The sequence below is a fragment of the Rhizobium sp. P1_B8 genome (assembly GCF_056406515.1).
This window is the reverse complement of the sequence record NZ_JBFTZZ010000037.1, coordinates 1-57,120: the sequence shown is the minus strand read 5'-3', so window position 1 is coordinate 57,120 and position 57,120 is coordinate 1. Positions and strand designations below refer to the sequence as shown.

The window sequence follows — 57,120 nt, the reverse complement described above, 5'->3', positions numbered from 1 at the left end:
AGCCGACGGAAAATCCGCTCGATCTGGGCAACAGCGGCATAAAAGACGATGCCGGAGAAAGAGGCGAGCACGACGGCGGCAAAAAGCCTTTCCGCCTGATAGTTGAATGTCGACTGGATGATGACGGCACCCAGCCCCTGGTTCGAACCGATCCACTCCCCGACAATCGCGCCGATCACACAGGTGGTCGCCGAAATGCGCAGCGACGCAAAGAGTAAGGGGGCAGACCGTGGGGCGCGCAAGCGCCAGAAGGTCTCCCACCCGCTCGCCGAAAGCACGTGCATCAGGTCAAGCTCGCTCGCAGTCGCCAGATTGAGGCCCCGGGCGGTATTCACCAGGGTTGGGAAGAAGCAGATGAGAGCGGCGATGATGACCTTTGGCAGCATGCCGAGGCCGAAGATCAGGATGATAATCGGTGCGAGCGCTAGCACCGGGATGGTGTTGAAGAGCAGGACAACGGGAAAATAGGCGGCCTGGAACCGCGGATTATAGACAAAGGCAACCGCCAGGATCACGGCGAGACTATTGCCCAGGAGGAAGCCGAGGCCCGCCTCGCCCCATGTCGGGATCGCATTGGACAAAAGGAAGCGCCATTCGATGCCAAGCGTGCGCAGGATCGCCAGCGGCGTTGGAACGATATAACCGGGAATACCGAGCGCCGGCACCAGCCATTGCCAGGCAAGGAGCAGCGAAAGGGCGCCGATAACAGGAAGGCCGATCGCCTCGGTGAATGACAACGGACGGTGCCTCATGCAGCCGAACTCCCCTGCTGCAGCAATTGGCGCAGATGGGCTGCGGTCTCCTGGACATCGAGGCTCTCGCGCCGACAGAGGCCACGCTCGTCTTTCAGCGGCGTAAGATCGATCAGCGCCTGGACACGGCCCGGATTGGCCGCCAGGACCAGCACGCGTCCGCCGAGATAGATCGCCTCGATGACGCTGTGGGTCACGAACAGGATGGTCGTGCCGGTCCGGCGCCAGACGTCTAGAAGCTCGTCGTTCAGTCGTTCGCGGGTGATCTCGTCGAGCGCACCGAAAGGCTCATCCATGAGCAGGATATCCGGCTCGCATTGAAGCGCGCGCGCTATGGCGACGCGCTGGCGCTGGCCCCCGGACAATTGATGCGGATAGCGGTCGGCCAGATGCGACAGGCCGACCAGTTCGATCCAATGGTCGGGCCGCGGGTCGACCGATCGCGGGACGCTCTTCTTCCCCACCTGCAGCGGCAGCGCGACATTCTCCCTCACGGTCCGCCAGGGCAACAGCGTTGCATCCTGAAAGACGAAGGCGACCTCGCGCCTCCGGCGCGCCTCCGACGCTGTCCTTCCGAGCACCGACAACTGCCCGTCAAGCGGCGGAAGAAGATCCGCCACCGCACGCAGCAAGGTCGACTTGCCGCAGCCGGAAGGACCGAGAATGGTCAGAAACTCACCCTTGCCGACGCTGAGGTCGACGCCGGACAGAATGCGGGTCGTCTCGACAGCGCCGGCATAACCGACAGCCAAATCCCTGGTTTCGATGGCCGCTGCTTCAGGCAAATCCGCTCTCACGCAATCTTCGGACGGTCGCCCGCCGTCATGTCGAGTATCGCAGTCGTATAGCAATCCTCCAGCTTCGGCGCGCCGCTCTTGAATTGGCCGATCTTGTCGTAGACGGAAATCTGCTCGGCAAGAGCGGCCGGATCGAAGCTGCCCCAGCCATCCTTGCCTGTTGTCGCATCGAAGCTCAGCGACAATATACGCGGCACCGTCTGCAGCTCCACGGCAAGATCGAGTTGCGGATAGGCCTCTACCGTCAATTTGACTGCCTCTTGAGGATGTTCATGCGTCCAGGCCCAGCCCTTGGCGACGGCACGCAGCACCTTTGCCAGTGTCTCGGCATGGCCGGTTACGGCATCGTCGGTGGCGAAATAGACGTTGGCATAGGACGGCAGGCCCGTGTCCTTCATCATCAGATCGATGCGGTCGGGGCCGATGATGGAAAGGGCCTGCGTGTTGGTGATCCATCCGGTCACGGCATCGACCTGGCCGGTCATCAGCGGCGTCATGTCGAAGCCGATATTGGTGATGGTCAGGCTCGAGGGATCGATATCGTTCTTCAGCAGAATGGCATCAAGGACATAACGGGCCGTCGGCTGGATGCCGATGCGCTTGCCGACCATATCCTTGACGGTGCGGATCGGCGCCTTGGGCAGCGAATAGAAGGCGAAAGGCGCCATGCGGAAACCGCAGGCGAAGATCTTGATCGGCACGCCGGATGACCGGGCAAGAAGGAGCTGCGCCGAATCCGAGAATTGACCGAGCTGCGCATCACCCGTGATCACAGGCGGCACCGTTGCCGAATTGGGACCGCCAGGGGAAAACTCGACGTCGAGACCCTCGGCCTCGAACAGCCCATGCTTGACTGCGACGATATCGCCGATCTGCCCATTGCTCATCAGCCAGTCATATTTGATGACGACCTTGGATGCGGCGGCATTCGATTGACGCGGCACCAACACGCTGATCCCTGCCGTTGCTGCAGCAAGGGCAAAGGCTCCGCCCTTCAGGACGGTACGCCTGCCGACTACGAATTGTTTGTCATCCCCGTTCATATTGCTTGCCTTCCCCTTGTTGGATTGTTGGACGACCGGCCGATTGCGCTTGCTATTGCGGGTCGATGTCACCGATCGGGCCGCCTGCGGACCACGCATAAATTTCCCAGAGATTGTCGTCAGGATCGGCGAAATAGACGCATCGCGCGTTCCAGACATAGTCCTGCGGCGGTGCGTGGAAGAGCACGCCCGCAGCTTTCAGCTCCGCATAGGCGGCATCGACCTGCTCTGGCGAGGCGAGCTCAATGGCCGCGCAGGCCTTGTGCGCACCTGGAGGGGCGCGGCGGCTTGAGACGCCGGTATTCTCGGCGATATGTTCGATCTCCCACAGCGCCAGCGTCACGCCCGCTCCTTTGAAATCGGCAAAGCCCGGAGCCCGGCGGCGAGGTTTGAAGCCAAGCCGGTCGACATAGAAGGACGATGCTTTGTCGATATCCTCGACCAAAAAGCAGATGTCGGTAATCGGATTGGTTTGCGCAAAAGCGGTCATATGGGGCCTCCTGATCGGAAAAGCCTCGCAGACCGCAGCCTCAAGAGATTTCAAATTCGTGCGGTTATCTTTCGCAAAATTGCTGATTTGCCATCGGCGGGTGCTAGCTCAAAGACGGACCGAACGCTGGTATTCCTTCGGGGTCGCCCCCATCAGGCGGCGAAAGACGCTGGAGAAATGCGCCTGGCTGGAAAAGCCTGTGGCATAAGCGATGTTTGCGAGCGTCTCCTTGCCATCGGCGAGGTAAAGTCGCGCCCGCTCGATCCTGCGTTCGAGAACGAAGCGATGCGGTGCCATGCCGGCCGCCCGTTTGAATTCCCTGCTGAAGTGAAAGGGGCTCATATGGGCCACCCCGGCCAGCTCCTCCACACTCAGATCGGATTTGCCAAGCAGGTCCTCGATGTAGTCAATCACACGCCGGAGATTGTCCGATGTCAGCGGACGATCGCCGACTTCGGGTTTGGCGCCTAGCAGCTTTACAACGCAGCAGGCGAGCGCCATCCCCAGATGCTGCATCAAAAGCGGGTCGTCGCGCCCGGTCTTCTCGGCGGCAAACGCAAGGGAGAGCGCCACCTGCAGCGTTGTCGGATCAGTCGTCGCGCTCAGCGCATCACTATCCCAATGCTCGGGATCGAAGCGAGAGCCGCCGATGCTGCTGTAGAGCGCAGGTGACTGGAAGATCGAGATATAGTCCGCCGCATCGCCATCGACTTCAAGGACGGTGGCGGCCGGTTGAAATCCCAGGGTGAACGGCGGCCTCTCAACTTTGCGGAATGCCCCGCTTCCAAGCCGATAGGCATATTTGCCGTGCGCCGTGCGGTTGATCGAAATTCTATGAAGGGAGCCCCTCGAAATCATTTGCCCCGCGGCGCTGCGATAGGTCTCGACGATCATGTCGCGTTGAACGAAGGCCTTGTAGCCTCCGAGGGATGGCCGGCTTATTGAGAAAATCTGCGGGTCGATGTCGGGCATTGTTTCATTCTCCCTAGCAGGGGAGAGGCAAGTTGCGCGCCAAGTGGAGCCAAGCTTCGCGCTGGATATCAACGTCGCAGCATAAAACCCGACGGTGCCCGTTAAATCCTGATTTTCCGCCTGCCGTCGCCCACACGGCACCACGGCCTGGCAGGAGTTCACCCTCGGCAAATTTGGTCGCATGCGCAAGAATTATGCAGTGCATGTTTCTTCTTGATCGGCCCGCTCGCGGGAAACCGCGGCCGGAAATGAGCGTTCGCTCCGTCCACTCTTTTCATCGGAAAGCGTCTTTTTGGAAATTCCTTTCTCCCTATTCTCATTAGTCTACTTAATTTATAGACATAACTGAATTGGAGAGAATGGTAATGAGCATCGAAAAGTCCGGAAGCGGTCTCGGAAGACGAGATCTGTTGAAACTGTCTGCCGCGGCCGGGGTTGCCGTCGCCGGTGCTTCGCTGGTCGGGCGGAAGCCGGTTCTTGCAGCCGAAGAGCAGTCGCTGAAAGGCAAACGCATCGCCATCAGCGCGACCGGCACCGATCACTTCTTCGACCTGCAAGCCTATAATGCCCAGATCGAAGAGGTAAAGCGCCTCGGTGGCGAGCCGATTGCCGTCGATGCCGGACGCAATGACGGCAAGCTGGTCTCGCAGCTGCAGACGCTGATTGCTCAGAAGCCGGATGCGATCGTTCAAATCCTCGGCACGCTCAGCGTCATCGATCCCTGGCTGAAGAAGGCACGTGATGCGGGGATCCCGGTTCTGACCGTCGACGTCGGTTCGACCAATTCGATCAACAACACCACCTCCGACAACTGGGGCATCGGCAAGGACCTGGCGCTGCAGCTCGTCTCCGATATCGGCGGCGAAGGTAATATCGTCGTCTTCAACGGCTTCTACGGCGTAACTCCCTGCGCGATCCGCTACGACCAGTTGGTCAATGTCGTCAAATATTTCCCGAAGGTGAAAATCCTTCAGCCGGAACTGCGCGACGTCATCCCGAACACCGTGCAGGACGCCTTCACTCAGATCACGGCAATCCTCAACAAATATCCGGAAAAGGGCTCGATCAAGGCGATCTGGTCAGCCTGGGACATTCCGCAGCTTGGCGCGACCCAGGCTTTGGCGGCTGCCGGGCGCACCGAGATCCGCACCTACGGCGTTGACGGCAGCCCTGAGGTACTCCAGCTCATCGCCGATCCGAATTCCCCGGCCGGCGCCGATGTCGCCCAGCAGCCGGCAGAAATCGGCCGCACCGCCATCCGCAACGTCGCCAAGCTGCTCGCCGGCCAGACGCTGCCGCGCGAGACCTATGTTCCAGCACTGCTCGCCAACAAGACCAATGTCGGCGAAGTCACCAAGAAGCTCGGCATCGGCTGACATTGAACCCGAGCGATCCGGTCGTCGCCGGATCGCTCGGAATCTGCCCGCCGGGAGAGATCGACATGACGGCCATTTCATTGAAGCAGCCGGTGACGGCACGCGACGACATCATCCGCTTTGAAGGCATCGTCAAGCATTTTGGCGGCGCGCAGGCGCTTGCCGGTGCGTCGCTGATCGTCAGGCGCGGCACCATCCACGGTCTCGTCGGTCAGAACGGAGCCGGCAAGTCGACACTGATCAAGCTGCTGGCCGGTCTCCATCAGCCCGATGGCGGCCGGATCGAGATCGAAGGGCAAACATTCGACAGGCTGACACCACATGTTGCCGAAGAGCTTGGCATCCACTTCATTCACCAGGATCGACTGCTGGTGCCGACCTTCACCGTCGGCGAAGCCCTGTTCCTCGGCCGGGAGCCGCGGATATCAGGCACGCCGTTCCTCGACCGCCGACTGATGCAGCGCCGCGCGTCTGATATTCTCAACGACTATTTCGGTATCCGCTTGCCGAACGCCGCCTTGATCAGCGAATTGTCGACTGCCGAAAAACAGATCGTGCAAATCACCCGCGCCCTCCTCAATCAGCCGAAAGTGCTCGTCTTCGATGAGCCGACGGCCGCCTTGGTGCGCCGCGAGGCCGATATCCTCTTCCGGTTGATCCGCCGTCTGCGCGACGAAGGCGTCACCATCATCTATATCTCGCATTACCTGAACGAAATCGAAGAGCTCTGCGACCACGTCACCGTGCTGCGCAATGGCCTCGACGTCGCCTCCCTGCCGATCGGCGACACTTCGGCCGGTGCAATTGCCCGGCTGATGGTCGAGCGCGACATCAAGGAGATGTTCCCGAAGCCGCAGGTGACGCCGGGCGAGGAAATCCTCAAGCTCGAGCAGCTGTCGGCGCCAGGGAAATATAGCGACGTGAGTTTTACGCTTCGCCGCGGCGAGGTGCTCGGCCTCACAGGCCTGCTCGGCTCCGGCGCAAAGGAATTGGTCCGCACTCTCTTCGGTCTGGAGACCCCGGCTTCCGGCCATATCGAGATCAGCGGCAAGACCACCCGTTTCACCAATCCCACCCAGGCAGCCGGTCGCGAGATCGCACTGGTGCCGGAAGACCGGCGTCGCCACGGCGTCGCGCTCGACCTCAGCGTCGCGGAAAATATCAGCCTTTCGAGCCTTGGCCGCTTTACGCGTTTCGGCTTTCTCGATCGCAGACGCGAACAGAGAGAAGTGGACGCTCTGATTACGCGGCTGCAGGTGAAGACCAACGGGCGTGATGCCCTGCTGCGCACGCTTTCGGGCGGCAACCAGCAGAAGATCGCCATCGCCAAGTGGCTGAGCCGCCGTTCCGAGGTCTATCTCCTCGATGAGCCGACGGTTGGCGTCGATATCGGCTCCAAGGTCGAGATCTATACGCTGATCGGCGAACTCGCGTCGCGCGGCGCCGGCGTCATCGTGCTGTCTTCGGATCTGCCCGAACTCATCGGCATTACCGATCGCATCCTGGTGCTCTTCCGCGGCCGCGTGGTGCGGGAATTCATATCGTCGGAGACCACGGCGGATGCGGTGCTGGCTCAATCGACCGGATCATCTGAGGGACATCGCCATGTCGACTGAAGTGGAATTCGCGCCTTCCGGTTTTTCCGCTGCTGAACCGCCTCCCCGCCCGGCCGGCAATATTGCGGCTGCGGCATTGCGCTTCGGATCGCTGATCGCTTTCGCCGCCATCCTGATCATCTTCTCGCTGACTGCACCCTATTTCCTCAGCATCGGCAATATCGGCAATGTGCTTGGTCAATCGGCCATCTCTGGTGTGCTTGCCATTGGATTGACGATCGTGCTGATCGCCGGCGGCTCCAATGTCGTCACCGGTGGCATCGACCTGTCGCTCGCTGCCAATATGGGTCTCAGCGCCGCCGTCTATGCGAGCCTGACGCAACTCGGCTACGGCGATGCGACGGCGATTGCCGCGACAATCTTGACCGGCGCCCTGATCGGCACGGTCAATGCCATTGCCGTCGTCTATGCCGGCATCGTGCCGCTGCTGGCCACGCTTGCCGTCATGAACGTCGTCGCCGGTCTGGAGTTGGTACTGACCGGCAATACCGTCCTGCCGGCCTCGACACCTTTCCTATCGGCGCTTTCCGCCTCGGATCCTTTCGGCATCCCGGTTCTTGCCTATGTGCTTCTCGGCTTCACGGCCGTCACCACGGCGATCGTGCAATATACGCCGCTCGGCCTGCGTCTCTACGCCGTCGGTGAGTTCCCGGATGCGGCGCGTGCCGCCGGTCTGCCGCTTCGCCGGCTGCTGGCTGGCGCCTTCGTCGCCAGCGGCGTCTCCGGCGGCATCGCTGGTATCCTGTCGGTTTCCTATCTGAGCGGCAGCACGACCGGTGCCGGTGAGATGCTGTTGCCCGTCGTAGTGACAGCCCTGCTCGGCTCGGTCTTTTCGCGCCGGCTGGTTCCAACGGTCACCGGAACGCTGCTTTCGGCCCTTTTGGTCGGCTTCCTGGTCAACGGTTTCCAGCTGCTGAACATTTCGAGCACGCTGGTCAGCGGCGTCCAGGGCGTCCTCATTCTCATCGTCGTTTCCGCGACCACGCTGCTGCGCCGACAGGAGGCCTGACTATGTCGCTCCAGACCCCTCCCCTCGCCGCCATCGGCCTGCCGCGTCTTATCGTCGGCGGCTTGGTGCGCTATGGCTTGATCCTCGCCCTGGTTGCGGTGTTTGCCGCCTTTTCCGTGGCAACGCCGACATTCCTGACGCCTGCGAACCTGCAGAGCATCCTCGTCAACAATTTCACGCTGCTTGCCATCGTCTCCATCGCTATGACCTTCGCCGTCGCGTCGGGCGGCATCGATCTTTCGGTGGGAACGGCGATGGATTTCGCCAGTTTCGCCTTCGTTTCGCTCGTCCTCGCCGGACAGCCGGTGGCAGTCGCCGCACTCGCGGGACTGGCCGCCGGAGCATTCGTCGGTGCCTTCAACGCGCTGCTGATTTCAGGGATCGGCGTGTCGCCGTTCCTCGCCACGCTCGGCACGCTGTTCATCGGCCGCAGCGTTCAGCAGCTGCTGACCAATGGCGGCAATCCGGTCTATCTGCCGCCGAACGGCGTGCCGGAAGCCTTCCGTTTCCTCGGCCACGGCACGGTCGCCGGCTTCCCGGTGCCGCTTGCCGCTGCCATCGTCGTCATTGCGGCCGCGGCCGTTGTTTTTGCCCGCACGCGTTTCGGCCGCGTCATCCTGTCGATCGGCATCCAGCCGGGCGTCGTGCGCTACTCCGGCATCGCCGCGCCGGCCCATGTCGCTGTGACTTTCATCCTGGTCGGATTGATCGCGGCAATCGCCGGCCTGATCCTGACGGCAACCGTCACCACCTACATCCCCTCCTCGGGCAATGCCTTTCTGCTGAATGCGATCGGCGCGACCTTCATCGGCACGACGCTCAGCCCACTCGGACGGCCGAATGTCGGCGGAACCGTACTCGGCGCGCTGCTGCTCAGCATCGTCGCCAATGGGCTACTGCTGACCGATCTGAACTTCTATTGGCAGCAGGTCGGCACGGGAACGCTGATCTTCGCCGTGCTCGCCCTGAGCTTTATCAACAGAAAAGCTGCCGACGGCGCTTAAGAGAAGCCGCCACTGCGGTCGTATTTGGGGAAGCTGTTCTACCCCACTGAGGCGTCGGAAATCATTCGCGATACGGCATTCTTCCAGCCGATGATCTTGGTCTGCCGCTCGGTCTCATCCATCGAAGGGCTGAAGCGGCGGTCGCAGGCCCAGGCCTGCGCAAAATCCCGCATGCCTGGCCAGATGCCGGCTTTCGAGCCGGCAAGCCAGGCTGCGCCCAGCGCCGTCGTCTCGCGGATCGCCGAGCGGTCGACGGGGTTTCCGGTCATGTCGGCCAGGCACTGCATCGTCCAATCCGAAGCCGCCATGCCGCCATCGACGCGCAGCACCGTTTCCAGCTGGTTGACGCCCCAGTCCTTCTTCATCGCCACCAGCAGGTCGAGCGTCTGGTAGGCGACGGATTCAAGCACGGCGCGGGCGAATTCTGCCGGCCCACTGTTTCGCGTCAGACCGAAGATGGCGCCGCGCGCAGCCGGATCCCAATAGGGCGCGCCGAGGCCGGTGAAGGCTGGGACGATATAGACCTGCTGTCCGGGATCGGCCTTGGCCGCAAGCACCCCTGCCTCGGATGCCTGACCGATGACGCCGAGGCCGTCGCGCAGCCATTGCACGGCGGCACCGGCGATGAAGATCGAGCCTTCGAGCGCATAGGTCGTTTCGCCGTCAAGCCGATAGGCGATCGTCGTCAGCATCCGGTTGGAGGAGGAAACACGATCCCTGCCGGTGTTCAACAGGGCAAAACAGCCGGTGCCGTAGGTGGATTTCATCATGCCTGGCTCGAAGCAGGCATTGCCCATCGCCGCCGCCTGCTGGTCGCCGGCGACCCCGAGAATGGGAAGCTCCACACCGAACAGCGTCTTGTCGACGCGGCCGAAATCATCGGCACATTCCCTGACTTCAGGAAGCATGGCGGCCGGAATGCGGAGAATGCCGAGAAGCTCCTCGTCCCAGGCACCGTCGTCGATATTATAGAGCAGCGTCCTCGATGCATTTGTCGCCTCGGTGGCATGCACGCGGCCACCCGTCAGATTGTAGATTAGCCAGCTGTCGATCGTGCCGAAGCAGACGTCGCCCGCCTCCGCCTTCTCACGCAGGCCGTCGACATTGTCGAGCAGCCAGCGCAGCTTCGTTCCGGAGAAATAGGGGTCGAGCAGCAGGCCGGTCTTGGCGCTGAACAGCTTCTCATATCCATCGGCCTTCAGGCTCTCGCACATTTCGGCCGTGCGCCTGTCCTGCCAGACGATCGCCCGGTGAAGCGGTGTCCCGGACCTGCGATCCCAGACGACCGCGGTCTCTCGCTGATTAGTAATGCCGATCGCGGCAATGTCGGCGGCATCAATACCGGCATCGACGATCGCCTTGCGCACAGTATCGACGACCGATCGCCAGATTTCGGCGGCGTCGTGCTCCACCCATCCAGGCTGCGGATAATATTGGGTGATCTCCGCCTGCGCCGAGCCGGCCATTTTCATGTCGCCATCGAAGGTGATCGCGCGCGACGACGTCGTGCCCTGGTCGATTGAAAGAATATAGCCGCTCATATCCGTCTCCGGCTCGCACGAAACCGCTCCTGCCGAGGACAGCAGGACGCGGAGGTTTCATGAGAGAAAGATTGTGGGTGCCACCGGCTTGTTGCCGGTGGCGGGAAGTGATGGCCGGAAGCCCCGTCGCTTCCGGCCGGGTCCGCCTTACTTCGACTGCCAGCTCTTGACGAGTTCGTCGTAGTTGACCGTGACCGGCTTTTCCTTCTCGTTCTCGATCTTCAGCTGCGGTGCAAGGTTGCCCTTCTTCACCGCATCCGCGTTCCAGTAAGCGAGATCATGCTCTTCGGCCAGTTTCGGGCCGATATCGCCCTGGACGCCCGATTTCTCGATACGGCCCATGACCTTCTCCTGCTCGCCGCAAAGAGAATCCATGGCTTCCTGCGGTGTCTTGGCGCCGGCAGCGGCGTCACCGATAGCCTGCCACCAAAGCTGAGCCAGCTTCGGATAGTCGGGAACGTTGGTGCCGGTTGGCGACCACTGAACGCGGGCCGGCGAACGATAGAACTCGATCAGACCGCCGAGCTTCGGAGCACGCTCCGTAAAGCTCTTGTCGCGAATGGTGGATTCGCGGATGAACGTGAGACCGAGCTGGCTCTTCTTCACGTCGATCGTCTTGGAGGTCACGAACTGTGCATAGAGCCAGGCAGCTTTCGCGCGGTCCGTCGGGGTCGATTTCATCAGCGTCCACGAGCCGACGTCCTGATAACCAAGCTTCATGCCGTCTTTCCAGTAAACGCCATGTGGGCTCGGTGCCATGCGCCATTTCGGCGTGCCGTCCTCATTCATAACAGGCAGGCCAGGCTTGACCATGTCTGCGGTAAACGCCGTGTACCAGAAGATCTGCTGCGCGACGTTACCCTGTGCCGGCACCGGACCGGATTCCGAGAAGGTCATGCCCTGAGCTTCCGGCGGTGCGTACGCCTTCAACCAATCGAGATACTTCTGGATCGAATAGACCGATGCCGGGCCGTTGGTATCGCCGCCACGCGCGACGCACGAACCGACCGGACGCGAGTTCTCGTCGACCTTGATACCCCATTCGTCGACCGGAAGACCGTTCGGCAGGCCCTTGTCGCCGTTGCCAGCCATCGACAGCCAGGCATCGGTGAAGCGCCAACCGAGCGACGGGTCCTTCTTGCCGTAATCCATATGGCCGAAGACCTTCTTGCCGTTGACGTCACGGCCGGTAAAGAATTCGGCAATGTCCTCATAGGCCGACCAGTTGACCGGAACGCCCAGATCGTAGCCGTATTTCGCCTTGAAATCGGCCTTGTTCTTCTCGTCGTTGAACCAGTCGTAACGGAACCAATAGAGGTTGGCGAACTGCTGGTCGGGAAGCTGGTAGAGCTTCTTGTCCGGCGCGGTCGTGAACTTGGTGCCGATGAAGTCGTCGATATCGAGGCCGGGGTTGGTAACGTCCTTGCCTTCGCCGGCCATCCAGTCGGTCAGGTTACGCACCTGCTGATAACGCCAGTGGGTACCGATCAAGTCGGAGTCGTTGACCCAGCCGTCATACAGGTTCTGTCCGGTCTGCATCTGTGTCTGGATCTTCTCGACAACGTCACCCTCTTGAATGACGTCGTGCGTGACCTTGATCCCGGTAATCGCAGTAAAGGCCGGAGCCAGAACCTCGGACTCATACTTGTGGGTGGTCAAGGTTTCCGAAACAACCTTGATGTCCATCCCCTGGAAAGGCTTCGCAGCATCGATGAACCATTGCATTTCCTTTTCCTGGTCGGCGCGAGAGAGCGTCGACACGTCGCCGATCTCTTTATCCAGAAAAGTCTTTGCCTCGTCCATGCCGGCATAGGCCGACCCGGTCATGGCCAGCAGCACGGCTGCTGTCGTCGTCAATAAATGCCTTCGCATGATATCCTCCCAGGGTTTTGCGATTGCAGTCTTCACGTCTCAGGCGGCCAGAAAAACCCCGGCCATCTGCATCAGTTTGCCTCACACGTAACGGAATACGCCGACGGCGTAGACAACGGAGAGAGCGAGAGCCCACCAGAGGCTTGATCCCGCGAGACCAAGCCAGGCAAGATGGATAAAGGCGCTGCCGAGCAGCGAAAGGAAAAGCCGATCACCGCGCGTCGTCTCGAAGCGCAGGATTCCGATCCGCGGGTTGCCGCCCGGCACGGCATACTCCCAGACCCCCATGCCGATCAGCAGCAATGCGATAACGATGAAGAACGCGGCCGTCGGCCAGGTCCATGCCATCCATGAAAAATCGGGAAGCGAAAAGCCCATCAAACCCTCCCCAGGGCGAAGCCCTTGGCGATGTAATTGCGCACAAACCAGATCACCAGCGCCCCTGGGATCAAGGTCAGAACACCCGCGGCGGCGAGCAAGCCCCAATCCATGCCGGATGCGGAGACGGTACGGGTCATGGTGGCAGCGATCGGCTTCGCGTCGGTCGTCGTCAGCGTTCGTGCGATCAGCAACTCGACCCAAGAGAACATGAAGCAGAAAAAGCAGGCGACACCTATGCCGCTCGCAATCAGCGGCGTGAAGATCTTCAGGAAAAAGCGCGGGAACGAATAGCCATCGATATAGGCCGTTTCGTCGATTTCCTTCGGTACGCCGGACATGAAGCCTTCAAGGATCCAGACCGCCAGCGGCACGTTGAAGAGGCAATGCGCCAATGCCACGGCAATGTGCGTATCGATCAGTCCAAAGGCTGAGTAGAGCTGGAAGAACGGCAGGGCAAAAACCGCCGGCGGCGCCATCCGGTTCGTCAGCAACCAGAAGAAAAGATGCTTGTCACCAAGGAACCGATAACGGGAGAAGGCATAGGCCGCCGGCAGCGCGGCTGCCACCGAGATCACCATGTTGATCACGACATAGGTGATTGAATTGATGTAGCCGGAATACCACGCCTTCTCCGTGAAGATCGTCACGTAATTGGCGATCGTCGGGTTATGAGGATAAAGCGTCAGAGAATTGACGATTTCCGCATTGGTCTTGAAGCTCATGTTGACGAGCCAATAGATCGGCAGCAGGAGCACGATGATATAGATCGTCGGAACCAGCCACCACCAGCGCGATTCCTCGCCGCGCCGGCGCATCAGATGGCTGACTTCATCGGAGGAGAGACCGCTTGCGACACTGGTAACGCCTGAGATTTTTCGGCTCGCTGTCGTTTCGTTGGAGGCGCTCATTTCAATTCTCCGCGTCGTGGCTTGTCATGACGGTGTAGAACACCCACGAAAGCAGCAGGATGATCAGGAAATAGATCAGCGACATGGCAGCGGCCGGACCGAGGTCAAACTGTCCGAGGGCGGTCTTGACCAGATCGATCGACAGGAAAGTGGTCGCGTTGCCGGGACCGCCGCCCGTGACGACAAAAGGCTCGGTGTAGATCATGAAACTATCCATGAAACGCAGCAGCACGGCGATCAGAAGAACGCGTTTCATCTTTGGCAGCTGGATATAGCGGAATACGGCCCAACGAGACGCACCGTCGATCTTGGCTGCCTGATAGAAAGCATCCGGAATGGAAACGAGGCCTGCATAGCAGAGCAAGACGACCAGGCTCGTCCAGTGCCAGACGTCCATGATGATGATCGTCACCCAGGCGTCGAGCGGATCCTGCACATAGTTGTAGTCGATGCCGATGGCATTGAGGGAATAGCCGAACAAACCAATGTCGTTGCGGCCGAACACCTGCCAGATCGTGCCGACAACGTTCCACGGGATCAGCAGTGGTAGCGCCATCAGAACCAGGCACACCGGCACGCCGATGCCCGATTTCGGCATGTTGAGCGCAATGAAGATGCCGAGCGGGATCTCAAGAGCGAGAATGATCAACGAAAAAATTAGATTTCGCTGCAGGGCGGCCCAGAAACGGTCGGAATGCAGGATTTCGGTAAACCAGTCCGTTCCGTTCCAGAAGAACTGGTTGTTTCCGAAAGTGTCCTGAACGGAATAGTTCACAACCGTCATCAAGGGAATGACGGCCGAGAATGCCACCAGCACGAGGACCGGCAGGACCAGAAACCACGCTTTGTTGTTCCAGGTTTTTTCCATGATCAAGCCTCCGGTCCGGCGCGCCAAGAGTCGGCATAGATACTGATACCCGACGGCTCGAAGGTTACCCGGGGATCAGCCGGAATGTCCCCGTCTTCAGGGACGACGATCGCGATCGGCTGGCCGGCAAACTGCGCGCGGACGATCTTCTGCCGGCCGATATCTTCCACCTTGCTCACGGTCACAGGCATGCCCTCGCGGCCGACCCGGATAAACTCGGGCCGGATTCCAAGCTCTACCTTGGCCGCTGCCGAAGTCTTTGGCGCATAGTCGAGAGTCAGAGCGTGCTCGCCGACCCGAACCGTGCGGCCTTCCACCTTGGCTGGCATGAAGTTCATGCCTGGAGAACCGATGAAGTAGCCGACGAAGGTATGGCTCGGACGCTCGAAGAGCTCGGCCGGCGTGCCGATCTGCACGATCTCGCCATCGTACATCACCACGACTTTGTCGGCGAAGGTCAGCGCCTCCGTCTGGTCATGCGTGACATAGACCATCGTAAAACCGAACTGCTTATGCAGCCGCTTCAGCTGCGACCGCAGCACCCATTTCATATGTGGATCGATAACAGTGAGCGGCTCGTCGAAGAGAATCGCGTTCACATCCGAGCGCACGAGGCCGCGGCCGAGCGAAATCTTCTGCTTTTGGTCCGCCGTCAAACCGCGCGCGCGACGCTTGGCCCAGTCTGCAAGATCAATCATCTCCAATATTTCGCGGACACGACGATCAACATCAGGCTCCGCGACTCCGCGGTTGCGCAAGGGGAAAGCCAGGTTGTCATAGACGGTCATCGTGTCGTAGATCACCGGAAACTGGAATACCTGCGCAATATTTCGCTGCTGCGTCGGCAGGTTCGTAACATCCTGTCCGTCGAAGAGAATTCGCCCTTCGGACGGCTGAATAAGGCCGGAAATGATATTGAGCAGTGAGGTCTTTCCGCAGCCTGAAGGTCCGAGCAGCGCATAGGCGCCGCCATCGTTCCACTCGTGGTGCACTTCCTTGAGAGCGTAGTCCTTCTCGCTCTTCGGGTTCGGCCCATAGGCATGTCGAATATGATCGAGGGTGATACGTGCCATGATTTTCTCCTAGCCCCTCTGCCTGGCAGTGGTGATTGCCCGGCCGTCCGCGCCGAACGCCATCAGGTGGCGCGTATCGATGAATACGGAGAGATCCGTGTCCGGGTCGACATTGTGGATGCCGTGCGCAAGCATCACCCAGCGGGTGTCGGCAAATTGCAGATGCACGAAACTTTCCGACCCGGTGATCTCCGAAATCTGTGTCCGTGCTGTCAGCCGCGCCGAATCAGCCGTCTGGGCGGTTGGTGCAAGATGATGGGGGTGAAACGCTATGGTTGCCGGCCCGTTCGGCACATTCTGAAGATGCGGCGGCACGGCAAAAATCAGAATGCCATCGCGCAGGAAGTTGCCTTCCGATTTGACCAGATCGATAAAATTCAGCGGCGGATCGGCAAAGGTTTTCGCCGTCGTTAGATCGACCGGATGGCGATAGACCTCGACCGTCGGGCCGAACTGCGTGATCCGGCCCTCGCTGAGCGCTGCCGTATTGCCGCCCAGCAACAAGGCTTCGGAAGGTTCCGTCGTGGCATAGACGAAGATTGCGCCGGACTGCGCGAAGATCCGCGGCAATTCCTGCCGCAGTTCCTCACGCAGCTTGTAGTCGAGGTTGGCAAGCGGCTCGTCCATCAAAACTAGGCTCGCATTCTTCACGAGCGCACGGGCAAGCGCCGTGCGCTGCTGCTGGCCGCCCGAGAGGTTGAGCGGCGTGCGATCGAGATAAGGACCGAGCTTCAGAAGTTCGGCAGCCTTGCGCACCTCCAGATCGATGGTCTTGGCATCCTTGCCGGCAATCCGCAGCGGCGAGGCAATATTCTCGTAGACCGTCAATGCCGGATAATTGATGAATTGCTGGTAGACCATAGCGATGTTGCGCTTCTGGACAGGCATACCTGTCACGTCAGCGCCATCAAAATGGATCGTACCGGTTGTCGGCCGATCAAGGCCGGCCATCAGACGCATCAACGAGGTCTTGCCCGACAAGGTCGGCCCAAGCAGAACGTTCAGCGTTCCTCTTTCAAAAGCAAGATCGGTCGGGTGGATATGATAGTCTCCTCCCACCATCTTTGCGGCCTTCCGCAGTTCCAGCATTCCTGTTCCCGTGCCTCCACGCAGCGGGGACCACACGCCGCCTATCCGACCATCGCCGGTATGGCAGCCATGTACTCCTCCAGTGACTGAGCCTGCTCCTTCGAAAGGCGCAGACCATCCTTTGTTCTCCTCCACAGCACGTCTTCGGCGTGCCGGGCCCATTCATGTTCAACGAGATAGGTAACCTCGACCTCGTAGAGATCGCCGCCGAACAGCCGTCCGAGATCGTCGATGCCGCGGGCATCGCCGAGCAGCGCCTCGGCCCTGGTGCCATAGCGGCGCACCAGGCGGCGGGCATGCTGATCGGCGAGGAACTGATAACGCCGCTTCAGCTTGTCAACTTGTGCCTCATAGCCCCGAACCGGGAAGTCGCCGCCCGGCAGATGGCTTTTGCCCGTCCATGGGGCACCCTTGACGCCGATCGCAGCGCCGATCTTCTCCAGCGCGTGTTCGGAAAGCCGGCGATAAGTGGTGAGTTTACCGCCGAAGACGTTGAGTAGCGGCGCGGCGGCACCTTCGCCTTCCAGCTTCAGTACATAGTCGCGCGTCGCCTCCTGCGCCTTCGAGGCGCCGTCGTCATAAAGCGGCCTGACCGCTGAATAGGTCCAGACGATATCCTCCGGCCTGACGGGCTCCTTGAAATATTCCGACGCCGCATTGCAGAGGTAGACGGTCTCCTCCTCGGAGATCCGGACATCCCGCGGATCGGCGGTATAATCGCGATCCGTGGTGCCGATCAGCGTGAAGTCGCCCTCGTAGGGGATGGCGAAGATGATGCGGTTATCGGGGTTCTGGAAGAAATAGGCTCTCACATCGTCGAATTTCTTCTTCACGACGATATGGCTGCCCTGGACGAGGCGGACATGATGGGCTTCGTTCTGGCCGAAGGCGGAACGAATGACATGATCGACCCAGGGACCGGCGGCATTGACCAGCATCCTGGCCTGATGGCTGTCATTGCGGCCGGTGACGGTATCGGTGGTTTCGATATGCCACAGGCCATTCTCGCGCCTCGCCGACACCACTTTGGTGCGCGGCATGATGGTTGCCCCTTTGTCGGCGGCGTCGCGGGCGTTCAGTACCACCATGCGGGCATCGTCGACCCAGCCGTCGGAATATTCGAAGGCCTTGGCAAAAAGCGCTTTCAGCGGTTTGCCGGCCGGATCGCTGCGCATGTCGAGAACGGAGGTCGGCGGCAGCAGCTTGCGGCCGCCGAGATGGTCGTAGAGGAACAGGCCGAGCCGGATCAGCCAGGCCGGACGGATCCCGCCCTTGTGGTAGGGCAACACGAAACGCAGCGGCCAGATGATGTGCGGCGCCATCGCCCAGAGGATCTCGCGCTCCATCAGCGATTCACGCACCAGACGAAACTCGTAATGCTCAAGGTAACGCAGGCCGCCATGGATCAGCTTGGTGGCGCCCGACGACGTACCCGAGGCGAAATCGTTCATCTCCGCCAGCGCCACCGAATAGCCACGCCCAACAGCGTCGCGCGCGATGCCGCAGCCGTTGATGCCGCCCCCGATGACGAATATGTCGTGAATATTTCGGCCCAATTCCCCCTCCGAGCCCGCTGTCGATTTCGCATCGCACAAAATTTGCGCAATTGCGAAAGTAACACCAGTTAAAACGAAAGAGATCCGAATGTCAAACGAATGTTTCCGCAGATCCCCGTCTAACGGGATCGGCCATTCGTTTCGATCAGTTTCACATTGTTTTCCAGGCAGAGATTGCGGATCGACGGCACCGGACAGTGATCGGTGATGAAGGTATGAACCTGGGACAGCTGGCCGATCCTGACCGGGGCGGTACGTTCGAACTTCGTCGAATCGGCTACGAGAATGACATGTCGGGCATTGGCGATGATTGCTTGAGCGACCTTCACTTCCCGAAAATCATAATCGAGAAGCGCGCCGTCTATGTCGATCGCCGAAGCACCGATCACGGCGTAATCGACCTTGAACTGGCGGATGAAATCGACGGCCGCCTCGCCGACGATCCCGCCATCCGAACCGCGTACGACCCCGCCGGCAATGACGACCTCGATTGCCGGAAAAAGACGTAACCTATTGGCAACGTTTATATTATTTGTGATCACCATCAGCTCGTGATGGTTGGCGAGCGCCTCGCCTACCGCCTCTGTCGTCGTTCCGATATTGATGAACAGCGAGGCACCGCTTGGGATGAGCTCGACGGCCGCAATGCCGATTGCCTGTTTCTCGGAAGCGGCGATCTGCCGCCGCGCCTCGTATTTGACGTTCTCTGTCCCGCTCGGAAATGTTGCGCCGCCATGGATGCGTGTCAGTACCTGCGCGTCGCAGAGATCGTTCAGGTCCTTGCGGATCGTCTGCGGCGTCACCGAAAAGCGGGAAGCGAGCTCCTCGACCAGAACCCTGCCGCTCGATTTTGCAATCGCGACGATTTCAGTTTGTCGGTCGGTCAAGAACATGGGACGCCTTTCGATTTGCTTTCGTTTTAAAGAAAGCGAACGGCGGCGCAATGCCTAACTGTTACCAGGCCGCCTTCACGGCCCGAATTTGACGCTACCGCTTCCGCATCACGTTGACGACCAGCACACCGAGAATTGCCATGGTGCCACCGATTGCGCCGAGCGCCGTCGGCGTTTCGCCCAGCCAGACAAAACCGATCAGCGTGGCGACCGGCGGAACGCCGTAAAGGAAATWCGAGGCGCGGGCGGCCGTCAGCCGCTTCAGCGCGATCGCCCAGGTGAGGTAGCCGATCGCTGTGGGGAAGATGACGAGATAGGCAACGCCCCAGTTCACCTCCGCCGGTGCGGCGGCCAGCGCCTGGATCGTCGCCGGAACGGCCGGAACCAGCGGCACGGAACCGATGAGCAGGATCCAGGCGGTGACGGCAAGCGCCGGCAGCCGTCCGAGCAGCGGCTTCTGCAGCACGCTGGCGATCGCCGAGCAAAGCGCTGCGCCCAGGATGAGGACGGCATTCGGATCGAGCTTGAAACCGTCGTCGGAGGCGACCGCAATCAGCGCCACGCCCCCGAAGGAAACCGCGGTCCCCGCCCAGCCCCAGCGGCCGAAGCGCTCGCCAAGCGCGAATGTGGCGATCAGGGCGGTGAAGACGGGCATGGTGTTGATGATGAAACTCGCCGGTCCTGCCGCAACGGTCTGCTCGCCAGTGTTCAGCAGCACCGCATAGGCGGCGATAAAAAGCACGGCGGCAACGGAGAGGCGGACGAAGTCGCGTTTTTCCGGCATCGGCCGGTAGATGACGAGATAGACGAGAGCAATGACGCCGGCTGCCACATAACGCGCCGTTGCCAGTTCGATCGGCGTCAGCGGTCCGAGGCAGATGCGGATCACCACGAAAGAGGAAGCCCAGAAGAGGATGGTGACGAGGATCGCCGCAAAGGCCACCAGATCGAACCCGCCTTGCTGTTTCGTCGAAATCGATGCGCTTGCCGCCATGCTCATTTTCGCCTCCATATGTTCCTGCGACAATGGATTAGGCCCTCGATACGTGCTTGAAAAGCATCGCAATCGATGATCAAATGTGCGTATGGTTCACAGCTCACCAGTGCTTCCGCCACTCGATACGCTCGAGACCTTTGCCCGCGCCGCCCGGCTCGGATCGTTTTCGGCCGCAGCCGAGGAAAGCGGCATCACCCATGGGGCGGTGTCGCGGCAGGTCTCGCGCCTGGAGCGCTGGATGGGCGTGCGCCTGTTTGCGCGCGAAGCCCGCGGCGTGCGCCTGACGCCGGAAGGTATGCGGTTTTTCGCGCGGGCGGAGGAAGCACTTGCGCTGCTCGGCAATAGCGGCGAACGCTGGCTGCCTCGCCGTAACAAGGCGGTGGTGCGCCTTTCGGTGACGCCCTCTGTCGCCTCCCTATGGCTGTTTCAACGCCTGCCGAAGCTCGAAGGAAACGAGTTGCATGTCGAGCTCACGCTCGAACACCGGCTGGCGGATTTCGGCGAAGGCACGGATCTGGCCATTCGCTGCGGCAAGGGGCCGTGGGCCGGCGTACGCGCCCTGCCGCTCTGGCAGGAGAAATCGTTCCCGATCGCCGCCCCGGCGCTGGCGGACCGGCTCGGGCAGCGTTCCGATGCCCTTTCGCTGCTCGATCTGCCGATTCTGCATGATTCGAACATCGAAGGCTGGCGCCGCTGGCTCTCCCGCGAGGGTGTCGACTATATACCGCGCGGCCACGACCGGCGCTTCAAGGACTACAATCTGGTGATCGATGCCTGTGCGCAGGGGCTCGGGATCGCACTCGCGCGGCCGCCGCTATCGGATGCTGCGCTGGCGGCCGGACGCGTCGTCGCCTTGTCGGAGCGGACGCTCGATTATCATGTGGCCTTTCACCTGATCCGGCCGGACGATGCGCTTAGAAGCCCTGCCATCGAATTCGCCAGCCGCTTCCTGCGCGAGGCCGGCCATGACGAGGCGACGATTGCCACTTTTATCGCGCCCGGCCGAGCGAAAGCGTAAGTGGAACGCTCGGTGGCGGCTCCGGCGATCGCCGGTCGCTACTCCGCCGAAAACTTCAGGCGCATTTCCTTCGCCAGCTCGAAACCAGCGGCTCGATAGACGGGCTCGCCGGCATCTGAAGCATGGATGACGGCCGTCGTGCAGCCGATCGATTTCAGATAGTCGACAGCCTTGTCGGTCAGCGCCGATGCGATGCCGCGCCGGCGGAAGGCGTCGGCGACATAGACGGACCAGATGTAACCGTGCAGCCGCTGTTCCGGCCGGATGACCTCCGGAAACGGCGATTGGTGCAGCTGGCAGGATGCAGAACCGGCGATGTCACCGTCGACGACCGCAAGGGACGAGGTCAGGCGGCGCTCTTCGCGACCGCTTCTGATAAAGGACAATATCCGCGCCGCCGCATCAGACCTGTAGTGTTCCGGTGGTGTGCCGTAGCTGTCCCAGATCTTCAGATAGTGCCCAACCAGGATCTCGTCCTCGCTGGGCTTTGCCATTCGAATATCCATCGTGTCGTGATCCCCCCTGCCGCGATGCGGCAGGGGACGCCAAAAGGCTACATCAATTCGCTGCCGTGAGCGTCATCGAGGCGCTGCCGGCCGCAACGTTGAGGCCGAGCTGACCGGTCAGGCTGACCGTCTGCAGATGCATCGAGCCGGACGTGCCGCCAACCAGGAGATTGGCGCCGACACCGGCACCGAGCGTCGCTTCAGCGCTAGCGCCGACATAGAGGCCGGCGAGCGAACCGCGGTGATAGCCGGCCGTCGGCGCGAACACGGCCCAGATCAGGCGGCTGCGCGTGGTGAAGCCAAGGTCGATGCCGAGCTTTCTCACTTCGCCCGTATAACGATCCGAAAGTTCGTTGCCGACGGTCGACTGGAAGATGCAGTCGGCCTCTTTGGAGGAGCCGAGCACGTAACCCGTGCCGCCGCCGATATCGCAGGTGAGGTAGCCGATCTTCACGCCATTGCGCAGGTCCGGCTCTTCATACGTCCTGGTGACGAGGTCGGCGGCATTAACCGCCCCAGCGCCGACCAGCGTCAACGATACCGCGGCAAACGCCGTCGCAAAAGTTTTATTCATAAGTCTCTCCTTCTCAAATCGTGACGGGAGCATACCCGGCTACTCGCCACCAGATTCGGCAACAGATAACGGACGGAACCGCAAAACGATCCCGACCCGGCATCATTTACGCATCGCATGTCAAAGCGCATGGGAGGGCGCAACCGACAAACACGGCTACGGTTCAGCCCCCATTGGGACATTTCGAAGGCATCATTTCGCGTCATCCGGTTATTTTACGATGTTGTCAGCGATGGTTGCCGGAAAGGCACGATCCTGATCGCCGTCAATCTTAACGAGCGGTATCATGCAAATTGCAGGCGCCCTATTTGGATAGGCGATCGATGATCGCGCAGGTTGCCATGCCGTATAGATAGCTGTACTATTTGAAAATACTCTCCATGCAGCGCTGTAACTGGAGAGGAATCGGCATGATTGCTTGGCATTGCCGCAGAATTTCCGCTTGTTTTCCGGAATTATGCTTCCGTTCGAACGGAAACTAAGTCTGAATTTGAGAGATATAATCAGGCGATATTTTCGCGGGGGCCGGACAATCGTACGCCCGCTCATCTCTATTGGAGATAGCGGGTAATTTATCGGGAGGGAAAGATGCGCATACGCAGGACAAACATCATACTGGCGGGATGCCTTGCCGTCTCCGCCTGCCAGTCCGGGCCGACGTCACAGGCCGTCTCGGATCGTAATTCCGAATTCGGCTGCATCGCGGGAACCGTCGGCGGCGCGATTGTCGGTGGCTTGATCGGCAGTACGATCGGCGCCGGAACCGGGCAGGTGCTTGCTGTCGGCGCCGGCATAGGCGGTGGCGGTTTCGTAGGCAACCGCCTGGCTTGCCGATAATTGGGGAGGGATATCAAGCGATGAAAACCTTGGCTTTCGCGACGACACTCATCCTGTGCCAATGTGTTGGGGCAGTGGCGCAACAGCAGCAACAGCCCGGATCGATGTATCAGGGCCAGATGGAGCGGCTCGACGGCAATGCCAGCAAGGCCGTCGACCGTTCGGAATACGAGACCTTCATGGGCACGGCTTTCGGAAGTCTCGACAAGAACAAGGACGGCAGCCTGCAGTCCGACGAGACGGTGCAGATCCTGACGGTCGAGCAATTCACTTTGACCGACGCGAACCACAACGGCCGCATCAGCCGAAGCGAATTCATGCAGCGGGTGATGGCGGATTTCGCGACAGCCGACCACGACCGGGATGGAAACCTTCAGTGACGTAGAAGTCAAACCGAGTGTGGCAATAAAGAAAAACCCGGCGATGTGTTCGCCGGGTTTTTATACTCGATCTGTCCGCACTATACTTTTCGCATTAGTCTCATGACGAGCGACACGACGAACAGAACCAGGAAAATGAAGAACAGAACCTGGGCAATGGAAGCTGAAGCACCTGCGATGCCGCCAAATCCGAGGACGCCGGCAATCAAGGCAACAACGAGAAACACCAGAGCGTAGTAAAGCATCGCAATCTCCTTTTACGTTGCTGCGGAGATAACGGAGGCCGCCCCATTTGGTTCCCGTCCGTGTCACGGTCGGCGCATCGGCTTGTTCAGCCGAAATGAAAAACGCCGCTGTACCTCCGGTCGCCTTCATTCGGCTCGGGAGGTTCGGCCGCATCGAGATAGGCCTTGAGCGGCCCGGTCAGCACGAACCAGATGCTGGCTCCGAGCATGAAACAGGCTCCCACCGGATCGTCGATGCGGGCGATGAACGGAAGGCAGGCGGATGCGAACAACACGATGATCCGCACCGACCACTCCGCCTCACGTTTGGCGATGGCCCGCGCTCTCAGCGATTTATATTCCCGAGCGCCGTAACCGCCTCCCCCTGCCTTCACAGCCGAAAGCAGTTTTCGCGCGGACGGCAGCGCCAGCATGATCAGCGCGGCAACGCTGAGCGTGAAAGTCTCGCCGGCCATGACCTGCCCGCTCGCGATCAGCAGAAAGGAGAGCACGACGAGATTCCATGTCGGCTCCAACAGTTCCGGCGGTTGCCGCGTGCGGAGATGCCAACTCCGCAGCAAACCCGCCGCGCCGTGCAGTAGCGGCTGATCGATATAGCGATTGATCCAGTCCATGCCGTTGTGCCCGTCCCCGATTGCATGAAGAGGCCTTCGAACACCACGGAATTTGGTCATCATCGTGGCGATAGCCGTGGAATCCGCTCTTCGCGTGGACGAACTGGCATTACCGAGGCGCGTCACGGTCGCAAAATCTGAAGGCGACCTCAGAACTCGGCGACACCAATTTAGCGCAATTCCTGCGCAACCTCCCAGACATGGCCCGACGGATCCGCAAAGGCCGCGGTACGGCGGCCCCATGGACGATCGATCGGACCATTGAGCAGCGTGACCCCGAGCTTGCGCAGTTCCGCGCAAACCGCATCGACGGCATCGACCTTGATCGTCAGCAGGACGCGCGCGCCGGAACCCGGTGCTGCCACCGCCGACGGCTCGACCAGTTGAGGCGCTTCCGTCACTTTCAGCAGGTTGATCATCGTCCCAGAGAATTTCAGCACCGAGGATACTGCATCCTCATAGACGATCTCGGGTGCAAAGACCTTCTGGTAGAACGCTTTGGCCTCGTCGATATCATCGACGAACAGGGTGACGACCTCGATCCTGTCTAACAGCATGGACATATCTTCCTCCGTTGCTTCGACCGCTCAGCCGATATCGCTGGCCGGCTGTCTGCTGGTCGCCTCGAGCCTGGCAATTTCGACATGCCCCGCGAAAAAATCCGTCAGCTTCGCAGGCCGGGCGCCTCCTGGCCGGTGCGCGCCACATATTCGGTGTAGCCGCCGCCATATTGGTGGACGCCCTCGGGCGTCAGTTCCAGCACCCGGTTGGAGAGTGCGGCGAGAAAATGCCGATCGTGCGAAACAAACAGCATGGTGCCCTCATATTGCGACAGTGCCTTGATCAGCATTTCCTTGGTGTCGAGGTCGAGATGGTTCGTCGGCTCGTCGAGCACGAGCAGGTTCGGCGGGTCGAACAGCATGATCGCCATGACCAACCGGGCCTTCTCGCCGCCTGATAGTACCCGGCACCGCTTCTCGACATCGTCGCCGGAGAAACCGAAGCAGCCGGCCAGCGCGCGCAACGGCCCCTGCCCTGCCTGCGGGAACTGGTCTTCCAGCATCTGGAAGACAGTGCGCTCGCCATCCAATATATCCATGGCGTGCTGGGCGAAATAGCCCATCTTGACGCTGGCGCCGAGGGCGACGCTGCCCTGATCAGGCGCGGTGGAGCCGGTCACCAGCTTCAGCAGCGTCGACTTGCCGGCACCGTTGATGCCCATGATGCACCAGCGCTCCCGGCGGCGCACGACGAAGTCGAGTCCCTCGTAGATGCTGCGGCTGCCGTATTTCTTATGAACGTTCTTCAGGTTGACCACGTCCTCGCCGGAGCGCGGCGCCGGCTGGAACTCGAAGGAAACGATCTGGCGGCGCTTGGGCGGTTCCACCCGGTCGATCTTCTCCAGCTTCTTCACCCGGCTCTGCACCTGCGAGGCATGCGAGGCGCGCGCCTTGAACCGCTCGATGAACTTGATTTCCTTGGCAAGCATGGCCTGCTGGCGCTCGAACTGGGCCTGTTGCTGCTTCTCGTTCTGCGCCCGCTGCTGCTCGTAGAATTCGTAGTCGCCGGAATAGGCCGTCAGCGTGCCCGCATCGATCTCGATGATCTTGGTGACGATGCGGTTCATGAACTCGCGATCATGCGAGGTCATCAGCAGCGCGCCCTCGTAACCTTTCAGGAATTCCTCTAGCCAGATCAAGCTTTCGAGATCCAGATGGTTGCTCGGCTCGTCGAGCAGCATGACATCGGGGCGCATGAGGAGAATGCGAGCAAGCGCCACGCGCATCTTCCAACCGCCCGACAACGCGCCAACATCGCCGTCCATCATCTCCTGGCTGAAGCTGAGCCCCGCGAGCACTTCGCGTGCGCGGCCCTCGAGCGCGTAACCGTCCAACTCCTCGTAGCGCGCCTGCACCTCTCCGTAACGCTCGATGATCTCTTCCATGTTATCGGCTTGCTCGGGATCGGCCATGGCGGCCTCGAGATCGCGCAATTCGCCGGCAACGATGCTGACCGGGCCGGCACCGTTCATCACCTCGGCGACGGCGCTGTGGCCCGCCATCTCGCCGACATCCTGATTGAAATAGCCGATGGTGACGCCCCTTTCGACGGAGACCTGCCCCTCGTCGGGCTGCTCCTCGCCGTTGATCATCCGGAAGACGGTCGTCTTACCGGCGCCGTTCGGGCCGACGAGGCCGATCTTCTCGCCCCTGTTAAGAGCCGCGGACGCCTCGATGAAGAGGATGCGGTGACTGAGCTGCTTGCTGATATTTTCAATACGGATCATGATTTGCGCGGGAGCCTGGAGAAGGAGATTTTGGCGCGCTTATGCCATGCGGGGAAATCGCAGGATAGCCCTGTTTCCGACCGTCTTGATCTCAAGAGTATGATGCCGAAAGCTGTGAGCGGTTTTCGGGCGAACATGCTCGCCTTCTTTAATTTGGAACCGGATTGGATATTATCGCGGCTCACGCCAACGGAGACCTGTGCCAATGAGCGTTCGTCCGCCGCAGTCCTTCAGACCATCCGAGCAGAATAAAAACGGCTTCAACGTCCTCGAATACGAGCTGATGTCGGAACGCGCGGATTCGCTTGGACGTCACGGACTGAAAGCGGAGGCGGCACTTGCCGCCCTGAAGGCCTGGGCTCCCGACGGCCAGAACACTGAGGAACGCGAGAGGCTTCTCAATGAAGCCTCCGACGCCGTCTGGGCGTTCTTCATCCAGCGTGAGATCTGCGGGTTGCGGAACAACCGCGACGCCATCCAGCGCTACGGCATTCCGAACGAAGTGATCGCCAGATTGGGCGCGGTGCGGAAGTAGCGCACTGCGACGGCTCTGCTATTGTCGCCGTGGCTGCCGTCCTGCCTCTCTCTATTGGGTGGAAATCCCCGGTGCGGAAAGGTATCGCTTGGTGCCCAACCAATGCGAAAGGGAAACGCGATGCCAACCTCCATCCGGATCGGCAATCAGGATCTCACCGTCGATGTCTCCACCCTCGGCGCCGAGATGCAGGCGCTCACGTCAAGCGATGGGCGCTCATGGTTGTGGACGGGCGACGCGGCCTTCTGGACCGGGCGTTCGCCGATCCTGTTTCCGATCGTCGGCAAGGCACCTGACGACAAGATCACGATCGACGGCACGGTCTATCCGATGGCCCAGCATGGTTTTGCCCGCCGCAGCGAATTCGCGCTTGCGGCATCCACCGAGACGATGTGCCGGTTCGAACTGACCGCCTCGGAGGCGACTCGGGCGGTCTATCCCTTCGAGTTTCAGCTGGCCGTGGTGCATGCGGTCGAGGGCCGGGCGTTGACTGTCACGGCGGAGGTCAGCAATCGCGACCAGAAGCCGATGCCCTTCGGTCTCGGCTTCCATTCGGCCTTCGCCTGGCCATTGCCCGGCGCTTCCGGCCGCGACCATATCGTAACGCTCGACAATGAAGGCGAGCCGGCGCTTGTGCGGCTGGGAGGCGGCCTCATCAACCCTGCGGCCTTGCCCTCGCCGTTCGATGCCGGCCGGCTGGTGCTCGATCATGCCATGTTCGAGCAGGATGCGATGATTTTCCCGAGCGGTGCGGGCGAAGGGCTGCGCTATGGCGCAGAAGGCAGGCCGGCCATGCATTTCCATTTCGAAAACCTGCCCAATCTTGCGCTGTGGACCAAGCCGGGGGCGCCCTTCCTCTGTGTCGAGCCCTGGCATGGAACGGCCGCGGAAGCGGGAGGTTCGAGCGAGCTGTCGAAGAGGCCTTCGACCACGATCCTGGAACCGGGTGCTGTCGCCCGCTTCGCCTTTACGGTCGAAATCCCGCAATAGAAAGCGCTCGCCGGGAAGCCCGGCGAGCGCCGGTATTTTGTTCAGTGAGCGCCGGCGCCACCGCCGGCCCGCGGTTTCTGGGTGAGCAGCAGGGCAACGGCTGCAATGGCAAGAACAACGCCGATGACGGCGAAGGTATCGGCAAAACCCAGGATGAGGGCCTGGCGCCTGACAATCTGGCCAAGCGCCACGATGGCTTTCTGGGCTGCGACGGCATGATCGGAAACACCATGCTGTAGGAAGTAGCCAGTCATCTGGTCGAGACGGTTGCGGACTTCGTCGCGGCCGAGCGTCACCGACTGGCCGATGATATTAGAGTGGAACTGCTCACGTTTGGTCAGCACCGTGCCGAGTGTCGCCGTGCCGACGGCGCCACCGAGATTGCGCAGCATGTTGGTCAGGCCCGAGGCGGCGGCCGCATCTGATGGAGCGATGCCGGCAGTGGTGATGGCGGTGATCGGCGTCAGCACCAGGGCCTGGCCGATGGCGCGGACGATATTCGGAATCCAGAACTGGTCGCCGGCGGTATCGGCCGAAAGCGTGATGTTCATGAAGCAGCTGATCGCAAAGATCGAGATGCCGAGGAAGCCGATGTAACGCGCATCGAAGCGCTTCATCATCATCGGCACGAGTGGGATCAAAAGCAGCTGCGGCAGGCCGGTCCAGGCCAGGACATTGCCGATCTGCTCGGCATTATAACGCTGCACCTGGCCGAGATATTGCGGCAGGATATAGACGGTGCCGAAGAGAGCCACACCGACCAGCACGTTGACGGCAACGCCGATGCCGAAATTGCGCTGCTTGAGCAGCCGCAGCTTGACCAGGGGCTTCTCCACCGTCAGCTCGATCCAGATGAAGGCGACGAGGAAGACGAAGGCGACGATGCTGAGCTTGACGATGAAGGGCGAGGAGAACCAGTCTTCCTTGTTGCCCTCTTCAAGCACCGTCTGCAGCGCCGAAAGACCGATCGCCATGGTGAAGATGCCAGCCCAGTCGCCCTCCCTGAGTAGGCCAAGCTGCATCGGCTGCTTGTCGAGCGTCAGGGCAAGGGCGACCGCCATGATGGCGCTCGGGATGGCGTTGATGAAGAAGATGGTCTGCCAGCCATAGTTTTCGGTGAGGTAACCGCCGATGGTCGGGCCGATCGCCGGTGCGAAGGTGACCGAGAGCGCGAAGATCGCCAGGCCGAGCGGCTGCTGCGATTTCGGCAGTTTGGTCAACACCATTGTGAAGGCCATGGGGATCAGCACGCCGCCGGCAAAACCCTGCAGGCCGCGCAGCACGATCATCGTGCCGAGATCATGGGCGAAGGCACAGGCGATCGAAAACAGTGGAAAGAGGACGGAGTTGACGAGGATAAAGCGCCGGAACGAGAAGACGTTGCTGAAATAGGCCGTCAGCGGAATGACGACGATCTCGCCGATGAGGTATGAGGTGGAGATCCAGGCGCCGTTGTCGACACCCGTTCCGATGCCGCCCTCGATGTCGAGCAGCGAGGCATTGGTGATCTGGATGTTGAGGATCGCCATGAAGGCGCCGATCATGCCGGCGAGAACGGCGATCCATTCCCTGGTGCTGGCGCCGGTTTTCGGCTGCGGAGCGGCGATTGATGTTGCTGCGATGGTGGACATGACACAAACTCCTCGTCCCCCGGCCTAGCTGCGGTCGTTCTTGGTGTCGATGCTCGGCTGGACGGACATGCCGGGTCGCAGGTCGCCGTTGGCGGCGGCGTCGCCATCGAGCACGATCCTGACCGGAATGCGTTGGACGACCTTGGTGAAGTTGCCGGTGGCGTTATCGGGCGGCAGCAGCGCGAATTCCTGGCCGCTTGCCGGAGCGAGGCTGTCGACATGGCCGTGATAGGTGCGCCCCGGGAACATATCGACCTCAATATCGACTGGCTGGCCGGCCTTCACGTCGGTGAGCTGGGTTTCCTTGTAGTTGGCGATGACATAGGCAGCCGTCGTCGGCACGACCGACATCAGCTGGGTGCCGGCCTGGACATATTGGCCGATGCGCAGCGTCCGGTTGCCGACGGTGCCGTCGACGGGCGCTGTGATCGTCGCATAGGAGAGGTTGAGCTCGGCCTGGTGCTGGACGGCCTGGCTGCGCGCAAGAGCCGCCTTTGCCTGGGCCAGTTCGGCGTTGAGAAGATCGACCTGCTTGACGGCGGCATCGAGCGAGGCGGTGTCGCGGACGATCGAGGCCTGGGCGGCAGCGATCTGCGAGGCGGCCTGCTGCGCCGTCTGGACCGGGGCGTAACCGCTGGTGGCAAGGTTCGAATAGCGCTTGTTGTTCTGCTCGGCAAAGGTCTCGTTGGCGCGGTCGACGTCGACGGTCGCGCGGGCGGCGGCAATCGTGGACTGCTGGATATCGAGCGAAGCCTGCTTGGCGTTGACGGTGGCTTCCCCGGCTGCGACATCGGCCTTTGCCTGATCAAGGGCTGCCTTGAAGTCGCGGTCATCGATGCGGGCGAGCGGCTGGCCGGCCTTGACGGTCTCGTTGTCCATGACGAGGACCTCGGCGAGATAGCCCGAAACCTTGGGGGCGATGGTGCTGCTGTCGGCTTTCACATAGGCGTCGTCGGTCGAGATATGGAAACGCCCGACTGTCCAGTAATCATGGCCGTAATAGGCGCCGGCGGCGATCAGCACGAGGGCGGTGGCGCCGAGAAGCAAGGAGCGGCCGCCACGCTTGCGGGCGGGCTTTTCCTCGGCAACGGGGGCAGCGGCCTCAGCGATGAGCGGTGGCTTGCCGGCGTCCAGGCTCGCGGGAGCGGCTTCGGCAACAGTTTCGACGGCGTTATTGTTGTTCAAGGCACGCAGCTTCTTGGTAGTCATTGTCTTTCTCCGGATGACGGGTCGCCGTCTCTTGGGCTGCGGCCTCTGAATTCAAGTGAAATCCTATTTAGGAAACTTGATATTTTCCAAAATATGCACTATAAAATGGATGTCAATAGGAATTTGGAAAATCATTATGGTCCAAAATCAACAAATTGAGAGAAGGCCGCGCGGAAGGCCGCAGTTGCGATGTGACGACGACACCAGGGGCCTGATCATCAAGGCGGCAAATACCCAGTTTCACGAGAATGGTTACGCGGCGGCAAGCATCGCCACGATCGCCCAGGATGCCGGTGTTTCCACAAAGACCCTCTACCGGCTGTTTCCGACCAAGGCCGATCTCTTTGCCAGCATGATCTCAGAGCGTATCGTCGGTTTCCTGCTTGCGCTCGATCCCCCGATGCTCGCCAATGCCGATCTGAGAGATGGGCTGGAACGTATGCTGATGGCTTACGGCAGACTGTCGCTCTCTGAAGATACGGTCACCATCATGCGCCTCGTCATCGGCGAGTCGGACCGCTTCCCTGAAATCGCCACGTCCTTCTACGAACAGGCGATCCTACGCACCAATGCGCTGATGGAGGACTGGCTGCGCCGGCAGGTCGACCGCGGCCTCATTGCGCTCGACGATCCGCATTTAGCCTGCGGCATGCTGCGCGGCATGATGGCCATGGAGCCGCAGCGCGCGGCGATCCTGCGTCAGGAGCCACCGCCGACGATCGAAGCAATACAGGCGCGGGCGAAGATGTGCGCCGATCTTTTCTTGAAGGGTTGCGCGCTCTGAAGCATCGCTCGGGCTTCAGAGCGCGATGATTTTTTCTTACGAGCGAGCCGGTGCGGGCGCGGGAAGAAGCTTGCTCCGCAGCAGCCCAATTCGCCAAGGTCAGTCGATGCCGTTCGAGGACACCCTCAGGTCGGCGGCGCGCCCAGAGCATGCAGGATACCACGCAGTTCGGCGAGGCCGCGCATGCGGCCGATGGCGGGGTAGCCTGGGGTGACGACCTTGTCGAGATCGTCAAGCATGCGGTGGCCATGATCCGAGCGGAAGACGATGGTGTCTTGTGTGCCGCGGTGGCGGTCTTCCGCGACCAGTTCCCGAAGCACCGCGACCATGTCGACGTCGCCTTCCAGATGCGCGCTTTCATGGAACGTTCGGCCGTCGCCCTCGCGTGTCGTGGCGCGCAGATGGGCAAAGTGGATGCGCGAGGCGAAGCGCCGTGCGATCGCCGGCAGGTCGTTCTCGGCGCGCACGCCGAGACTGCCGGTGCAATAACACATGCCGTTTGCCGCCGATGGCACCGCATCGAAGAGCGCGGCATAATCATCGGCCGTCGAGGCGATGCGCGGCAGGCCGAACAGCGAGCGCGGCGGATCATCGGGATGCAGCGTCAGCTTGACGCCGCGCGCTTCAGCAGCCGGCGTCACCGCCTCCAGGAATTCGATCAGGTGCCGACGCAATCTTGCGGCATCGATACCGCTATAAGCGACCAGCTTTTCCCGGAAGGCCGGTATGGTCAGAGGTTCGGTGGTCGACCCCGGTAGAGCCGAGGTGATGATGCGGGTGATGTCGGCGACCTCGTCGTCCGTCATCGCCTCGAAGACGATACGCGCCCTTTCCCGGTCTTCCGCGGAATAGTGCTGCGCCGCATCTGGCCGTTCCAGAATGAAGAGATCGAAGGCTGCGAAGCGCTCGTGATCGAAACGCATGGCGGTGGCGCCCGTCGGTGTCACGAAATCGAGTTCGGTGCGGGTCCAGTCCACCACCGGCATGAAATTATAGCAGACGATCGGAATGCCGCAGGCGGCGACCGCTTCGAGGCTGGCGACCCACGCCTCGATTTCGGCCTTCGCCTCCCCGCCCTTGCGCTTGACCGCGTCGGGGATCGGGATGCTCTCAACGACCGACCAGACGAGTGGCGAGCGGTCGCCCGGCGTCGTCTCGATCAGAGACTGGCGTTCGCGCACTTCCTTCTCCGTCCAGGCCCGGCCGATCGGCACCTGATGCAGCGAAGAGACGATATTGGTGGCGCCCGTCTGACGGACGTCATCCAACGTCACCGGCGCTTCCGGTCCGAACCATCTCCAACCTTGTCGCATCCTTCTTCCTTCCCTGGTCTTCGTTTCGTGTTGGCCTGCCGTCAGCAAAAATAATCGGGGTAACGCGCGCGCAGTTCGTCGACATCGGGAATGACGGCGCTTAAGTGATGGATCATTGTGCTGCGTGCCGCCGCCGCATCGTGAGCGGCGAGCGCATCGCGGATAATGATGTGTTCGTGCACCACGTTGTCCATGCGCCCAAGCACCGGCAGCGTCAGCCGCCGTGCCCTATCGATCTGCACCTTGACCGTTTTCAGGATTGCCCAGATGCCGGGATAACCTGATATCTGCGCGATCGCCTCGTGGAAGGCCTCATCCTCCTCATGGAAGCTCGAGGCATTGTTGGTCGCGGCGTGCGACCGCTGCCGGGCGATGATGGTATCGAGACGGGCGATGTCTGCGGTAGTCGCGGTCAGGGCCGCAGTCTCGACGGTCGTGCCTTCGAGCGCCTTGCGCACAACGACCGCCTCGGGGATCGCCGAGACCGGCACCCGCGACACGACCGTGCCCGATTGCGGATAGATATCGACCAGTCCACCTTCGGAAAGCCTGAGCAGCGCCTCACGCACCGGTGTGCGGCTGACGCCGAAATCATCGGCAATCCGCTTTTCCTGCAGCAGCATGCCAGGCGGCATCCGTAGCGACACGATGTCGGCATAGAGACGATCGTAGATGGCGCCGGCCGTGGTGACGCGGCGCAGCCTGCCGCCAACCTCCTGCGAAGTCGGGACTACCAAGACTTCGGTTTCTGATTCTTGCGACATAACGATACCGGGCGTCGGTGCTTGTTGGCATACTAGTATATCAGTTAAATGGCCTTGCCAAGACGTGCTGCGGATGAGTGCGGTATGGCACCGCATCTCGTGATTCAGCGCTTCGCGAATTGAGCATTTCAGTCTGGGCTTGGGGATCGAGCAATGATTGCGCTTCAAAAGCGCTGGTGAACGGCATGAGCCTTGCGAAATCAGAAGCCCCATCTTTGCGCCGTGACACTCTTTGTTTGGAACTTAGATCCGTCGAGTTGGTTGAAATCCCCAAGGAGATGGTCATGAAAAACCCAGCACGACGCAAGGTAATCGAAAGCACGACCGACGACGGGCGGCCGAAAGCTCCACCCGCTGCGGACGCACGCGGACAGAAGATGGCTCGGCGAGCCGCAAACCAAATCGACAGGAAGAGCGGCGGGTTGCCGCCAGCCACCCGCGAGGAGGAGATCCGAAGAAGGGCATATTCCCTGTGGGAGAAGGAGGGGAGGCCGGAAGGCAAGCACCGGCATCACTGGACCCTGGCCGAACATGAACTCGACGCCCAGCAGGGCGAGGCCGACAATCCTCCAAATCTCGCAGCCCTGCGAGAGGCCTCGCGCGAACATACCGATGCATTCCTCGTCAAGACGGATCTCGAAGACGCGGATCAACGCGAAGCCTCCCCCGGCACACGCGAGCAGGATTGAACTTTCCGCCTCGCGCCAATCTCAGAAAGGTCCCCGAAATGGTCGACAAACAGAACTTGAACGCTGGATTCACCGGAACGCCCACCGAGCAGCCGGAGGGATTGACCAAGGCGCGAAGTCGGCAGCCAAAGAGATGAAGCGCGAGGCCTATGCCGTCGCCTCCGGCGCTAGAGAGCACCCGTACACAGCAAGCGCACTGTTGCTCACCACCGGCATTCTGGCATTTGGGCTCGGCTATCTCCTCGGTCGATCATCGGCGGAAAGCTCCACAAGGGTGTATTGGCGATAGCGGCAGACACTTCACGTCAACGAAACGCAGCATCGGTTCTTCGATTGGCTCTCCTGATCCCGATGTTGCCGCCTTCTCTTCCCGCGGTACGCTCGTCGGATGATCACGATCAAACCCTCAAATCAAGCCGCACCTCAAACGTGTTTTCCGTTGAAGCCGGCTTTCCCGCCGTATCCGTTTGCCGCGATCATCGAATAGAACAATGTCTGTCCAGAACGGCCTGTTGCCTGAATACCACGTTGAATAAAGCCATGGATTGCGCCCTCATCGCGACTTGACAGCCGTCTTCACGATCCTTAGCGAGGCAGTATCGACACGGTCAGGGCCGGCATAGTGAATTATTTTAAACAACTCAAGATGGCGGTTCTCGATCCCGGAAATGGGGCGGGAGGCGCGCTCGACCGAAACAACCGCATTGCGGTCTTTGCCTTTGCAATCCTTCCAGGACTTTCGCCGAACTTTAACTCCTTCATCCTCCTCGCGTCGATGGTGTGGGGCCTCTACGGTCTGGTCACGGGCCGCCTGGCCTTGAACCTGTCGCGATCCGACCGGCTGGTTGCCATTAGCATGTCGATCTACCCGCTGGTGATGATCGCCAGCATATTCATCAATCCGCCTTACTCCGAAGAACTGGACTGGATATTCCGGCTCCTGCCTTTCTTTTCGGTCTGGCTGATATTGCCGCGGATGCGCCAATCTCCCGATGGCCGTCTCTTGCCGCTCTTTATCCTCGGCGCAGGCATCGGCATGATCGTCACCTTTGTCTTCAGTCTCCTGCAGATCATGTTTCTGATGTCCAGGGCAGAAGCTGGAACTTCGAACGCTGCACTGCTGGGGATCATAGGCGTTCTTTTCGGCGGCATTGCGCTTCTCAACGTTCAATCTCCGAGAAGCGTGGAGCAAAGAATTGCGATATTGGGATATGCCGCCGGTCTAGGCTGCGTTCTGCTTTCCGGAACGCGCTCGGCCTGGCTGGTCATTCCCGTCCATATCGTCATTTTTTTCTGGTATTTTCGCAAACACAGCTTCCATTTGAGTTTGCGCAGCCTCGCCATTACCGGCTCCTTGCTGTTAGCGGGACTTATCACTCTGGGTAGCGGCCAGATCCTCGATCGCATTGAAGCGCTCCAAGGAGATCTGACAACGCTCGAACGCAGTGACGGCGAGATCACGTCGCTCAGTGCGCGGTTCGCTTTGTACAAAGGTGCACTATCAGCAATCCGCAAGGACCCCTTGACTGGTTATGGCCCGCAAAACCGGATGACTTCGGTTTTGGCAGAGCTGCCCGATAGTATAAGGCCACAGCTGCCCTTCTCGCATGTCCACAACGGTTTTCTGACTGCGGGAATCGACGCCGGCGTTTTCGGCATTGCGGCGCTTTCGCTGATGCTCCTGACGCCCGTGATAGGCGCGTGGAGAAAAGAACCCGGACCGGGCCGGGATCTCGCCATTGCGCTCGCTCTTCTGCTCGTCAGCAGCTACGTCATAACCGGCAGCTTTGGCATCATGTTCAATCAGAAGGCTCTGGATCCGATCTTCGCCTATTTGGTCGCCCTTATTTGTGTGGACCGCGGCAGCACACGGTTTGCGCCTGTCGTTCGGAGGTAACGTCTGCTGGCACTTGACGTCTCAGGCCGCCGTATTGGTTTCGGCGCCGGTGAAGGCCAGATCCGAGACTTCACCGGTTGAGGAATAGCCGGAGACGAGCTCCGCCAACATCGCGCGTGCCGCGACCATATCGTTCCGATCCAATACCGCATTGAGCGAGTTGAGCTTTTTCGAAAGCTCCGGCCAGAAGAGGAAATCCTCGCGCGCCTTCATAATGCGAGGATGTTCGGTTGTTTCAGGGTTGTCGCCGATCAAAAGTTCTTCGTAGAGCTTCTCGCCGGGCCTGAGGCCGGTAACGGAAAGCTCGATATCCCCTTCAGGATTGTCATCGTCGCGGAGGGTCAGCCCGGAAAGCTCTACCATCTTGCGGGCGAGATCGGCGATGCGCACGGGTTCTCCCATGTCGAGCAGGAAAACATCTCCGCCCTCGGCCATCGCGCCAGCCTGGATGACGAGTTGCGAGGCTTCCGAAATGGTCATGAAGTAGCGGGTTATCTCAGGATGTGTCAGCGTAACGGGGCCGCCTTCCTTGATCTGCTGCCTGAAAAGCGGCACGACGGATCCGGACGAACCGAGTACATTCCCAAAGCGGACCATGGAAAAATTGGTTCGCATTCTGTCGGTTGTAGACTCCGCTGCTAGCGCCTGCAGAACCATCTCCGCCAGTCTCTTGCTGGCCCCCATCACGTTCGTGGGACGCACGGCCTTGTCTGTACTGATCAGTACGAAATTCGAAACGCCGCATTTATTGGCCGCGCGCGCCGTGACCAGCGTACCCATGACATTGTTCTTGATGCCTTCCACGGCATTATGTTCGACAAGGGGCACATGCTTGTAAGCGGCTGCATGATAGAGCGTGTGAGGTCGCCAGCTCTGCATGATATGTTCCATGCGATCCTGGTCGCGAACGGAACAAAGAATTGGGACGATCTGCAGATCTTCTTGTCTGTACAGCTCGGCCAGCTTCTGCAATTCGGCATGGATATTATAAAGCGCAAACTCGTTCTGATCGAGGAGGATCAGGGTGGAAGGCTCGTTGCGTAGAATCTGGCGGCACAACTCGCCGCCGATCGAGCCACCAGCACCCGTGACCATAACCACCTTTTTACGCATCGCCTTGTCGAGCAACTCCTGCCGTGGCGCGACCGCTTCTCTCCCCAGCAGATCTTCGATCTCCAGCTCACGGATGTCGGAGACGGCGATGCGTCCCTGAGCCAGGGCCGTGAGATCGGGCAATGTACGAACATTGACCCTGGCTTTGCGGATGTGCTCCAGGATTTCGTTGCGACGCTGTCGCGATGCGGATGGAAGAGCAAGAAGTACATTGTGGACGCCAAGAGCTTCGGCAAGCACCGGAAGATCCGAGGGGTCATAGATCGGCAAACCACCCATGACGCCGCCCTTGAGACGCGGATCATCATCCAGATAGCCGACGACATTGAGTTCGGCGCTGTTCATCAAGGCAGCCGCCAGTTGCCGCCCGGCCTTCCCCGCCCCATAGATCAACACCTTGGCGAGCATATTCTTGTGGAGGATGCGCTGGTAGGCATCCCCGAGCCAGTAGCGGATACCCAGCCTCGACAGCCCGATCGCAATCAACAGCAGGAAGGGCTGGAGGATGCCGACGGTTCTCGGAACGCCCGGCACACTGAGGGCGGTAAAGATCGTCATGAAGGCAAAGCCGTAGATCGCAATCGCCTTCAGAACAGTAATGAAAGCAGCCATATTGGCATAACGAAAGATCGCCCGATACATGCCCATGACGATGAAAATGGGAAGTGCCATGCACAAGGAAACGAAGACCGGCAACCACTGGATGCCGGTTAGTACCGTCCATTCGTTGAGGCGGAAGCAATAGGCCAGCCAGATGGTTAGAACGCAAAAGCTGGAATCCACCAGCAAAGCCAGAGCACGTTTGGCAACCCGCGGCATCGCCAACAGAGGGGCGACGAGCGCTTGCATCGGCTTTAAGAACCATCCTGAGCGCGATGTCTCAGCGGGGGTATTTTCAGGCATTGCTTACCAGCGTTTCGCAGATCGATCGACACCACCTTCTTGTCATTTTCTGCAACGAGCGCAACTGAAATAATCGGAAACCAAGGTCTTCCGCACTGCTTATCTATCAGAAGTAGGTAGCTTAATGCCTTATTCCCTTGCGGCGGATTACCTTCTCGGCCGTCATAAACAGGATGCTTATGTCGAGGCCGAGCGAGCGACGTTCGAGATATTCGATATCGAATTTAACCTTCTCCGGAATCGGCAATTCGTCGCGTCCGTTGATCTGCGCCCATCCCGTCAATCCGGGCAAGAGCTTGTCGACGCCATGGGCCGTCCGCAATTCTATTAGGTCGTATTGATTGTAGAGTGCCGGCCGCGGGCCGACGAAACTCATTTTCCCCTCGAGAATGCACCAGAGCTGCGGCAGTTCATCGAGGCTGGATTTGCGCAGAAAGGAGCCGATGGGCGTCAGAAACCGATCCGGGTTTTCAAGCAGATGCGTGGCAACCGTCGGCGTGTCGACGCGCATGCTGCGAAACTTTGGCATCAGAAAGATCTGATTGAAACGGCCGACACGTTTTGACCAATAGAGGATTGGACCCGGCGAGGTGAGGCGAACACACAGAGCGACGATGAGGATTGGAAGGAGCAGGATCACCGACGCAATCAAAGCCAGTAAAAAATCCACCGCCCGTTTCAAACCCATGCTCCGCAGCTCCGCTCCACGGACCGACCATCCGCCGTTCACGCTATCGCCTTGCCGTATCGTCAAAAAGCGTTTCGCGTCAACTGGAGGACATGGTCTTTTATCTATGGGCATGCTTGATCGATCATCGACCTGTTGGCCCCCTCCCGCCATGCCCGTCTGGGTTCCACCGCGCTGCAAAGCGGTCGGCTCCTTCCCCCGGGAGGCTGATCATGGGTCTTATGCACTCCCGCGGTTGGCAGCTTGTTTGGCCGATACGGACCGACGCCGCTCGTCGTCCCGGGTGCCATTCTGTTTAATATGCTGATGTGGCCCCTGACATTCGTCCAGCAGGACACCTCATTCTGGCTGCTGCCGGTGGCCCACTGGAACGACCACTCCCCATGCTGAGTTTGCGTCCCATAAAAGGTTGTCGGAGGGCTGTAGCGGCAATTTTGGCGAAAAGGACTGGCGACGCCTGCGTGGCGAAAAGATCGGCTTTGTTCTTCAGGACGCGCTCGTGTCGCTTGATCCGCTCCGGCGGATTTCCTTGCCGCTCAGCGCGGAGCAATCGTCGCCACGACGAAGTCATGACAATGATCGACCGACATGGCATTTTCAGCATGGGCATTGCCTACACGGATGCCCACATGCTGGCGCAGCCGCGAGCTGGCAACTGTCCCAAATTAACTCATTAATTAGCATTCTCTTGCATGCGCGGACTGCGATGTTACCCTCGCCGAACATCGTGGGGGATCGCGTATGACGATTGAAGAGCTGATCGATTTACAGGAAGCAGGCTCAAGGGCGCGGGTGCTCGGCCTGAAGGCTCACGAAAACCCATACCTCGCCGCCCATAGGATGCCTACTGGTGATACCAGTGCCCTCGGGGATTGGCTTGCGCGTCACGACGCGTGGAAGTTCGGTTGGGAAGCGGAGGACGCTAGCCGCGAAGGTAGGATTGCTGCGCACTTCAAGGAGCTGATCTCTGCCAAACAACGTGCGCTCGATACGTAACGTTACTGATGGCGGTTTGCTAGCGAAGAGTTAGGTTTTCTTGCCCCGTCGCAGCGAAGGATCCGCACCTCTTTTGCCATTGGATTGCCGGCGTTCAGGTCTTTTCGAAGAGCGGCGAGATCACCATTTCCGGCACCAGCACCAGACCCTTGTCGGTTATCCGGATTTCCGGGATGACCGACAGCGGGATGAGGTTGAAGCCCATATAGGCGATGGTGCAGCCCGCCTTTTCCCATTCGAGCTTCAAGGCCTTTACCTCGTCCGCGACCTGGTGCACGCGCTTGTCGGACAAAAGCCCGGCGATCGGCAGTGGCACCATGGCCGTCACCTTGCCGTCCATCACGACACAGACGCCACCCTGCTTTTCTTCGATCGCGTCGAGCGCCACCTGCATGTCCGCTGCATTGGTGCCGGCGACGATAATGTTGTGGCTGTCGTGGCCGACCGAGGATGCGACCGCGCCTTGTCTGAGCCCGAAGCCGTTGAGCAGTCCGTGGGCGATATTGCCGGCAGACTTGCCATGACGCTCCACCACCGTCACGAAGCAGAGGTCGTGCCTGTCGAAATGCGCCTGCCAGTCATTGGCCGGTTCCAGCGTGACGGTGACATGGCCCAGCGTAATGCCAGGCAGCTCCGTCTTGATCGTATGAGCGACGACCGTCTCCGTCGGCAGGTCCGGTGTCAGCTTGAGATTTTTTGGCAGCTTGACCGTGTGGTAGGCGGTATCCGGATAGCGGTATGGTTTCGACAGGGCTTCGTCGAGGATCGGCGTGATCTTCTTGCCGTCGACGACGAGCTCGCCACCATACCAGGTACTGACCGGCGTAAGGTCGTCGCTGAGAAGCACCAGGTCGGCGCGCCGTCCGCCACCCAGACCGCCGATTTCGCCTTCCATGCCGAACCGCGTCGCACCGTGCAGCGAACCCATCGCCCAGGCCTGTTCCGGCCTCATGCCGTATTTCACGGCTTCGCGCGTCACCCAGTCGAGGCCGAAGGCGAGCAGGTCTTCCGCATCACGATCGTCGGTGCAGACGGCGACGCGCTTGTGGGAAGCGCCGAGCTCGGTGATCGTCTTGATCGCCTGCGGTAGCGAATGCCAAGGCGTCGTCGGTGGGCCGCCGCGCAGGAAGATCCACAGGCCGGCTTCCAGGAGGTCGTCGGCAATGTCGCGGTCGATGGCTTCATGCGTGTCGGTGACACCGGATGCCGCATAGGCGGCAACGAACTCTCGCCCGTAGACATGACCCGACACCGGCCTGCCGCGCTCGAGTGCCGCAGCCAGGATCGCATGGCTGCGCTCGTCGCCCATCGCGACCGGGACGAAATCCATTTTCTCACCAAGAGCCACTGCTTCTGGCCATTTGTCGAACAGGGCGGCGATCTTGTCCGGCGTCAGGTCGCCGCCGGCTGTTTCCAGATCCGGCGTCGTCGCCGGCACGGTGCTCGGCACGGTCAGGAAGATGGATAGCGGCGCCTGCCGTGCATCCTCGAGCATGGCCTCGACGCCGTCGACGTCCATGACGTTTCCGATCTCGTGGCTGTCGCAGAAGATCGTCGTCGTGCCGTTGAGGAGGGCCGCTTCGGCATAGGCGCAGGCCGTCACCATCGAGGATTCGATATGGATATGCGGATCGACCAGGCCGGGGGCGATGATGCCGCCCTTGGCGTCGTAGAGCTTAGCGCTCCCGCCGCTGTAGCTACCAGCCGGCTTCACGGCAGCAATGCGGCCACCCGAAATCCAGACTTCCCGTCCTTCGAGAAAGCGCTCCGAATAGGTGGACAAGACGCGCGCGCCCTGGATGACCAGATCGGGTTCGCGACGAGCGGAGGCGACATCGGCAAGACGGCGGGTCATGGTCGAGAGCGGCTGAACGGAGAAGCGGGTAAGCGTGCTCATGAAAACCTCATTTCCAGGGCGGGAGAACAGGCAGATTGTAGGGAACGCCATCGAGGGAAGGAAGCGAGAATAGTTGTTGTCACTGGCGTGGGTACCAGCCTACTGAATCGGGACAACAGGCAGGGATGCCCGACCGCTCGGGCAATCGAGCAGAACTGACAAACGTCTGGCGAGGACATAAGGCTTGGCAGAACGACTTCATCGAACCGGACCAGCCCCTTTCGCCGGCGGCAGAATGAAGAAACGAAAGAGGCTGCCACCCGGAGCCGGACAAGCGGCATGGCGCCGGTCGCATCGAAGCTAATGCAAGATCCCCCTATCCAGTCCTGACCTGGAACGAGTTCGTCCTCCTGCTGGCTCCGCGGTCGGAGCGACCGGCATCGTTCATCCCGATGTCGAGAAATCTTGTCTTGAACGTCATCCGGTTTCCCTCACGGTTTCTTCAGCCGGCGGAAAAGCACCTGTCGGCGATATCCCGGCCGATCGGGATCGACGACGTGGCTGCCGGCGACGGCGCATTGCAGACGTGCAGCATGCGACCCGTCTTTAGGAACAGAAAATCATGCTCCAGACGCCCGTCCCGCATCACGGCCTGGGCCCTGATGCCCGCTTCCATCGGCTGAAGGTCTTCGAGTGTCAGCGACGGGCAGTATTTGCGGCACGCTTCCAGATAGTTTGTCCGCCACAGCGAGTCCCTGAACTCGCGCACGGAGGCGCCTGCGTTTTTCCAGAGAAGTCGCCATAGGCCGGGAAACGAGAGACACTCGCGGAGATCCCAGATGTTTATGCTGAATTTCGGATACCCCTCGCGCGCCATTCCCAGAACCGCATTGGGTCCGACGGTAAGGCTGCCGTCGATCATCTTGGTGACATGAATGCCAAGGAATGGAAGCGACGGATCGGGCACCGGATAGATCAGGTGCCTGACCAGTCCATTCCGCGACGGCGGCAGGCGGAAATATTCGCCCCTGAACGGTATGATCTGATGATCGATCTTGAGGCCCGCAAGTTTGGCGATGCGGTCGGACTGCAGACCGGCGCAGGCGATCAGCTGTCTGGCCCGCCATTGACGCTCACCCGCTGCAATCTCGACGAGATCCGAGGTTTCTCGGATCGCGGAAACCTGCGTATTCAATTCGATTTCCACGCCCTGAGCGGTCAGATGAGCGCCCATGGCGACGCACACAGCCTTGTAGTCGACGATACCCGTCGCCCGAACGAAAATTGCCGCGACGCCTTCGACCATGGGCTCGCGTTGTTTCAGCGTATTCCGATCGAGCCATTCGATATCGATGTTGTTGATCTTTGCCCGTTCGGCCAGGTCCTTCAGGCGGCGGTGTTCGAGCTCGTTGGTGGCAACCACCAGTTTTCCGCATTGTTCATAAGGTACACTCTTCTCCCTGCAGAACGCCTTGATGGCATCGGCCCCCTCCCGACAAAGGCGCGCTTTCAAGCTGCCTGGCGCATAGTAGATTCCCGCGTGGATGACGCCGCTGTTGTGCCCTGTCTGGTGGACGGCCAAGCCGGGCTCTTTTTCAAGGAGAACTACACTTGCACCGGGCCGCTTTTCCAGAACGGCCATGGCGGTGGCAAGACCAACTATGCCGCCGCCTATAATGCAGACGTCGTAAATCATTGCGACACTCATTCCCAATCGATCGAAGTTAACGCCGGAAGCCGGGCAGATCCGACTTCACGAACATGCGGGCGCGACAGGCCGCGGCTTTGAGACGCGAAATTTCTGCCTTGAATCTTACTCGAGATCCCAGTCCGGGGAGACTGATCCATCACGTCCTAAGGTTCGCGTATTGCGTTGTCGAGGCCACGCAGCAGCGGATAAAGGAAATAGGAGATCACCGTGCGGTTGCCGACCTTGATTTCGGTGGTCACAGTCATGCCGGGAAGCAGTCGCACCGGCACATCTGTGGCATTCAGCCGGGTATCGGCAAGCAGGATCCGCGCCTTGAAAAAGGGGGCGGCCGGCTGGCCGGAGGTGGCGGTCTGCTCCTGTTGGCCGGTTAGGAAGGTGTCCTGGCTGATGGTCCTCACCTCGCCTGTCGCGGTTCCGTATTTCTGGAACGGATAGGCGTCGAGCTTGATACGGGCTTCCTTGCCGACGGCCACCCGGCCGATATCGCGCGTGTTGATCGAGACTTCCGCTTCCAGCGGCACGTTAATGGGCACGAGTGTGACCACCGGCTCCGCCTCCCGCACCACCGAACCGACCGAGCGCTGCGCCAGGTCGAGCACGACGGAATCGGCCGGAGCCGTCAGCACGACCATGTTGCGGCGCAGTGCCATCTTCTTTAGTTCCTCGTCCGCCATGTCACGCTGGCCGCGCAGCTCCACTAATTGCTCCATCGCCGCCCGGCGGAAATCCTCGATGAAGGCCTGCCGGTCCGCCGTCAGCTTGGCATAGGAGTGTGCGGCCTCGTCGGCCCGGCCGCGGACGGCTGTCAGATCGGATTCGACGTCGAGGCGGGCGTCGCGCGAACCGAGCAGCGTGATTAGCGAACCGCTCTGGTTGTCATAGAGCCTCTCGCGCGCTGCTTCGATCTGTGAGAGCCCATCACGTCGGTCATTGAGCACCGCCTCCTGGTTTTTGCTCGCCACAAGAGCGGCCGATTGGCCGGCGATCTGCTGATCGAAATTCTGCAGCTGCGCCACGTAGAAGGCGCGTCGCTGGCCGAAGAGCTGCGCCTGCAGCATCTGGTCGGGCGTATCTCCCGCCATCTTCGTATAGTCGTCGCCGGCAAGCTCGGCCTCGATGCGCCTCACCTGGGCGTCGAGCGCGGAGAATTTCGCCTGCTGCTGGTCGACATCGGCCTGGCTGAAGGTGGCGTCGAGGGTCGCGAGCGTCTGACCGGTATGCACGACCTCGCCGGCCTTCACCTCGATCGTGCGGATGATCGAGGTTTCGAGCGGCTGGACGACGATGGTCGGCTGGGTGGTGACGAGCTTGCCGGGCGCGATCACCACCTCGTCGATCGAGGAGACCGAGGCCCAGGTGATCGCCGAAGCAATCAGCGCGGTTACGCAATAGAGCGTCATGCGCGCAACTCTGGGCGGCGCACGTTCCTCGAGCTCGACGGCATCGGATTGGAATTCGGCAATTGCCGGCGGCAGCGGCGGGCGGGCGGTCAGTTCCCTTCCCTTGCCCGCGGGCGCCTTGTCTAAGGGAGCCTTGTCTGAAGGGACCGGCAGGTTCTCGCTGGGTTTTCTGGTGTGCGCGTTCATGCGACCTGCCTCATCTGCTGGGACCACAGGTGGCGATAGGTCATGCAGCGCGATACAAGCTGATCGTGCCGGCCGATATCGGCGACCTTGCCACGGTCGATGACGAGAATGGCATCGGCATCGACGAGCGTCGAAAGCCGGTGCGAGACGATGACGACGGTGCGGCCGGCGGCGATGCGGCTCAGATTCTCGCGGATGATCGCCTCACTGTCGGGATCAAGCGCGCTCGTCGCCTCGTCGAAGATCAACAGCTTCGGATCGGTGATAAGCGCGCGGGCAATGGCAAGCCGCTGCTTCTGGCCGCCTGAAAGGTTGGAGGCGTTTTCCTCCAGCATCGTGTCAAAGCCGCGCGGCAGGCGCTCGATGAACTCCTCGGCGCCGGCGATGCGGGCGACTTCCATGATCTCCTCGATGCTGGCATCAGGCTTGGCGGCGGCAATATTCTCGCGCACCGAGCCGCGAAACAGGAAACTATCCTGCAGCACGACGCCGATGCTCGTTCTCAGATGCACGAGGTCGATCTCGCGGCTGTCATAGCCATCCATGCGCACGAGGCCTTCCTGGCTCTGATAGAGGCCCTGGATGAGCCTTGTGATCGTCGTCTTGCCCGAGCCGCTCTTGCCGACCACCCCGAACAAGCAGCCCGCCGGAATGGCGAAGGAGACATTGTCGAGCGCCGGCGCGCTGTCCGGGCCGTAGCGGAAGGTGACCCTGTCGAATTCGATACGGCCCTGCAGATGCGGCCGTACACCTCGCCCGCGGCCCGCCTGCTCCGGCCGCTGGTTCATGATCTCGCCGAGCATGCGCACGGAGAGCGCGACTTCCTGATATTCGTGCACCATGGTGACGATCTGTACCAGTGGTCCCGAGACCCTGCCGGCAAGCATGTTGAAAGCGACCAGCGCGCCAATCGTCATCGCGCCGCTGAAGACATCGAGCGCGCCGAGGCCGATGATCGCGACGCTCATCAGTTTCTCCAGCAGTCCGGTCATCGCCTGGGCGATGGTCGAGATCTTGTCGACCCGGAAACGCACGGAGATCGACTGGGCCGAATAATCGTCCCACACCTTGCGCTGGCGCGGCTCCAGCGCCAGCGATTTGACGGTGCGCATGCCGTGTACGGTTTCCACCAGCAATGCCTGCCGGTCGCCTTCGGCCTGGTAGAGCGCCTGCAACCGGCGCTGGAACGGCCCGACGAGCATCATCACCACGAGGCCCACGAGGGCTGCGAAACCGAGCACTACAAGCGTCAATTTGACACTATAGAGAAGCAGGATCGGCACGAAGACCAGGAGCGAAACGCCGTCCAACAGTGTGAGAAACAGCCGGCCGGTCAGGAATTCACGGATGCGCCCTGTCTGCTGCATATGCTTAACGAGAACGCCGGCCGAGGCCTGTTCGAAGAGCGCGATCGGCAGGTTGAGCAGATGGCCGAAGGTGCGGGTCGCGACGCGGATGTCGATCCTGTTCGTCGCATAGAGCAGCAGATAGCGGCGCAGGAAAGTAAAGGTCGCGTCGAAGACGAGCGCGATCGCAATGCCCGCCGTGAGAACCGTCAGCGTCGCATAGCTCTGATGCACCAGCACCTTGTCGATAACGAGCTGAAAGAAGATCGGCGTCGTCAGCCCAAGCCCGTAGAGCACGAAGGCGGCGAGCGCGACATCGCGGAAGAAGCTGCGCTGCTTGATGATCTCGGGTACGAACCAGCGGAAGCCGAAGGGTCGATCCTCATCGGACATGCGATAGTTGCGCTTCACCAGGATCACCGATCCGAGCCAGGCCTTGGCGAACTGCTCTTCGCTGAGCATCATCACTTCGGCGCGTGATGCCAGCGGGTCGAGAACGCGGATTCTCTCATCCTCCCCGCTCCCGACAGCGCCGGCGATGACCACCCAGTTGCCGTTCGTCAGCTCAGCGAGCACCGGGAATGCCTCGCCAAGTTGGAACAGGGATCGCCAGTCGAGCGTCAGATGCTTTGCCCTGAGGCCGGCATCCTTGGCCATGCGCAGCAGCTGCCGCAAGACAACAGGATCGTTGCCGACGGCATAATCGTGCTGCAATCGTTCAGGAGCAAGATCGACGCCGTGATGACGCGCGACCAATGCAAGACAGTGCAGGTTGGTATGCAGAAAACCACTCATGGCCCACCCGAAACAATACGAGACTGAGGCAATATTTGTTTTATCAGTTGAAGTTCGGCGAGGCGTTCGAAGCGCCTGCCTGCACCGACTGGATATCGGCAGCCGCCGCAGTTGACGTATCACCGATACGACGGACCGCGCCCGCCTCGACCAACCCGCCAAGCGCCTTCTGCATGAGATCGACCGCATTGGCGAAGGCATCGACCGGCATGATGATGCGCTGGCGGAATACTGGCTTCGGATTGTTGTTGGCATCACGATCGGTGGCCGAGAGCGACATCAGGTCGATGCGCACGATCGTACCCGTGATGGTGATTTCGCCGATGCCATCTGCATAGAGTTCGTTGCTCATTGTTCTCTCCTCTGGTTGATAATCAAAACGTCTTCACCTTGGGCGTCTTACGTCCATTAGGATGCTCTATCGATGTGAATGTGCGTGCTGCCAGGCCGGAAACGGGTCCCGAAGTCCGGCAGCCGTCTGCGGATCGAACCCCGTCTCCTCACCGGTCAGGCAGTCGTCGAGTGCGGTGCGGATTGCGTCTTCGTCGAAGCCGGCGCCGATGAAAACGAGTTCCTGGCGGCGGTCGCCCCAGACCTCGTCCCAATGCCGTTCGATGAGCTGGCGGAACTGCGGATAATGCGGCCATTGCGCCTTCGGCACGGACGCCCACCAGAAGCCCTTGCTGTCGATGCGGCACTGCGTGCCGGCAATCGATAGCAGGCCGATCTCGTCGGGCCTTGTCGCCAGCCAGAAATGGCCCTTCGCGCGGATGAGGCCCGGCCATTTCCTGTCGAGAAAATCCCGCAGCCTGGAGGGATCGAACGGCCGGCGGCTGCGATAAACGAAGCTCGAAATACCGTATTCCTCCGTCTCCGGCACATGGTCGCCCCAACCGAAGAGTTCCTTGTGCCACAGCGGATGACGGGCAGCTCTCGCTTCGCTGAAAAGGCCGGTATTCAGGATGGCGTCGAGCTTCAGCTGGCCGAAGCCGGTCTCGATGACGCGGGCATCGGGGTTGAGCGCGGCAACGACGCGGCGAACCTCGGCAAGCGCTGCAGGCGTCACATCCCGCGCCTTGTTGATGACCACGACATCGGCAAATTCGATCTGCTCGACGAGCAGTTCCACCAGCTTGCGCTCGTCGTCTCCGTCCCGGCTCTCGCCGCGATCCCTCAGGAACTCCGCGCTCGCATAATCGGCCAGAAGATTGACCGCATCGACGACGGAAACCATCGTGTCGAGCCGCGCGACGTCGCAGAGGGCTGCTCCGCTCTCGTCGCGGAAGGAGAAGGTCGCTGCGACCGGCAACGGTTCGGCAATGCCGGTGCCCTCGATCAGCAGATAATCGAAACGGCCGGCGGCGGCGAGGCGGCGCACTTCGCTCAGGAGGTCGTCGCGCAATGTGCAGCAGATGCAGCCATTGGTGAGCTCCACCAGCGTCTCGTCCGTCCGCGACAGGTTCGCTCCCCCGTCGCGCACGAGATCGGCATCGATATTCACCTCGCTCATGTCGTTGACGATGACGGCGACCCGACGCCCGTCGCGATTGCGCAGGACGTGGTTAAGGATCGTCGTCTTGCCGGCGCCGAGAAAGCCGGCAAGGACCGTGACCGGAAGTCTGTTGTCTGCACTCGTCATCGATACTCCCCGCTCGCTTCTTCTACGCCGCGAGCTGCGGTCTGAATGCTACGTCCACATAGTAGTTTGTGCTGTTATAGCTGGCACTTGGGAACAAGCCGCCCGAGCCGTAGGCATAGACGCCGTTGTTGCCGCTGAGCGCCCTCAAGTCGCCGTTCGTCACATCGGCGCTGAAGTAATTGCCAGTCGCCGAATAATTGCCGTTGGTGCTGTAGGAAACGACATAGGTCGTATCCGCGGCGACCTCGACCTGCTGGGTCAGCGTCGCGGTCTGCCAGCCGCTTACCGTTTCGTTGCTGAAGCTGACGCTGCCGAGCAATGTGCCCGAGGCGGTCCACAGATAGCCGTTGTGCGGGCCTGTATTGTCTGCCCCTTTGTAGAAGCGGATGCCGGTGACCCAGCCTGCCGTATCGGCCTGGAATTTCATGCCGAGATTAACCGGCTGGTTGTCGTTGACAGAGACGATTGAAGGCGTGGCATCGGCGGCAAAGAGGTTCTGCTCCGGCCCTTCCGTCTGGCCGCCGTTGATGGTGAGCGCAACCTGCGCCGACGCCGTGCCGCCCTTGCCGTCTGCAATTGCGTAGCTGAAGCTCGCCGGTCCCGAATAGCCTGCCGTCGGCGTGAATGTCACCGTCTGGGCCTGGGCGTCGTATGCGACCGAGCCATTGACCGCGCCACTGACGCCGGTGATGGCAAGCGGATCGCCATCGGCATCGGTGTCGTTTGCCAGGAGCACTGAGGCCTGGATGGTGATCGGCGTGCCGGTATTGGTCGACAAGCCGCTGTCATTGGCGGCGACCGGAACCGCGTTCTGCGCGCCGCCCTGATGGTAGAGGACATCCACCCAGTAATTCGTGGCATTGTAGGAGGCGGTCGGGAACAGGCTGCCCGAGCCATAGGCATAAAGGCCGTTGCCACCGCTCGCAGCACTCGACGGTGCCGTCAGCGCGCCACTCGTATGGTCCGTCGTGAAGTAGTTCGCCGTTGCGGAATAGAAGCCGTTCGAATGGTAGCTCGCCACATAGGTGGCGCCGGCCGTGACATTGATCGGCTGGCTGAAGGAAACCGTCTGCCAGCCGCTCGCCGTCTCGTTGATGAAGGTCGCCTGGCCCAGAAGCTGGCCGCTCGCCGCCCAGAGCGAGCCGACATGCGTACCGGTATCCTGGGCGCTCCTGTAATAGGTGAGCCCGGTGATCTGGCCATTTGCGGAAGCGATGAACTTGACGCCGAGTTCGACCGAGTTGGCGTCATTGGCGCCGGCAACCCCCGACGTGTCGGCGCCGCCGAACAGGCTCGACGTCGTACCTCCGCCGGGCGGCGTGCCGACAGTAAGGCTCACCGTGGCCGACGCCGTTCCGCCAAGCCCATCCGAGATCGAATAAGAGAAGCTTGCCGCGCCCGCATAACCCGCCGTTGGCGTGAAAATGACGGACTTGGTCTGGCTGTTGAAGGTCACCGTTCCATTGACCGCACCGTTGACGCCGGTGATGCTGAGCGGATCGCCATCGGCATCGGTGTCGTTTGCAAGCAGGCTGGCTGCGGCAATCGACAGCGCCGTATTGGAATAGGTGGTGTAGCCATTGTCGTTGGCGGCGACCGGCACCGAGTTGCCCGTCGACTGGTTGTAGACGACATCCACCCAGTAGTTCGACGACTGGTAGCTGGAGGTCGGGTATGCCGAGCCCCCGACCGTGTAGACGCCATTGCTGCCGGCGAGCGCCGTCAGCGAGCCATGGGTATGGGCTGACGTGAAATAACCTGCCGTCGCCACATAGGAGCCTGTGGTGCTGTAGGAGGCGACATAGGTCGTGCCGGCCCCGATATGCACCGCGTTGGTGAATGTCGCGGTCTGCCAGCCGTTCACCAATCCGCTGTCGGCGAAGGCGACGGTCGCAACCAGCGTCCCGTCCGCCGTCCACAGGGAGCCGGTATGGGCCCCGGTATCGCCGGCCGCCTTGTAGTAGCGGATGCCGGTAATCATGCCGCTGAACGAAGCGACGAACTTCATGCCGAGTTCCATCGCCTGGCCGTCGTTGAAGCTGGCGCCCGTCGGCCCCTCGCTTGAGGTAAACAGCGTTTCCCCCGAAGGGCCTGGGTTCACGGTGAGGCTGACGCTGCCCTGATCCGTGCCGCCGCGCCCGTCCGACAGCGTATAGGCGAAGCTTGCCGGCCCCGAATAATTGTTGGTCGGCGTGAAGATGACGGTGCCGTTCTGCTTGTTGAGCGTCACCGTGCCGTTGACGGCATTGCCGACGGCCGAAATCGTCAGCGCATCGCTATTAGGATCGGTATCGTTGCCGACAAGCGAGGCGATCGAGATGACAACGGTATCGTTGCCGGAGATGGTCAGCCCCGTATCGTCGGTCGCGACCGGCGCGCTGTTCGGGCCGGCATCGAAGACCACGTCGACCCAGTAATTCGTGCCGGTGCCGGGGCTTTGGCCGGGGAATGTGCCGGCAGTGGTGCCATAGGCGAAGACGCCGCCGCCATCGACGGCCTTCACCGCGCCGCTGGCATAGGTGCCACCAGTGAAATAATTGTTCGTCAGCGAGTAGAAACCGCCACTGTGATAGGAGGCCACATAGGTTGTGCCGGCGGCAATCTGGATCGGGCTGGAGAACAGCACCGTCTGCCAGCCAGAGAGCGACTCGCCGACCGATACTCCCGTTGCCAGCCGCGTTCCGTCGGCGCTCCAGAGGCTGACGACATGGTCGCCGATATTGTAGAAGCCCTTGTAGAAGCGTATACCTTCCACGAAGCCCGCCGTCGTCGCCTGGAAGCGCAGGCCGAGCTCGACGGAATCACGATCGATCGCCGCTTCGGTCGCCGGCTTTTCCGCCAGCGTCCAAAGGCCCTGCGTGCTCGGCAGGGTGACGGTGACCTGCTTGCCGACAGACGGCGCCTCCATATTGACGCTGTCGTCGACGGCCCGTGACATGACCGTGTAGGTTCCGCTCGCCTGGACGACCCAGTTATAGCTCCAGCTCTCGCGGCCTGACGCCTTGAACCAGTGCTGGCCGCCATCGGTCGAGACTTCGACGCCGGCAATGATGCCGCCGCCGAAATCCTGCGCCGTGCCGGTGATCGTCACATGCTGCCCTTCGAGGAAGCTTGCGCCGACGATCGGCGAGGTGACCGACGAAGTGGGCTTCAGCGTGTCGGTCGATTGTGTCGCAAGGATCAGGCTCGCATCCAGTGTGGTCGGCTGAATGCCCATGTCCGCGAACATGTTGACCATCGCCTGCTGTACATTGCGATCGGTTGACGTGGCCGGGCCTTGGTGGTTGTCACTCAGCCCCCAGGACCAGAAGACAGTGCCGGCGCCGAAGACCAGCGCGCCGCTTGCCGCCCGGTACATGGTGAGACTATGGGTGGCGACGGCCGAACCGACCGTTGCGCCGTAATCACGCAGATAGGTATCGACCGAGACCGACGAGAGCGACAGGTTGATGAGACCATCCGGGCGGAAGCCGTTCTCGACATCGGAATCCCACTCGTAGCCCAGCAGGTTCTGCACCAGATTGTAGGTTTCACCTTCATTCAGCTGGGAGACATCGGTATTGCGCCAGAAGCGCAAGTTCGAATAGTCGTAGGGGATGGAGATCGTATCTTGGCGGTAGCTGTCCACCTGGAACATCGTGCCCGTCAGCGCATTCTCCGGCTGCTGCCCCGGATCGGCATAGCGCGGATCGCGCCAGGTGCCGGTGCCGACATTGCTCGGATCCGTACTCGTGCCCCAGGTTTCCTTGTAGCAGACCATGGTGCGGTAGGCCTGGCCACTGCCGTCGATGCTGCTTTCCCAGCGGACCTTCCAGTAGCACTCGTTGCCGCTCCAGAAGGCGAGGTTGACGCCGGCATCGCGCGCCGCCTCGACATTGGCGCGCTGTTCGGCAGACCAATATTCGTCATGCCCGACGGAGAGATAGGCATCGTGGTTGAGCAGCAGCGCGCCGCTGCGCGCCGCATCGACGCCTGATATATAGGAAACGTCGTAGCCGTTCTGTTCCAGCCATGAGATGGCGGAGGATTCGACGCCGAAGATGTAGTCGTGCGAGCCGCCGATCGGGCTCGTATTGGTAATGATCGGCCTGTTATAGCTGACCGCCGAGGCCCGGCCGATGGCCTGCAGGCCGCAGCTGCAGTTCGGCGGCAGGTAGCCGATCATGTCTGCCGGGTCGACGGGCACTTCGCCATAATAGAGGCTGGCGCCGCCCCAGGCATTATAGGCCTGCCATGTCGTGTCTGACGTCTGAAAGACGATATTGCTGGTGGAGGCGTCGTCGCGCACGACGAAGGGAATGATGCTGGCGTCTTCGACGCCGTCCTCGCGCACCAGCTTGGCGAAATAGACGCCGGAGACCGCGTCCGTCGGAATCTGCCAGCTCGCCGAAACCGACCAGTTGCCGCAATCGATGAGGCCGAGCGACATGTCGACGATCGGATGCGGCTGGATCTGCGCCGTGGTCAGCGATTGCTCGATCGAGCCGACCTTGCGCGCGCCGTCCCCGCCATAATAGCCCATGCGGTAGATATCGATGCGGTAATGGGTGGAATCGGTGGCGATCTTGAAATCGACCGTCTGGCCGATATTCGTGCTGATCTCGGTGGCGAAGCCCTGGATGGTGCCGCCGCCGTCGCCCGCCAGACCCCATTCGCTGATCGGATTGCCTTGCTTCATGTTCTCGAGCGCGATCTTGTTGGGCGTCGCAGCAGTTGCAGCAGCTGCAGCCGCCGCCACCGGTGCTGCAAGCGCAGTCGGGGCCGCGGTCGTATTGGCGGAAGCGTCCTGGCTTGGCCCCAGCGAGATGGAGGCTATCGAGGTTTGAAGGCGCAATGACGTCGTGCCGGAACCGGCGGCAGGATCGGCCGGCGGCGTGGTAGCGCCTCCCGTGCCCGCATCGCTGGTAACACCCATCAGCACGGGCGCGGCAGGCAGCGTCGCAGCCTCCTCGTACGGGTCCGGGCCGAGCACGGTGCGCTCGGATGACGTAGTCGTCGTCTGCAACACCGTCGCAACCGACGCCGTCTTGGCGGACGTGTCCTGTGCGCTGCCGTCGCCTGCAGGCGCGGGCATCGCCGTTGGTGGAATCGAGGCCGTCTGCACGCCGCCTGCTGAGATCAACGCGGCGGGCAGCATGAAATTGCCTGTGTAGGGGGACGGGACCGCGCCGCCGTCGGGATTGGCGAAGCTGCCCTTACCGGCAAAGCTTGGGGAACCATCGGTACTCGTGGAAGATACAACCGTCGCGGTCCCCAGCACTGCGCTCCAGGGTGAAGGTGCACGACAGATACTCAACGCTCCACCAAATGTACTCAAATACTCACGATTACTGACATGAATTCTCCGCATCAGCGGCGTCCCCTCCCGGATCGGCCGGCCCTTCGACCGCTATAGCAAGGCGTGTATTCTGGCACCTTTGCTAAGGGAATGTACGACAGCAATCTGGGGTATGAGGGAGGTATCCCCTACGCCGATATGATGATCCTCAACGTAGGCCGGCCGACAAAGTCCTAGAGCTGCCTGCGGCTACCGGTAGAGCCTTTCCGGGCTAGAGCTGCCCGGCCCACCGGTCGCACCGTTTCGCGTTGGCTAAGCTCTGCGTCTCCTCTCAATCGACCTTGACAAGCACGTCCAAGTCGAGACGCTATTGGGCTCGCAACGTCGTAGAAAACGAGGATAGGATGAGGTTCAGCAGACCGGCAGTCGCAGGCGTGATTGGCGTGACAGCGTGTGTGTTTGGCGCGTGCCTTGCGGCATCGCCTGCGCTCACACAGGAAGTCGAGCCGCCCGCTCCATGGGTTAAGCTCACCGGTTCGCATGCGGGAGCGGTCGGAACATGCTCAATGATTGATGCGAGCGACATCGAGGCTTGTTACATGGTCCGGTGCGACGCCAAGAACGGTCTCATCTTCGAGATTGGCGATGCCACTGTTGGTGGGAACGGTCTGCGATTGGCGCGCTTCGAGATTGGGACGTACAAAGAGACGATCCGCCTCGACGGGAACAGTCCCGATCGGCGAACGATTGTTCTCTCAAAGCATCCGAAGCTGCTTTCCGCCCTCACATCTGGCGCTGATTTCGCCACTATGTTCGCCATCAAGGCCGGTGTGATAGATTACAGCACCGGCTTTGAACTTACCGGGGCGCGAGACCAGATATCTCGCCTGGCAAATGGCTGCCGAACCAAGCCGTGACGATGGGCAAGGGTCCTGTCCTAGGTAGCTGACGCTGGTTGAAAAAATTCCGGGCCGGATCGGCTGCTCGAGCCGGTTACGTTGTCCTGCGCCGCCCGTGCTACCAGGCAGGAAACGGATCTTCGAGGGTCGCCCAGTCGCGTGGATCGGCGCTGGCGAGGCATCCGTCCAGTGCGGTCCGCACACCTGTCTCGTCCATATCAACGCCGATAAAAACCAATTCCTGCCGACGGTCGCCCCAAGCGCTGTCCCACCGGCTCTCGAGATGCTGACGAAACTGCTGATGGTTCGGCCAGTCCTGCCGGGGCACAGCTGCCCACCAGAGACCCATGGGCTCGCAGCGCCGTTGGATGCCGGCAGCCGACATCAGGCCCACATGACGCGGGCGCGTGGCAAGCCAGAAGTGGCCTTTGGCACGCATTACCCCCGGCCAGGGCTCGTCCAGGAAGGCTCGAAACCGCATCGGGTCGAAGGGACGCCTCGTGCGATAGACAAAGCTCGATACCCCGTATTCTTCCGTCTCCGGGACATGGTAGCCCGGGTTGTACAGTTCCTTGTGCCACAACGGATGGGCGGCGGCCTTTGCTTCATCGAAGAGGCCCGTACTGAGGATGGTTGCCAGAGAAACCTTGCCGAAATCCGTCTCCACCTGGCGCGCATCCGGGTTGAGCGCGGCAACGATCTTGCGGACTTCCGCGCGGATCTCTTCGGTCGCGTCCGAGATCTTGTTGATCACGACAACATCGGCAAACTCGATCTGATCCACCAGCAGGTCGATGAGCGTGCGCCGGTCCTCACCGTCGCGTTGCAGGCCGCGGTCGGCAAGCAGATCGGCACTGCTGTAGTCGGCTAACAGGTTTGCAGCGTCGACAACGGTGACCATGGTGTCGAGGCTGGCAAAATCGGCGAGCGAGACGCCGTTCTCGTCGCGGAAAGAAAAGGTTGCCGCGATAGGGCATGGCTCGGCAATGCCGGTGCCTTCGATCAACAGATAGTCGTATCGCCGCTCTTCTGCCAGTCGCCGTACTTCCGTCAGGAGGTCATTGCGCAGGGTACAGCATATGCAGCCATTGCTGAGCTCAATCAATGTCTCCGTCGTATGCGACAGGTTGCAGCCGCCGTCTCGAATGAGACTGGCGTCTATGTTCACTTCGCTCATATCGTTGACAATGACAGCGACCCGCAGGCCCTGACGGTTATTCAGGACGTGGCTGAGGAGCGCCGTCTTCCCAGCGCCGAGGAAGCCGGCCAGCACGGTTACTGGAAGCCGCTCCTTCCTGTCCTTCGGCCTGTTCATCGGCATTCCTTGAATGTCAGCGGTCGAAGCGCCCTTCGCCGCGACCAGCATTTGCGTCGTATGAGCCTCATTCGAAATCGGTCCGTAACCTTGTCCTTTTCTTCACCCGACGAGTTGCGGCCGGAAGACCACGTCGGCATAGTAATTGGCGGCATTGAAAGTGGAATTCGGGAAGAGGCCTGTGGTGGCGGAACCGCCGTATGCAAAGACACCGTTGCCGCCGGCGACAGCGCTTGACTGGGCCGTCAGCGGACCGTTTGTCACGGCATTGGCGAAGAAGCTGTCCGTCGCCACATAAGCACCGGTCGTATGGTAAGAGGCGACATAATTGGTGTTGGCGGCAATGGTGACGGGTGTCGTGAAGTTCGCCGTCTGCCAGCCGCTCGCCGTGGTGGTGGTGAAAGTGGCAGTGGCGAGCTTGGTGCCCGTCGAGCTCCACAGGTCGACGACGTTCTGGCCGTTGTCGTTGGCGCTGCGGTAGAACCTGATGCCTGTGACATCCCC

The 57,120-nt window shown here is 60.9% G+C and carries 50 protein-coding genes and 2 pseudogenes (1 of these 52 only partly in view); 16 read left to right on the top strand and 36 right to left on the bottom strand.

Annotated elements, in window-relative coordinates; all coding sequences use genetic code 11:
• The 5 genes from AC1D2N_RS31155 to AC1D2N_RS31135 all read right to left on the bottom strand — a co-directional run.
• Positions 1–752, bottom strand: partial view of an ABC transporter permease gene (locus AC1D2N_RS31155; protein WP_026230618.1) — the 5' portion only. It extends 19 nt beyond the left edge of the window; the window shows 752 of its 771 coding nt (coding positions 1–752); it begins with the start codon at positions 750–752; the stop codon falls past the left edge of the window.
• The gene (locus AC1D2N_RS31150) at positions 749–1,537 is read right to left on the bottom strand and encodes an ABC transporter ATP-binding protein (protein ID WP_018446148.1); all 789 of its coding nucleotides are present in this window, start codon (positions 1,535–1,537) and stop codon (positions 749–751) included. The genes AC1D2N_RS31155 and AC1D2N_RS31150 overlap by 4 nt, the downstream gene beginning before the upstream one ends.
• Before the next feature lie 8 nt (positions 1,538–1,545).
• On the bottom strand, positions 1,546–2,592 hold the full coding sequence (locus AC1D2N_RS31145; RefSeq protein ID WP_026230619.1) for an ABC transporter substrate-binding protein: 1,047 nt from the start codon (positions 2,590–2,592) through the stop codon (positions 1,546–1,548).
• A 52-nt stretch (positions 2,593–2,644) separates the two neighbouring features.
• Positions 2,645–3,082, bottom strand: coding sequence for a VOC family protein (locus AC1D2N_RS31140; protein ID WP_018246661.1), 438 nt, complete (start codon positions 3,080–3,082; stop codon positions 2,645–2,647).
• Positions 3,083–3,190: 108 nt separating this feature from the next.
• Positions 3,191–4,054, bottom strand: a complete 864-nt coding sequence (locus tag AC1D2N_RS31135; RefSeq protein ID WP_026188792.1) for a helix-turn-helix transcriptional regulator — start codon at positions 4,052–4,054, stop codon at positions 3,191–3,193.
• A gap of 365 nt (positions 4,055–4,419) precedes the next feature.
• Between AC1D2N_RS31135 and AC1D2N_RS31130 the strand changes: the two genes are divergently transcribed.
• The 4 genes from AC1D2N_RS31130 to AC1D2N_RS31115 all read left to right on the top strand — a co-directional run bounded on the left by AC1D2N_RS31130 (position 4,420) and on the right by AC1D2N_RS31115 (position 9,059).
• Positions 4,420–5,430: a sugar ABC transporter substrate-binding protein gene (locus AC1D2N_RS31130; protein ID WP_018246659.1), complete on the top strand. Its 1,011-nt coding sequence runs from the start codon at positions 4,420–4,422 to the stop codon at positions 5,428–5,430.
• A gap of 65 nt (positions 5,431–5,495) precedes the next feature.
• Entirely contained in the window at positions 5,496–7,046 is a 1,551-nt protein-coding gene (locus tag AC1D2N_RS31125) for a sugar ABC transporter ATP-binding protein (protein WP_130654077.1), read from the top strand.
• Entirely contained in the window at positions 7,036–8,055 is a 1,020-nt protein-coding gene (locus AC1D2N_RS31120; protein ID WP_018246657.1) for an ABC transporter permease, read from the top strand. Before AC1D2N_RS31125 ends, AC1D2N_RS31120 begins: the two co-directional genes overlap by 11 nt.
• Before the next feature lie 2 nt (positions 8,056–8,057).
• Entirely contained in the window at positions 8,058–9,059 is a 1,002-nt protein-coding gene (locus AC1D2N_RS31115) for an ABC transporter permease (protein WP_018246656.1), read from the top strand.
• Positions 9,060–9,097: 38 nt separating this feature from the next.
• Here AC1D2N_RS31115 and glpK read toward each other — a convergent pair whose 3' ends face one another.
• From glpK to AC1D2N_RS31065, 10 genes are all read right to left on the bottom strand, one after another.
• Positions 9,098–10,600 carry a glycerol kinase GlpK gene (glpK, locus tag AC1D2N_RS31110; RefSeq protein ID WP_018246655.1) on the bottom strand — a complete coding sequence of 501 codons (1,503 nt, stop codon included), beginning with the start codon at positions 10,598–10,600 and terminating at the stop codon, positions 9,098–9,100.
• A 147-nt stretch (positions 10,601–10,747) separates the two neighbouring features.
• A complete protein-coding gene (locus tag AC1D2N_RS31105) occupies positions 10,748–12,472 on the bottom strand; it encodes an ABC transporter substrate-binding protein (RefSeq protein WP_018517728.1) in 1,725 nt (574 codons plus the stop codon).
• Positions 12,473–12,553: 81 nt separating this feature from the next.
• Entirely contained in the window at positions 12,554–12,850 is a 297-nt protein-coding gene (locus AC1D2N_RS31100; RefSeq protein ID WP_018246653.1) for a DUF2160 domain-containing protein, read from the bottom strand.
• The gene (locus tag AC1D2N_RS31095) at positions 12,850–13,761 is read right to left on the bottom strand and encodes a carbohydrate ABC transporter permease (RefSeq protein WP_018246652.1); all 912 of its coding nucleotides are present in this window, start codon (positions 13,759–13,761) and stop codon (positions 12,850–12,852) included. Before AC1D2N_RS31095 ends, AC1D2N_RS31100 begins: the two co-directional genes overlap by 1 nt.
• A gap of 1 nt (position 13,762) precedes the next feature.
• Positions 13,763–14,629: a carbohydrate ABC transporter permease gene (locus AC1D2N_RS31090; RefSeq protein WP_003552206.1), complete on the bottom strand. Its 867-nt coding sequence runs from the start codon at positions 14,627–14,629 to the stop codon at positions 13,763–13,765.
• A gap of 2 nt (positions 14,630–14,631) precedes the next feature.
• Positions 14,632–15,702 carry an ABC transporter ATP-binding protein gene (locus AC1D2N_RS31085; protein WP_018246651.1) on the bottom strand — a complete coding sequence of 357 codons (1,071 nt, stop codon included), beginning with the start codon at positions 15,700–15,702 and terminating at the stop codon, positions 14,632–14,634.
• A 9-nt stretch (positions 15,703–15,711) separates the two neighbouring features.
• Positions 15,712–16,791, bottom strand: coding sequence for an ABC transporter ATP-binding protein (locus AC1D2N_RS31080; protein ID WP_018246650.1), 1,080 nt, complete (start codon positions 16,789–16,791; stop codon positions 15,712–15,714).
• A 41-nt stretch (positions 16,792–16,832) separates the two neighbouring features.
• Positions 16,833–18,347 (bottom strand): glycerol-3-phosphate dehydrogenase, encoded by a 1,515-nt coding sequence (gene glpD / locus AC1D2N_RS31075; protein ID WP_020493452.1) that lies wholly within the window; start codon positions 18,345–18,347, stop codon positions 16,833–16,835.
• Positions 18,348–18,466: 119 nt separating this feature from the next.
• The gene (locus AC1D2N_RS31070) at positions 18,467–19,240 is read right to left on the bottom strand and encodes a DeoR/GlpR family DNA-binding transcription regulator (protein WP_018246648.1); all 774 of its coding nucleotides are present in this window, start codon (positions 19,238–19,240) and stop codon (positions 18,467–18,469) included.
• Positions 19,241–19,334: 94 nt separating this feature from the next.
• Positions 19,335–20,252 carry a DMT family transporter gene (locus AC1D2N_RS31065; RefSeq protein WP_477982634.1) on the bottom strand — a complete coding sequence of 306 codons (918 nt, stop codon included), beginning with the start codon at positions 20,250–20,252 and terminating at the stop codon, positions 19,335–19,337.
• 73 nt (positions 20,253–20,325) lie between these two features.
• Here AC1D2N_RS31065 and AC1D2N_RS31060 point away from each other — a divergent pair, with 73 nt between their 5' ends.
• The gene (locus tag AC1D2N_RS31060; protein WP_130654078.1) at positions 20,326–21,255 is read left to right on the top strand and encodes a LysR family transcriptional regulator; all 930 of its coding nucleotides are present in this window, start codon (positions 20,326–20,328) and stop codon (positions 21,253–21,255) included.
• Positions 21,256–21,293: 38 nt separating this feature from the next.
• On the opposite strand, the gene AC1D2N_RS31055 is transcribed toward AC1D2N_RS31060, so the two are convergent.
• Positions 21,294–21,761 carry a GNAT family N-acetyltransferase gene (locus tag AC1D2N_RS31055; RefSeq protein WP_026188790.1) on the bottom strand — a complete coding sequence of 156 codons (468 nt, stop codon included), beginning with the start codon at positions 21,759–21,761 and terminating at the stop codon, positions 21,294–21,296.
• A gap of 52 nt (positions 21,762–21,813) precedes the next feature.
• Complete coding sequence (locus AC1D2N_RS31050) at positions 21,814–22,335, bottom strand: DUF992 domain-containing protein (RefSeq protein ID WP_130654079.1); 522 nt, start codon at positions 22,333–22,335, stop codon at positions 21,814–21,816.
• 588 nt (positions 22,336–22,923) lie between these two features.
• On the opposite strand from AC1D2N_RS31050, the gene AC1D2N_RS31045 reads away from it, so the two are divergent.
• Together AC1D2N_RS31045 and AC1D2N_RS31040 are read left to right on the top strand one after the other, a co-directional pair.
• Positions 22,924–23,172, top strand: coding sequence for a glycine zipper 2TM domain-containing protein (locus AC1D2N_RS31045; protein WP_012759902.1), 249 nt, complete (start codon positions 22,924–22,926; stop codon positions 23,170–23,172).
• Between the two features lie 20 nt (positions 23,173–23,192).
• Positions 23,193–23,552 carry an EF-hand domain-containing protein gene (locus AC1D2N_RS31040; protein ID WP_018246643.1) on the top strand — a complete coding sequence of 120 codons (360 nt, stop codon included), beginning with the start codon at positions 23,193–23,195 and terminating at the stop codon, positions 23,550–23,552.
• Positions 23,553–23,632: 80 nt separating this feature from the next.
• Here AC1D2N_RS31040 and AC1D2N_RS31035 read toward each other — a convergent pair whose 3' ends face one another.
• The 4 genes from AC1D2N_RS31035 to AC1D2N_RS31020 all read right to left on the bottom strand — a co-directional run bounded on the left by AC1D2N_RS31035 (position 23,633) and on the right by AC1D2N_RS31020 (position 26,698).
• Positions 23,633–23,797, bottom strand: coding sequence for a DUF1328 domain-containing protein (locus tag AC1D2N_RS31035; RefSeq protein WP_003549551.1), 165 nt, complete (start codon positions 23,795–23,797; stop codon positions 23,633–23,635).
• A gap of 86 nt (positions 23,798–23,883) precedes the next feature.
• Positions 23,884–24,474 carry a hypothetical protein gene (locus AC1D2N_RS31030; protein WP_018246642.1) on the bottom strand — a complete coding sequence of 197 codons (591 nt, stop codon included), beginning with the start codon at positions 24,472–24,474 and terminating at the stop codon, positions 23,884–23,886.
• Positions 24,475–24,581: 107 nt separating this feature from the next.
• A complete protein-coding gene (locus tag AC1D2N_RS31025) occupies positions 24,582–24,974 on the bottom strand; it encodes a VOC family protein (RefSeq protein ID WP_018246641.1) in 393 nt (130 codons plus the stop codon).
• Positions 24,975–25,075: 101 nt separating this feature from the next.
• Positions 25,076–26,698, bottom strand: coding sequence for an ABC-F family ATP-binding cassette domain-containing protein (locus AC1D2N_RS31020; RefSeq protein WP_047620397.1), 1,623 nt, complete (start codon positions 26,696–26,698; stop codon positions 25,076–25,078).
• A gap of 205 nt (positions 26,699–26,903) precedes the next feature.
• Between AC1D2N_RS31020 and AC1D2N_RS31015 the strand changes: the two genes are divergently transcribed.
• Together AC1D2N_RS31015 and AC1D2N_RS31010 are read left to right on the top strand one after the other, a co-directional pair.
• Entirely contained in the window at positions 26,904–27,233 is a 330-nt protein-coding gene (locus AC1D2N_RS31015) for a DUF6665 family protein (protein WP_032980219.1), read from the top strand.
• 120 nt (positions 27,234–27,353) lie between these two features.
• Positions 27,354–28,223, top strand: coding sequence for an aldose 1-epimerase family protein (locus AC1D2N_RS31010; protein WP_130654080.1), 870 nt, complete (start codon positions 27,354–27,356; stop codon positions 28,221–28,223).
• A 41-nt stretch (positions 28,224–28,264) separates the two neighbouring features.
• On the opposite strand, the gene AC1D2N_RS31005 is transcribed toward AC1D2N_RS31010, so the two are convergent.
• Both AC1D2N_RS31005 and AC1D2N_RS31000 read right to left on the bottom strand, forming a co-directional pair.
• A complete protein-coding gene (locus tag AC1D2N_RS31005) occupies positions 28,265–29,854 on the bottom strand; it encodes a DHA2 family efflux MFS transporter permease subunit (RefSeq protein ID WP_018246637.1) in 1,590 nt (529 codons plus the stop codon).
• Positions 29,855–29,878: 24 nt separating this feature from the next.
• Positions 29,879–31,063, bottom strand: a complete 1,185-nt coding sequence (locus AC1D2N_RS31000; protein WP_018246636.1) for an HlyD family secretion protein — start codon at positions 31,061–31,063, stop codon at positions 29,879–29,881.
• Positions 31,064–31,199: 136 nt separating this feature from the next.
• Between AC1D2N_RS31000 and AC1D2N_RS30995 the strand changes: the two genes are divergently transcribed.
• Entirely contained in the window at positions 31,200–31,847 is a 648-nt protein-coding gene (locus AC1D2N_RS30995; RefSeq protein WP_018246635.1) for a TetR/AcrR family transcriptional regulator, read from the top strand.
• A gap of 125 nt (positions 31,848–31,972) precedes the next feature.
• Here AC1D2N_RS30995 and uxuA read toward each other — a convergent pair whose 3' ends face one another.
• Both uxuA and AC1D2N_RS30985 read right to left on the bottom strand, forming a co-directional pair.
• Positions 31,973–33,160, bottom strand: a complete 1,188-nt coding sequence (uxuA, locus tag AC1D2N_RS30990; RefSeq protein WP_018246634.1) for a mannonate dehydratase — start codon at positions 33,158–33,160, stop codon at positions 31,973–31,975.
• Between the two features lie 41 nt (positions 33,161–33,201).
• The gene (locus AC1D2N_RS30985; protein WP_018246633.1) at positions 33,202–33,924 is read right to left on the bottom strand and encodes a GntR family transcriptional regulator; all 723 of its coding nucleotides are present in this window, start codon (positions 33,922–33,924) and stop codon (positions 33,202–33,204) included.
• 284 nt (positions 33,925–34,208) lie between these two features.
• Here AC1D2N_RS30985 and AC1D2N_RS30980 point away from each other — a divergent pair, with 284 nt between their 5' ends.
• From AC1D2N_RS30980 to AC1D2N_RS30970, 3 genes and pseudogenes are all read left to right on the top strand, one after another.
• Positions 34,209–34,613, top strand: a complete 405-nt coding sequence (locus AC1D2N_RS30980; protein ID WP_130654234.1) for a DUF2934 domain-containing protein — start codon at positions 34,209–34,211, stop codon at positions 34,611–34,613.
• Positions 34,614–34,651: 38 nt separating this feature from the next.
• A pseudogene (locus tag AC1D2N_RS30975) lies at positions 34,652–34,902 on the top strand (hypothetical protein).
• Positions 34,903–35,235: 333 nt separating this feature from the next.
• Positions 35,236–36,510, top strand: a complete 1,275-nt coding sequence (locus AC1D2N_RS30970) for an O-antigen ligase family protein (protein ID WP_026230626.1) — start codon at positions 35,236–35,238, stop codon at positions 36,508–36,510.
• A 21-nt stretch (positions 36,511–36,531) separates the two neighbouring features.
• Here AC1D2N_RS30970 and AC1D2N_RS30965 read toward each other — a convergent pair whose 3' ends face one another.
• Complete coding sequence (locus tag AC1D2N_RS30965; RefSeq protein WP_130654082.1) at positions 36,532–38,526, bottom strand: polysaccharide biosynthesis protein; 1,995 nt, start codon at positions 38,524–38,526, stop codon at positions 36,532–36,534.
• A gap of 121 nt (positions 38,527–38,647) precedes the next feature.
• Positions 38,648–39,214, bottom strand: coding sequence for a sugar transferase (locus AC1D2N_RS30960; protein ID WP_026188787.1), 567 nt, complete (start codon positions 39,212–39,214; stop codon positions 38,648–38,650).
• 557 nt (positions 39,215–39,771) lie between these two features.
• On the opposite strand from AC1D2N_RS30960, the pseudogene AC1D2N_RS30955 reads away from it, so the two are divergent.
• Together AC1D2N_RS30955 and AC1D2N_RS30950 are read left to right on the top strand one after the other, a co-directional pair.
• Positions 39,772–39,852, top strand: a pseudogene (locus AC1D2N_RS30955) (type II toxin-antitoxin system VapC family toxin); the annotation flags it as partial.
• A gap of 103 nt (positions 39,853–39,955) precedes the next feature.
• Positions 39,956–40,210, top strand: coding sequence for a CrpP-related protein (locus AC1D2N_RS30950; protein ID WP_130654083.1), 255 nt, complete (start codon positions 39,956–39,958; stop codon positions 40,208–40,210).
• A gap of 94 nt (positions 40,211–40,304) precedes the next feature.
• Here the strand turns inward: AC1D2N_RS30950 and AC1D2N_RS30945 are convergent, their stop codons facing one another.
• The 7 genes from AC1D2N_RS30945 to AC1D2N_RS30915 all read right to left on the bottom strand — a co-directional run bounded on the left by AC1D2N_RS30945 (position 40,305) and on the right by AC1D2N_RS30915 (position 54,474).
• Positions 40,305–42,107: an adenine deaminase gene (locus AC1D2N_RS30945; protein WP_130654084.1), complete on the bottom strand. Its 1,803-nt coding sequence runs from the start codon at positions 42,105–42,107 to the stop codon at positions 40,305–40,307.
• Between the two features lie 442 nt (positions 42,108–42,549).
• On the bottom strand, positions 42,550–43,755 hold the full coding sequence (lhgO, locus tag AC1D2N_RS30940) for an L-2-hydroxyglutarate oxidase (protein ID WP_130654085.1): 1,206 nt from the start codon (positions 43,753–43,755) through the stop codon (positions 42,550–42,552).
• A gap of 146 nt (positions 43,756–43,901) precedes the next feature.
• On the bottom strand, positions 43,902–45,344 hold the full coding sequence (locus AC1D2N_RS30935) for an HlyD family type I secretion periplasmic adaptor subunit (protein WP_130654086.1): 1,443 nt from the start codon (positions 45,342–45,344) through the stop codon (positions 43,902–43,904).
• Entirely contained in the window at positions 45,341–47,485 is a 2,145-nt protein-coding gene (locus AC1D2N_RS30930; protein ID WP_130654087.1) for a peptidase domain-containing ABC transporter, read from the bottom strand. The genes AC1D2N_RS30935 and AC1D2N_RS30930 overlap by 4 nt, the downstream gene beginning before the upstream one ends.
• Before the next feature lie 43 nt (positions 47,486–47,528).
• Positions 47,529–47,837: a hypothetical protein gene (locus AC1D2N_RS30925; RefSeq protein WP_018246620.1), complete on the bottom strand. Its 309-nt coding sequence runs from the start codon at positions 47,835–47,837 to the stop codon at positions 47,529–47,531.
• A 66-nt stretch (positions 47,838–47,903) separates the two neighbouring features.
• Positions 47,904–49,124, bottom strand: a complete 1,221-nt coding sequence (locus tag AC1D2N_RS30920) for a GTP-binding protein (protein WP_130654088.1) — start codon at positions 49,122–49,124, stop codon at positions 47,904–47,906.
• Positions 49,125–49,146: 22 nt separating this feature from the next.
• Entirely contained in the window at positions 49,147–54,474 is a 5,328-nt protein-coding gene (locus AC1D2N_RS30915) for a DUF4082 domain-containing protein (RefSeq protein ID WP_130654089.1), read from the bottom strand.
• 494 nt (positions 54,475–54,968) lie between these two features.
• Here AC1D2N_RS30915 and AC1D2N_RS30910 point away from each other — a divergent pair, with 494 nt between their 5' ends.
• Positions 54,969–55,319 (top strand): hypothetical protein, encoded by a 351-nt coding sequence (locus AC1D2N_RS30910; protein WP_245368930.1) that lies wholly within the window; start codon positions 54,969–54,971, stop codon positions 55,317–55,319.
• 100 nt (positions 55,320–55,419) lie between these two features.
• Here AC1D2N_RS30910 and AC1D2N_RS30905 read toward each other — a convergent pair whose 3' ends face one another.
• Positions 55,420–56,616: a GTP-binding protein gene (locus AC1D2N_RS30905; RefSeq protein ID WP_376766710.1), complete on the bottom strand. Its 1,197-nt coding sequence runs from the start codon at positions 56,614–56,616 to the stop codon at positions 55,420–55,422.
• Between the two features lie 102 nt (positions 56,617–56,718).
• On the bottom strand, positions 56,719–57,120 hold a 402-nt coding region (locus AC1D2N_RS30900), incomplete at its 5' end, for a DUF4082 domain-containing protein (protein WP_477982623.1).

Excerpts from the sequence above, each read along its gene's own strand:
- AC1D2N_RS31030 (WP_018246642.1), bottom strand. The coding sequence starts at position 24,474 with ATGATGACCAAATTCCGTGGTGTTCGAAGGCCTCTTCATGCAATCGGG.
- AC1D2N_RS31095 (WP_018246652.1), bottom strand. The coding sequence starts at position 13,761 with ATGAGCGCCTCCAACGAAACGACAGCGAGCCGAAAAATCTCAGGCGTT.
- AC1D2N_RS31140 (WP_018246661.1), bottom strand. The coding sequence starts at position 3,082 with ATGACCGCTTTTGCGCAAACCAATCCGATTACCGACATCTGCTTTTTG.
- AC1D2N_RS31070 (WP_018246648.1), bottom strand. The coding sequence starts at position 19,240 with ATGTTCTTGACCGACCGACAAACTGAAATCGTCGCGATTGCAAAATCG.
- AC1D2N_RS30980 (WP_130654234.1), top strand. The coding sequence starts at position 34,209 with ATGAAAAACCCAGCACGACGCAAGGTAATCGAAAGCACGACCGACGAC.
- uxuA (WP_018246634.1), bottom strand. The coding sequence starts at position 33,160 with ATGCGACAAGGTTGGAGATGGTTCGGACCGGAAGCGCCGGTGACGTTG.
- AC1D2N_RS31040 (WP_018246643.1), top strand. The coding sequence starts at position 23,193 with ATGAAAACCTTGGCTTTCGCGACGACACTCATCCTGTGCCAATGTGTT.
- AC1D2N_RS30995 (WP_018246635.1), top strand. The coding sequence starts at position 31,200 with ATGGTCCAAAATCAACAAATTGAGAGAAGGCCGCGCGGAAGGCCGCAG.
- AC1D2N_RS30945 (WP_130654084.1), bottom strand. The coding sequence starts at position 42,107 with ATGAGCACGCTTACCCGCTTCTCCGTTCAGCCGCTCTCGACCATGACC.
- AC1D2N_RS30915 (WP_130654089.1), bottom strand. The coding sequence starts at position 54,474 with ATGCGGAGAATTCATGTCAGTAATCGTGAGTATTTGAGTACATTTGGT.
- AC1D2N_RS31120 (WP_018246657.1), top strand. The coding sequence starts at position 7,036 with ATGTCGACTGAAGTGGAATTCGCGCCTTCCGGTTTTTCCGCTGCTGAA.
- AC1D2N_RS31015 (WP_032980219.1), top strand. The coding sequence starts at position 26,904 with ATGAGCGTTCGTCCGCCGCAGTCCTTCAGACCATCCGAGCAGAATAAA.
- AC1D2N_RS30960 (WP_026188787.1), bottom strand. The coding sequence starts at position 39,214 with ATGGGTTTGAAACGGGCGGTGGATTTTTTACTGGCTTTGATTGCGTCG.
- AC1D2N_RS31130 (WP_018246659.1), top strand. The coding sequence starts at position 4,420 with ATGAGCATCGAAAAGTCCGGAAGCGGTCTCGGAAGACGAGATCTGTTG.
- AC1D2N_RS30985 (WP_018246633.1), bottom strand. The coding sequence starts at position 33,924 with ATGTCGCAAGAATCAGAAACCGAAGTCTTGGTAGTCCCGACTTCGCAG.
- AC1D2N_RS31105 (WP_018517728.1), bottom strand. The coding sequence starts at position 12,472 with ATGCGAAGGCATTTATTGACGACGACAGCAGCCGTGCTGCTGGCCATG.
- AC1D2N_RS30935 (WP_130654086.1), bottom strand. The coding sequence starts at position 45,344 with ATGAACGCGCACACCAGAAAACCCAGCGAGAACCTGCCGGTCCCTTCA.
- AC1D2N_RS31060 (WP_130654078.1), top strand. The coding sequence starts at position 20,326 with ATGGTTCACAGCTCACCAGTGCTTCCGCCACTCGATACGCTCGAGACC.
- AC1D2N_RS31025 (WP_018246641.1), bottom strand. The coding sequence starts at position 24,974 with ATGTCCATGCTGTTAGACAGGATCGAGGTCGTCACCCTGTTCGTCGAT.
- AC1D2N_RS31010 (WP_130654080.1), top strand. The coding sequence starts at position 27,354 with ATGCCAACCTCCATCCGGATCGGCAATCAGGATCTCACCGTCGATGTC.
- AC1D2N_RS31100 (WP_018246653.1), bottom strand. The coding sequence starts at position 12,850 with ATGGGCTTTTCGCTTCCCGATTTTTCATGGATGGCATGGACCTGGCCG.
- glpK (WP_018246655.1), bottom strand. The coding sequence starts at position 10,600 with ATGAGCGGCTATATTCTTTCAATCGACCAGGGCACGACGTCGTCGCGC.
- AC1D2N_RS31000 (WP_018246636.1), bottom strand. The coding sequence starts at position 31,063 with ATGACTACCAAGAAGCTGCGTGCCTTGAACAACAATAACGCCGTCGAA.
- AC1D2N_RS31045 (WP_012759902.1), top strand. The coding sequence starts at position 22,924 with ATGCGCATACGCAGGACAAACATCATACTGGCGGGATGCCTTGCCGTC.
- AC1D2N_RS30925 (WP_018246620.1), bottom strand. The coding sequence starts at position 47,837 with ATGAGCAACGAACTCTATGCAGATGGCATCGGCGAAATCACCATCACG.
- AC1D2N_RS30910 (WP_245368930.1), top strand. The coding sequence starts at position 54,969 with ATGATTGATGCGAGCGACATCGAGGCTTGTTACATGGTCCGGTGCGAC.
- AC1D2N_RS30920 (WP_130654088.1), bottom strand. The coding sequence starts at position 49,124 with ATGACGAGTGCAGACAACAGACTTCCGGTCACGGTCCTTGCCGGCTTT.
- AC1D2N_RS31115 (WP_018246656.1), top strand. The coding sequence starts at position 8,058 with ATGTCGCTCCAGACCCCTCCCCTCGCCGCCATCGGCCTGCCGCGTCTT.
- lhgO (WP_130654085.1), bottom strand. The coding sequence starts at position 43,755 with ATGAGTGTCGCAATGATTTACGACGTCTGCATTATAGGCGGCGGCATA.
- AC1D2N_RS31050 (WP_130654079.1), bottom strand. The coding sequence starts at position 22,335 with ATGAATAAAACTTTTGCGACGGCGTTTGCCGCGGTATCGTTGACGCTG.
- AC1D2N_RS30905 (WP_376766710.1), bottom strand. The coding sequence starts at position 56,616 with ATGAACAGGCCGAAGGACAGGAAGGAGCGGCTTCCAGTAACCGTGCTG.
- AC1D2N_RS31090 (WP_003552206.1), bottom strand. The coding sequence starts at position 14,629 with ATGGAAAAAACCTGGAACAACAAAGCGTGGTTTCTGGTCCTGCCGGTC.
- AC1D2N_RS31020 (WP_047620397.1), bottom strand. The coding sequence starts at position 26,698 with ATGATCCGTATTGAAAATATCAGCAAGCAGCTCAGTCACCGCATCCTC.
- AC1D2N_RS31145 (WP_026230619.1), bottom strand. The coding sequence starts at position 2,592 with ATGAACGGGGATGACAAACAATTCGTAGTCGGCAGGCGTACCGTCCTG.
- AC1D2N_RS31135 (WP_026188792.1), bottom strand. The coding sequence starts at position 4,054 with ATGCCCGACATCGACCCGCAGATTTTCTCAATAAGCCGGCCATCCCTC.
- AC1D2N_RS31080 (WP_018246650.1), bottom strand. The coding sequence starts at position 16,791 with ATGCTGGAACTGCGGAAGGCCGCAAAGATGGTGGGAGGAGACTATCAT.
- AC1D2N_RS31035 (WP_003549551.1), bottom strand. The coding sequence starts at position 23,797 with ATGCTTTACTACGCTCTGGTGTTTCTCGTTGTTGCCTTGATTGCCGGC.
- AC1D2N_RS31085 (WP_018246651.1), bottom strand. The coding sequence starts at position 15,702 with ATGGCACGTATCACCCTCGATCATATTCGACATGCCTATGGGCCGAAC.
- AC1D2N_RS30930 (WP_130654087.1), bottom strand. The coding sequence starts at position 47,485 with ATGAGTGGTTTTCTGCATACCAACCTGCACTGTCTTGCATTGGTCGCG.
- AC1D2N_RS31005 (WP_018246637.1), bottom strand. The coding sequence starts at position 29,854 with ATGTCCACCATCGCAGCAACATCAATCGCCGCTCCGCAGCCGAAAACC.
- AC1D2N_RS30965 (WP_130654082.1), bottom strand. The coding sequence starts at position 38,526 with ATGCCTGAAAATACCCCCGCTGAGACATCGCGCTCAGGATGGTTCTTA.
- AC1D2N_RS30950 (WP_130654083.1), top strand. The coding sequence starts at position 39,956 with ATGACGATTGAAGAGCTGATCGATTTACAGGAAGCAGGCTCAAGGGCG.
- AC1D2N_RS31125 (WP_130654077.1), top strand. The coding sequence starts at position 5,496 with ATGACGGCCATTTCATTGAAGCAGCCGGTGACGGCACGCGACGACATC.
- AC1D2N_RS31055 (WP_026188790.1), bottom strand. The coding sequence starts at position 21,761 with ATGGATATTCGAATGGCAAAGCCCAGCGAGGACGAGATCCTGGTTGGG.